A 56124-nucleotide genomic window follows, 5' to 3' on the forward strand; every position below is an offset into this window, starting at 1 on the left:
AGACGGCCCGGTCCACACATGTGGACCGGGCCGTCGCGCATCCGCCCCCACGCCCGACGCCGCATCCGCCCGCCTCGCCACCCGGCGCGGACGGCTGCCCCACCCGCAGCACCCCACGGACCGCGCGCCACGCGGCTGCGGGCAGCCTGCCGTCGGGGGCGCACGGATCGGCGTGCGGTGCCCCGCCTGCGCCGACGGCGGCCCCGTCGGCGCCCGGCCGCGGCGCAGGGCGCCCGTCCGCTGCCGGCACCGCCCCGGTAGCCTCTCCCCATGAGCAGGCCCGCCACCTTCCTCCCGCCGCCCGGTGCCCGTGCGTACGCGTTGCGGACCGCGCGCGGTGAGTTCGCCGTCGTCGACGCTCCCGTGGCCGACGGCGTCGAGCCCCGCGGGATCGCGCTGCTGCTGCCGGGGTTCACCGGGAGCAAGGAGGACTTCAATCCGCTGCACGTTCCGCTCGCGCGGCGCGGGTACCGGACGGTGGCCGTGGACGGGCGCGGGCAGTACGAGTCGGACGGGCCCGAGACCGACGAATCCGCGTACGCCCAGCGGGAGTTGGCGCTCGACGCGCTGGCGCAGGCCGAGGCGCTCGGACCGCCGGTGCATCTGCTGGGCCATTCCCTCGGCGGCCAGATCTCCCGTGCGGCCGTGCTCACCGACCACAGGCCCTTCCGGTCGCTCACCCTCATGGCCTCCGGCCCCGCGCAGATCTCGGAGTCCCAGCAGCAGCGCGTGAAGCTGCTGCGGGACGCCCTCGCGGTGATGGACATGGCGGAGGTCTGGGACGCGATCCAGGCGATGGAGACGCCGGAGGACACCGAGACGGCGGCGCTCGACGGCGGTCTCGACGAGCGGGACGACCTGCGGCGCCGCTGGCTGGGCACCCGGCCCGCCCAACTCCTCGCCACTGGGCGCCAGTTGTGCACGGAACCGGACCGCGTAGCGGAACTGGCCGCCGTACCGCTGCCGTTCCACGTCCTGTCCGGCTCGCGGGACGACACCTGGCCGCTGCCCCTGCTGGACGACATGGCGCTGCGGCTGAACGCACGGCGGACGGTGATCGAGGACGCCGAGCACTCCCCGAACACCGACCAGCCCCTCGCCACGGCGCACGCGCTCGCCGACTTCTGGGACGAGGCGGGGTCGCGCCAACGACCCTAGGACCCGTCGTCCGACTCCCGCCTGCCCCGCGCCGCACGCACTCTCGCCGCCCGGGCCTAGTACTGCGCCTGCAGGTGCCCCCAGAAGCCGTCCCGGAGGGCGCGGCGCAGGTCGGCCTGGCCGCGCAGGGAGTACTGGAGCAGACCCTCGGCCTCCACCAGCAGGTCCTGGTCGACGGAGCCGGGGAGGTAGGGGTGGCCCGGGAGGAGCTCGGCCAGCGCCTCGCGGCCCCGGGCGACCAGCCACATCGCCGCGATCTGGGCACCGACGAAACGGACGTCCTCGCGGGTGGGGCGGACGCCGCCGGTGGCCTCATAGGCGGCCGTGCGCCGGGAGACGTAGGGCTTGAAGAACTCGAGGTCGAGGGTGCGCTGGCTGTCGACCTCCCAGAGCAGGGGCTCGGCCTGGTTGCGGCCTTCGGGGGCCTCGATGCCCCACAGGTGGACGCGGGCGCCGTACCCCTGCGCCGCCTCGACCGCCGAGACCAGGTCCTCGTCGCCGCCGAGCAGGGCCGCGTCGCTGATGGCTCGGTGGCGGGCCAGTGACTCCAGATCCGTACGGATCAGGGAATCCACGCCCTTCTGCTGGTTGTTGGCGTTGAGGTTGCCCAGGCGGACCTTGACGTCGGGGAGTTCGGCGATGGACTGCTGTTCCGCGGTGTGGATACGGCGCCGGGCGCCGTCGTACCAGTAGACGCGCAGCAGCCGGCTGTCCGCGAAGATCGTGCGGGCCTTGTCGATCAGCGCGTCGATCAGGCCCTCGGCGTCGAGGTCGAAGGCCCGGCGGTCCTCCGTACCGGTGACCAGGCGGCCCGCGGCCGCGTAGAGGTAACCGGCGTCGACGAAGATCGCGTGGGTCGAGGGCGTCTTCGCCACCTCGGCGAGCATGCGCTGCAGCAGCTCGTTCGTGCGGTCGATGCGCCCGCCCAGGGCCGCGAGGTCGTCGTTCATCGCCTCCATTGTCCCGGTGGTCACGCTGCGAACACAACCGTACGCTTACCCGTCGGTAATTAGGCGTTCGAAAAATTTCTTTAGAGAAGGGAATGTTTGTAACGAGCAGCACGTTGACTATGAACGAGACCGGATACACATCCGGTGCTCCGAGTAGTTCTCCGCAGGAGGATGACCAGACGAAGGGAGAAGCCCATGCGCTTCGAGATCATGCGACTCGACGAGGTCGACGGCACCACCGTGGACAGCACCGTCGTGGACGCCGCCTCCGTCAACCGGATCGTTCAGCAGGCCGCCGCCATCGGGCAGCGACTGTGGATCCGCCCGGCCGAGACCCAGGCCTCGTAACGGGCAGCCCACTCAAGCTGTCCGGGGGAGCCGAGCCGACGAGGGCTCAGCTCCCCCGGATGACCTGAGTGATCCCGTTGATGATCTGCTGCACGGCGATCGCGGAGAGCATCATGCCCGCGAGCCGTGTCACCAGCACGACACCGCCGTCCTTGATGACCCGGATGATCAGCAGCGAGTAACGCATCACCAGCCACAGCACGACATGGATCGCGAGGATCGCGGACCACACCGAGATCTGCGAGGCCATGCTGCCGGCCTTCTGCACGGCCAGGATGACGGACACGATCGCAACGGGACCGGCCAGCAGCGGCATGCCCAGCGGTACGAGCGCCACGTTCACGTCCTTGGTCTGCTTCGGCTCGTCGGTCTTGCCGGTGAGCAGGTCGAGCGCGATCAGCAGGAGCAGCAGACCGCCCGAGATCATCAGCGCCGGGACGGAGACGTGCAGGTAGTTCAGGATCTGGTGGCCCAGGACGCCGAACGTGGCGATGACCCCACCGGCCACGCACACGGCCTGGAAGGCCATGCGCTTCTGCACCTTGGCCGGACGGCCGGCGGTCAGGGCGAGGAAGATCGGGGTGATCCCAGGGGGATCCATGATGACAAAAAGGGTCAGAAACAGTGAGCCGAAGACAGCGATGTCGAACATGGTGGGGCAGCAGGCCTTGCAGAAGAAGTGATACGGGCGTGAGTCGGTGAGGCGGTCCGGCCTCAGGCTCCGCCGGCCCCCGGGACCGGGAACGCCCCGGTGGCCCGTCGCGTGATCTCCCCGTACACCTCGGGGTCGGTCGTGTACGCGCCCAGCGTCACGGTCTTGCGGCTGCCGTGATAGTCCGAGGAGCCCGTGACCAGCAGGTCCAGGTCCTTCGCCAGGGCCCGCAGCCGGTCGCGGGCGTCGGCGTCGTGGTCCATGTGGTCGACCTCGACGCCGTCGAGCCCGGCCTCGGCCATCTCCGCGATCCGCGCCTCGGGGACCGTACGCCCACGCTTGGCGGCGGCCGGGTGCGCGAACACACAGACCCCGCCCGCGTTCTTGACCAGCCGGATCGCCTCGAAGGGGTCGGTCTCGTGCTTCTCCACGAAGGCCCGGCCGCCGTCGGCGAGCCACTCCTCGGTGAACGCGTCGCTCACCGTCGGTACGACGCCCAGCTCGACCAGCGCCGTCGCGACATGCGGGCGCCCCACGGAACCGCCGGCCGCGATCCGCTCGACCTGCTCCCAGGTGACCGGTACGCCCAGCGCGTTGAGCTTGGCGACCATGCCCTTGGCCCGCGGCACCCGGTCGTCCCGCACCAGCTCGCGCTCGGCGAGCAGCGCGGGCTCCTCGGGGTCGAACAGGTAGGCCAGCATGTGCATCGAGATGCCGTCGATGCGGCAGGACAGCTCGGCGCCGGTGACCAGGGTGAGCCCCTCGGGCAGCGCGGCGATCGCCCCGGCGTGCCCACGGGTGGTGTCGTGATCGGTCAGCGCGACGACGTCCAGCCCGGCAGCGGCGGCGCCCAGCACCAGCTCGGCCGGGGTGTCCGTACCGTCGGAAGCCGTGGAGTGACAGTGCAGATCGATGCGCACGGTGACTCCAGACGGGGACGGCTACGGAAGGGGACACCTAAGGATAGCGGGGTTTTGAAGTCCGGCTGTCACACCCGCAGCCGCTGAGCACCCCCTACTGGCCCCACCTCAAGGGACGCACGGAACCGCGCGAGCAACCACTACCGACCCGCACGCCGCCGACGCACGCCACCCCTGTGGGCGTCACGGCCGGAGCAAGCGCGGCGACAACGCGCCGCACGGCACCAGGTCCACCTCCGCGCCCACGTCCCGCAGATCGGTGAGCACCAACTCGTCGTACATGAGCAGGCCGGACTGCTCCGGCCACATCACCGCCCAGAGCCACATCCCGAGCGCCTCGCCGGCGAAGACCGCGCGGTCGTCGGGGGTGCGGTAGACGTGCCAGAGCGGGGTGGGGCGGCCGGCGGCCAGGACCTTGGTCTGCGGCGGCTTCTCGATGTTCATGTACGACCCCGGGTCCGGACCGTCGATGCCCGCATACCGCGCGCCGAGACCGACGCCCAGTTCCTCCGCGACCAGGATGAGTTCACCGGGGCCGCCGAGCGGGCCGGGTCCGGAACAGGCGACGGCGGTCGCGCGGCCGCCGCTGCGGTCGTCGCCGGCGTAGGCCACGCCCGTGAAGAGCCAGCCGACCGGGATCGGCCAGGGCATCCACAGCGGGACGTGCGTGCGGTGCACGACGGCACCGAGGGCTTCGACACTGGGCGGGATCACGGGCTGCAGCGGATACACCGTGCCGTGCACATCACACTGCCACGAATCGGCGAAGAGACCGGGCGCCCTGACCCGGCCACCACACCTCGGGCAACTGGGTTCGCCCCTCATAGGGCTCCACGGTCCTACCCCGGCCCGCCCACGTCAAGGACGATCACCCGTCCGGACCGAAGACCCCGACCGGGCGCCGCCGGCCAGGCAGAACTAGATGCATCTTGCATTAATTAGATGCACTAACTTACTATGTGTATAAACCAACCATCTCTGCGGGACGGGAGAAAGCGGATGGACTCCTTCGATGCCGGAGCCGGCGGCATCCTGCGACAGCCCAAGGCGGTCTGGGCCACGGCCGGCGCCTCCGTCGTGGCCTTCATGGGCATCGGCCTGGTCGACCCGATCCTGCCGTCCATCGCACGGGGCCTCGACGCCACCGCCGGCCAGGTCTCCCTGCTCTTCACCTCGTACTTCCTGATCACCGCTGTGGCGATGCTGCTGACCGGCTTCGTCTCCAGCCGCATCGGCGGCCGCAAGACCCTGCTGCTCGGCCTCGCCTTCGTGGTCGTCTTCGCGGGCCTGGCCGGCACCTCCGGCTCGGTCGCGCAGCTCGTCGGCTTCCGGGCGGGCTGGGGCCTCGGCAACGCGCTCTTCGTCTCGACCGCCCTCGCGGTCATCGTCGGCGCGGCGGCCGGCGGCAGCGCGGCGGCGATCCTGCTGTACGAGTCCGCGCTCGGCCTCGGCATGGCCTGCGGCCCGCTGCTCGGCGCCGTCCTCGGCGACGTCAGCTGGCGCTACCCGTTCTTCGGCACGGCCACGCTGATGGCGATCGGCTTCCTGTGCATCGCGGCGTTCCTGAAGGAGCAGCCGAAGCCGGCCCGCAAGACCTCGGTCCTGGACCCGATCAGGGCGCTCGGCCACGGCGGCCTCGCCTCGGCGGCGGTCTCCGCCTTCTTCTACAACTACACGTTCTTCACGGTGCTGGCCTTCACGCCGTTCGTGCTGAACATGTCCCCGTACCGGTCGGGCGCGGTGTTCTTCGCCTGGGGCGTGCTGCTGGCGGTCTTCTCCGTGGTCGTGGCGCCGCGCATGCAGGCGCGCCTCGGCTCGCCGAAGGTGCTCGGCGGCTCGCTGGTGCTGCTCGCCGCGGACGTCCTGGCGCTCGGCTACGGCAACCACACCGTCGCGATCGTCTGCACGATTCTGTCCGGCGCGTTCATCGGCGTGAACAACACCGTCTACACCGAGCTGGCCCTCGGCGTCTCGGACGCGCCGCGCCCGGTGGCGAGCGCGGGCTACAACTTCGTCCGCTGGTTCGCGGCCGCCGCCGCGCCCTACTTCGCGCCGAAGATCGAGGAGTGGACCGACATCCACATCCCGTTCGTGGTGGCGGCGGTCACCGCGGTGCTGGGCGCGGCCGTGGTCGCCGTGCGGCGCCGGGCGCTGACCCAGGAGGCGGAGGAGCTGGAGCCGCGGCACGCCGCCGAGGACGGTGTCACCGCCTTTGCCAACTGACCGATTCCGGGCTTGCGTTGGTGAGATCGGTCACTGCCGGTTCAGTCGAGCGTGACGGACCCGCGGGCCGGATCCCTCAGGTCCGTCCCGTTCGCGAGCCAGCGCTCCTGGAGGGCCTGGGCTCCGTGCACCCGCTTCCAGGCGGCCTCGTTCGGGGTCATCGGCAGCAGCGGCAGGAACCGTACGGGCTCCATCGGGTCGTCCAGCTCCAGGTCCTCCACCAGACCGCCGGGCTCGCCCACCAGGACCGAGGTGAAGGGGGCGGCCGGCCACAGCGGGTCACCGACGTCCAGCGAGGCACCGGGCGCCACGATCAGGCCCTCCACCTGTGGGGACGCGGCCAGTACGGCGAGCGGGCGCAACACCTTGTCGGTGTCGGCGAGGCCCGCGCGGACGGACAGGACCAGCTCGGCGCGGGGGCCCTCGACCGGGTCGGCGACCATCGCGTTGGGGTCGGTCATGGGGTGCGCGGACATGCCGAGGGTGGCGTACCGCACGACGTCCCCCTCCTGGAACCGGAGCACCTCGATGCGGTCCGTGCCGAGGAAGGTGACGGCCGCGCGCGCGTCCGGCTCGCCCAGGGCGGTGGTCAACCGTGCCTCGACCAGAGGAAGAACATCAGCCATGCGGCGAGCATAGAACTCGTCAGTGGCGGGCAAAGCGGCGCCTTGACAGTTCGGGCGGCTGCTACGCTGAGCCGGTGGTTCGGGACAGCACGTAGAAGCGTCGCCATCGAGTCCCGACGCCGAGGACACTCCCTTACGAGGGACCGGCCGGAGGAGGTGGGGCTGTCATGGATCGAAGTCGACCGTGCAGTACCACTCGCTCTTCCGCCCGCTGATGTAGTCACTGGCTGGTTTCCGGCTGTCTGCCGCCTTCCTGTGCGCGTTGCCCTTCGGAAGAGCACTTCGTTTCGCTTTGCCTGATCGTCTGATCACCCGATCTGTCTGATCGCATCAGTTCTGCATCAGTAGCGAAGTCGCCACCGCGACGGTGCGGTGCTCCCCGCTTTGTGGACGTGCCAAACATCCCACAGTCAGGACGTCCCCATTCCGGGTAGTTCCACCCGTCGCCGGCGGTCTTTCGTTGCCTGTCGCGAAGGAGCCTGCCCATGTCGATGATCCGCGACCTGCGCGCCGTGGTCCGTCCGTCCCGCGTCTCGCTGCGCAAGGACACGAGCACGTCGAACGCCTCGTACGACACCACGCGTGACCCCGCCACCCCGTCGGCCGTCGTCGACTGCGCCGTCTACCGCGACGGCGCCCGGGTCGCGAGCGCGGGGCCGCTCAGCCCGCACGAGGCGATGCGGCTGGTGCGGCGCGACGGCGGCTTCGTGTGGATCGGGCTGCACGAGCCGACCGAGGCCGAATTCGCCGGTATCGCGAGCGAGTTCGGGCTGCATCCGCTGGCCGTCGAGGACGCGGTGCAGGCCCACCAGCGGCCCAAGCTGGAGCGGTACGACGACTCGCTCTTCACCGTCTTCAAGACCATCCACTACGTCGAGCACGACCGGCTCACCGCCAACAGCGAGGTCGTCGAGACCGGCGAGGTCATGTGCTTCACCGGCCGGGACTTCTTCATCACGGTCCGGCACGGCGGCCAGGGCTCGCTGCGGGCGCTCAGGCACCGGCTGCAGGACGACCCGGAGCTGCTCGCCAAGGGCCCCTCGGCCGTGCTGCACGCCATCGCCGACCATGTCGTCGACGGCTACATCGCGGTCGCCGACGCGGTGCAGGACGACATCGACGACGTGGAGACCGAGGTCTTCTCGCCGGGCCGGGGCGGGGTGTCCCGCGGTGTGGACTCGGCGCGGATCTACCAACTCAAGCGCGAGGTGCTGGAGTTCAAGCGGGCGGTGGCACCTCTGCTGCGCCCGATGCAGCTGCTGAGCGAGCGGCCGATGCGGCTGGTCGACCCCGACATCCAGAAGTACTTCCGGGACGTCGCCGACCACCTCGCCCGGGTCCAGGAGCAGGTGCTGGGCTTCGACGAACTCCTCAACTCCATCCTCCAGGCCAACCTCGCGCAGGCGTCCGTCGCCCAGAACGAGGACATGCGCAAGATCACTGCCTGGGCCGCGATCATCGCCGTGCCGACGATGGTGTGCGGGGTGTACGGCATGAACTTCAAGTACATGCCGGAGCTGCACTGGAAGTACGGCTACCCGGTGATCATGGGCATCACGGTGGTCATCTGTGTCGGCATCCACCGCACGCTCAAGCGCAACGGCTGGCTCTGAGCGGACCTGGATAGGCTGAGCCCATGACAAGCGAGCTGCTCGACCGGGCCCTCATCGAGGAGGCCTCGAAGAAGTCCGGCCTCATCTGGGTCAGGGGCGCGGGCAGCCCCGCCGCCCGTGCGCTGTGGCACGTGTGGCACGAGGGCGCGGTGTGGCTGGTCGGCGGCGGGCCCGGCGAACAGCCGCTGGAGGGGCTGGTCGACGGGGGCACCGCCGAGGTGACCGCGCGCAGCAAGGACAAGGGTGGCCGGCTGGTGACGTTCCCGGTGACCGTGTCGGAGCCGGCCCCCGGCTCCGAGGAGTGGGAGGCGGCCGTCGCCGAGCTGAAGGGCAAGCGCCTGAACGCCCCCGACGGCGAGGAGATGCCGGCCCGCTGGGCGCGCGAGTGCCGGGTGCTGCGTCTGGCTCCGGCCGGGTCTGTCATGCCGTTGCCGTCCGGCAGCTTGGCGGAGGCGCCGGTGCCCACCGCGGCGACCACGCGGATGCCGATCCCGGCGGGGCTGCCGAGGCTGCTCTCGAAACGCCGGAGAAGGAAGTAGCGCCGAGGCCCGGGAAGGTCCGGTACCGCCCGGAGGCACAGCAGGGGCCGAGCGCCGTTGCGGCGGAGGAGAGTCGCCGGGGTTGCGTGGAGCCGGTGTCGGCGCCGCCTGGTCCCGTCGGCTCTCCTAGGACGCCGGCAGCTGCCGGCCGTAATCGACGGTCTCACCCTTTGCGGGCTCGGCCACGGCGAAGTCCTTACCCCAGTCGGCGAAGCTGAGGGTCCCGGCCCCGCCGGCGCGGACCAGGCGGAGGGGGTAGGGGGTGCCCTCCAGGGAGACGTCGAGGCTGCCTCCGGAGCCCTTGTCCGCGCTGATGCGGATGGTGCGGGTACCCGCCTCGTCATGATGGCCGTCCGTCGCCAGCGTCCCGTGCAGGGTCAGCAGTCCGTCGAGGAGGAGGTCCTTGTCCGTGAAGCCGCTGAACTTCTTGTACGCGGGGTCGCCCTGCGGGACCTTGACGTACTTGCCGTTCAGCTTGCCGGCCGCGCCGTCGCCCTTGCCGCCGGCCTGGTTCCAGAAGTCCGCGTCGGCCTTCAGGTACAGCTGCCTGCCGACCCGCAGCAGCTTGAAGGTCGCCCCCTTCGAGGTCACCGAGCCCGTCCCGCCGTCGTCCTTCAGCCGCATGTCCAGCTGGTACGTCCGGCCGCTGGTGACCACGGTCCCGGACAGCCGTACCGCCGACGCCCCCTGGGCGGCGGCCCGGGTCTTCGCCTGGATCCTGTCGGCGGGCAGCTTGCCTACACCGTTCGTCCCCGCGTCCGGATCGTCCGCGCCGCACCCGGTCAGCACCGCCGAACCCGTCACGGCGAGTGCGCAGAGCGCGGTCACCAGCGCGGCCCGGCGGGTACGGCCCTGGGGAATCGCAGTCACAGGTGGGGTCGCCTTTCTGACGGTTCCTGAGCGGCGTACCGCAGCGTACCGGTGCCTCGGCCGCCGGGCGGAGCGAGTCCGTCCGGACCCCCCACCGGGGCGTATCCGACCGGTACGGGCTAGCCTGAAGCGCACCCGAGCGGGCAAATCCGAGCAATTCACAAGCAAAGCGGAACACCCCAGTAAAGGGCGATTCCCAGGCCACATCAGCAGAGGAAGCAGAGCCATGGCAGCCGGCGCCCCCCGGATCTTCGTCTCGCACCTCGCCGGGGTCCCCGTCTTCGACCCGAACGGCGATCAGGTCGGCCGTGTGCGCGACCTGGTCGTCATGCTGCGCGTGGGCCGCAGGCCCCCGCGCGTCCTAGGACTCGTCGTCGAGCTGTCCACCCGGCGCCGTATCTTCCTGCCCATGACCCGGGTCACCGGTGTCGAGTCCGGGCAGGTCATCACCACCGGTGTGATGAACGTCCGGCGCTTCGAGCAGCGGCCCACCGAGCGGCTGGTCTTCGGCGAGCTGCTGGACCGGCGGGTGACGCTGGTGGAGACCGGCGAGGAGGTCACCGTCCTCGACGTCTCCGTGCAGCAGCTGCCGGCCCGCCGCGTGTGGGAGGTCGACCGCGTCTTCGTGCGCAAGGGGAAGAAGGCGAGCGCCTTCCGGCGGGCCAAGGGCGAGACGCTGACCGCCGAGTGGTCGGCCGTCACCGGCTTCTCCCTGGAGGAGCACGGCCAGGGCGCCGAGAGCCTGCTCGCCACCTTCGAGCAGCTGCGCCCCGCCGACCTCGCCAACGTCCTGCACCACCTCTCCGCCAAGCGGCGCGCCGAGGTCGCCGCCGCGCTGGACGACGACCGCCTCGCCGACGTCCTGGAGGAGCTGCCGGAGGACGACCAGATCGAGATCCTCGGCAAGTTGAAGGAGGAGCGCGCGGCGGACGTCCTGGAGGCCATGGACCCCGACGACGCGGCCGACCTGCTCTCCGAGCTGCCCGAGGACGACAAGGAGCGGCTGCTGAGCCTGATGCAGCCGGCCGACGCGGCCGACATGCGCCGCCTGATGTCGTACGAGGAGCACACGGCCGGCGGTCTGATGACCACCGAGCCGATCGTGCTGCGCCCGGACGCCACGGTCGCCGACGCGCTCGCCCGCGTCCGCAACCCCGACCTCTCCCCCGCGCTCGCCGCCCAGGTCTACGTCTGCCGCCCGCCCGACGAGACCCCGACCGGAAAGTACCTGGGCACGGTCCACTTCCAGCGGCTCCTGCGCGACCCCCCGTACACGCTGGTCAGCTCGCTCGTCGACGACGATCTGCAGGTCCTGTCCCCGGACGCCGCGCTGCCCGTCATCGCCGGGTTCTTCGCCACGTACGACATGGTGGCCGCGCCCGTGGTGGACGAGGCCGGGGCGCTGCTCGGCGCGGTGACCGTGGACGACGTACTGGACCACATGCTGCCCGAGGACTGGCGGGAGACGGAGTTCCATCTGGACGAGGGAGAGGAGGCGGCCACGCATGGCTCCTGAGCGCGAGAGCACCCGCGAGCGCACCCCGGCGGGCGCCACGGCCGCCACCCGGCCGCGTGCGCCCCGCCTGGACCAGCCGCGCCCGCCGCGCCACCGGTTCCTGCCCGAGTGGGACCCGGAGGCCTTCGGCCGGCTGTCGGAGAAGATCGCCCGGTTCCTGGGCACGGGACGCTTCATCGTCTGGATGACGGGCGTGATCATCGTGTGGGTGCTGTGGAACATCGCCGCACCCGTCGCCCTGCGCTTCGACCAGTACCCGTTCATCTTCCTGACCCTGGCGCTGTCCCTGCAGGCCTCCTACGCGGCCCCGCTGATCCTGCTCGCGCAGAACAGGCAGGACGACCGCGACCGGGTCAACCTGGAGCAGGACCGCAAGCAGAACGAGCGGTCCATCGCCGACACCGAGTACCTGACCCGGGAGATCGCCGCGCTGCGGATGGGCCTGGGCGAGGTCGCGACCCGCGACTGGATCCGCTCGGAGCTGCAGGACCTGGTCAAGGAGCTGGAGGGCAGACGGCGCCACGACGGGCATGTCGTATTCCCGGCGGAACGGGCAGAGCGGTCTCCGGGACGTGACACAGACGACCGCTGAGGGGCATCCCTCAGGCCCCTCGGCGCGCCGTACCATCGTCCTTATGGCTACGGAAGACGCGGTGCGCGAGGCACTGGCGACGGTGAACGACCCCGAGATCAACCGACCCATCACCGAACTGGGGATGGTCAAATCGGTGGAGATCGGCGCGGACGGAGCGGTCGCGGTCACCGTGTACCTGACGGTCTCCGGCTGCCCCATGCGCGAGACCATCACCCAGCGCGTCACCGAGGCGGTCTCCGGGGTCGAGGGCGTCACCCGGGTCGACGTCACGCTGGACGTCATGAGCGACGAGCAGCGCAAGGAGCTGGCCTCCGCCCTGCGCGGCGGTCAGGCCGAGCGCGAGGTCCCCTTCGCCAAGCCGGGCAACCTCACCCGCGTCTACGCTGTCGCCTCCGGCAAGGGCGGCGTCGGCAAGTCCTCGGTCACCGTGAACCTGGCCGCCGCCATGGCCGCCGACGGCCTCAAGGTGGGTGTGGTCGACGCCGACATCTACGGCCACAGCGTGCCGCGCATGCTGGGCGCCGACGGCCGTCCCACCCAGGTCGAGAACATGATCATGCCGCCGTCCGCGAACGGTGTGAAGGTCATCTCCATCGGCATGTTCACCCCGGGCAACGCCCCGGTCGTCTGGCGCGGCCCGATGCTGCACCGCGCGCTCCAGCAGTTCCTCGCGGACGTCTACTGGGGTGACCTGGACGTCCTGCTGCTCGACCTCCCGCCGGGCACCGGTGACATCGCGATCTCCATCGCCCAGCTGATCCCGAACGCCGAGATCCTGGTCGTGACGACGCCTCAGCAGGCGGCGGCCGAGGTGGCCGAGCGGGCCGGCTCCATCGCGGTCCAGACCCACCAGAAGATCGTCGGCGTGGTCGAGAACATGTCCGGCCTGCCCTGCCCGCACTGCGGCGAGATGGTCGACGTTTTCGGCACGGGCGGCGGCCAGACGGTCGCCGACGGCCTGACGCGTACGACCGGTACGACGGTGCCGGTGCTGGGGTCGATCCCGATCGACGTCCGCCTCCGCGAGGGCGGCGACGAGGGCAAGCCGGTCGTCCTGACCGACCCCGACTCCCCGGCGGGCAGCGCCCTGAAGGCCATCGCCGGCAAGCTGGGCGGCCGCCAGCGGGGCCTGTCGGGGCTGTCCCTGGGGATCACGCCGAAGAACAAGTTCTGAGGCACGCACCCGCACCCGCACACGTACCTGAGGCACTGCGGCGAAAGGGCGCCGAAAACGACCGGCGCCCTCTTGTCACGCGTAAGCGGAAACGTCCTTCACCACGGCGAATCCCAGCCCGTACGCGCTCATGCCCCGCCCGTACGCCCCCAAGTGGACCCCGGCCTCGGTCGTACCGGCCAGCACCCAGCCGAACTCGGACTCCCGGTAGTGGAAGGAGGCCGCGACCCCGTCCACCGGAAGAGAGAGCCTGGACCACTCCGGGCCCTCCAGATCGTCGGCCAGGGCCCACGCGGTCTCCGTCTGCTGGTCCAGCCAGTCGTCCCGCAGGCTGTGGTCCATCTGCCCGGGCCAGGTGAACGACAGCAGCCCCACCCCGGCCAGCCACGCCGCCGAGGACACCGACGTCGCCTCCAGCAGCCCCGTGCCGTCGGCGCTCCTGCGGGACGGCTGCGCGGCGACCGTGACGACCACCGCGAACTTCTCCCGCGGCTCACCGGCGGAACCGGCCTCGCCCCGCACGGACGGCTCGTCACCGTGCCCGATCGAACCGTGCTCGACGGCACCGTCGGCCGCCGTACCGACCTGCATCAGCCAGCGTGGCCCGGTGAACGCCTCGTCGAGGCCATACCACGGGAAGGGCGCCCGCAGGTAACCGTCGACCGTACGCCGGGCGGAGGGGAGCTGCTGAGCACCCTCCGCGGCCGGCGTCTGCGCGCCCACCCGACTCGTCGTCTCCATCTGCCCGGACGCCTCCTCGCTCTCGTCGGACCGGGGTGGCCCGCCCCCCATCGGGCGTACTCGCCGGTCCGCACAACAACTCGGCAGCATAGCCACACCGGTGAGAGCCGCAGGGCAGGCGCTGGATGCGTGGGTCGCACGAACGACCTGTTCAGGCCGTATGCGACGGGCGCGTGCTATGAAACGCGTCACGTGCGCGGGGTGCGCCCGCGTGCGCGTGTCGGCGTCGGGTGTGCGCCTAGGTGGCGTCCGCGTCGAACGGCGGCCGCTCGTCCTGCTCGGGGTCCTCGGGCTTCTTGATCATGTCCACGCGCCCCGAGGAGGCCGAGGACGAGGACGACGACGCGGAGGCCTCGGTGTCGTAGCTCTTGACCGCGTCCGTGACCTCGGCCATCTCCTTCTTCAGGTCGAAGCCGTTGCGGATCTCCTTCAGCCCCAGATCGTCGTTGTCCAGCTGCTTGCGGATGAACGTCTTGGGGTTGAGGTCCTCGAACTCGAAGTCCTTGAACTCCGGGCCCAGTTCGCTGCGGATGTCCTGCTTGGCACTCTCCGAGAACTCGCGGATCTTCCGGATCGTGCGCATGACGTCCTGGATGACCTTCGGGAGCTTGTCCGGACCGAAGACGAGCACGGCGAGCACGATGATCGTCACCAGCTCCAGTGGTCCTATGTCATTGAACACCTGACGCTCCTTGCGATGTCCTCGGTCGCTCAACGGTACCCGGCGTTGCTGTCCGACCGGTACCGTCCCGAGGTGAGACTTCTGTCAGTCCTGCTCCGCTGCGCCCAGCCGGAGCGGGACCTGGCGGTCGGTGCCGTCGCGTCGGACCGTCAGCCGCAGCCGGTCGCCGGGCCGGTGGGCGCGGATCTTGACGATCAGCTCCTCGGCCGAGTGCACGCGCTGTCCGTCGACCTCGGTGATGACGTCGCCGGCCTTGAGACCGGCCCGCTCACCCGGACCGCCGCGGGTCACGGCGGGGCCGCCGTCCGCGCTCTTGCCGTCGATACGGGCGCCGTCGCCGGTGTACGCCATGTCGAGGGTGACGCCCATCACCGGGTGGGTGGCACGGCCGTCGTTGATCAGTTCCTCGGCGACGCGCTTGGCCTGGTTCACCGGTATGGCGAAGCCGAGTCCGATGGATCCGGCCTGGCCGCTGTCCGAGTCGGAGCCGCCGTCGGCGGACCGGATGGCGGAGTTGATGCCGATCACCTGCGCGCGCGAGTCGAGGAGCGGGCCGCCGGAGTTGCCCGGATTGATGGGGGCGTCGGTCTGCAGCGCGTCGACGTACGAGACGTCACTCCCGTCGCCCTTCTCCCCGCCGGCCGTGATGGGCCGCTCCTTGGCGCTGATGATGCCGGAGGTGACGGTGTTGGCGAGGTCGAAGGGGGCACCGATGGCGACCACGGGATCTCCGACTCGCACATCGTCGGAGTTGCCGAGGGGCAGCGGGGTGAGCCCGTGCACGCCGTGGACCTGTACGACGGCGAGGTCGTAGCCGCTGTCGTGACCCACCACCGTGGCCTTGACGGTGTCACCACTGCTGAACGTCACGGATATCGAGCCGTCCGAGCCGGCGGGCGCGACGACGTGGTTGTTGGTGAGGATGTGGCCCTGGGTGTCGAGCACGAAGCCGGTGCCGGTGTCCGCCTGGTCGGTCCCGGTGACGTGCAGGGTGACGACACTGGGCAGGGCGCGTGCCGCTATTCCGGCCACGCTGTCCGGCGCGCGCCCGGCGGGCACGCGTCCGGCCTGCGGCAGCCGGACGCCACCGCCCAGGCCCTCCCGCTCGACCCAGGCGCCGGCGACCCCACCGATGCCGGCGGAGACGAAGGCGACCATGAGGCTCCACACCACGACGAGCCGCTTCGCCCGCCGACCGCGCTGCTCCTTCGACAGCACCCCGGCACCGGTCTGCTGCAACGCCCCCGGCCCGAACACCTGCTCCGCCGGAGACCCGACACCCCAGGGGTCATAACGCCCGGCAGCGCCCCCCACCGCGCCGGGGGCCGCCGAGGGGTCTGTGGGGGTGGGGGTGCCGGGGATGGCGCCGGGCGCGAGAGTGCCCACTGCGGGGGCGGGGGTGGAGATACCGGGGGCGGGGGCGCCAGGGGCTTCGCTCGCGGCCATGGGGATGTCCGCGCCGGGCGCGCCGGTGGAAGCGATACCGGGGGCAGGTGCGCCGGTGGGTGGGATACCAGGGGCTGGGGCTCCGGTGGGAGTGGGGATGCCGGGGGCGGGGGAGCCGGTGGAGGGGATATCGGCGGCCGTAACACCTGGGGCTGGAGGTCCCGCAGTGGGAGGGGCGGCTGCGGATGAGCCGGAGGGCGGGAGGGAGGTGCCGCTGGCGGGCGCTCCCGGGGCGGGTGTGCCGGGCGTGGGTGGGTGGATGACGGCGGGGGCTCCGGGGACGGGAGCGCCGGGCGTGGGGGTGCCTGGTGCGGGTGTGGACGGCCCCGGCTCAGGGGCTGCAGTCCCGGGTGCGGATGCCAGGGGTGCTACTGCCGGTGGTGGCGCCGGCGCGGAGGGGGCTGTCCGGGCCTGGGGGGCCGCCGGGTGCTGTACGGGCGGTGCGGGCGCCCAGGGGCCCGGCTCGCCGTACGGCGGGGTGCCGTAGGGGTCCGGGTCGTGCAAGGGCCTGGGCCGGTCGGTGGGAGCCGCCCAGGCGGTTTCCCCGGGCTCCGGTGAGACGACGGTCCCCGCGGTGCCGTCCGCCTCACCGCCACCCGTCGGTCCCACCGCCGGCGCCGGCTCGGCCAGCACGAAGTCGCCGCCGGCCTCGGCCGGTGCACCGGCCGGCTCCGCTTCGGGGGCCTGCGTCGGCGACGGCGTGCCGGCCGGGCGTGCCAACTCGAAGTCGGCCGAGGCGAATTCCGCCGATCCGACCCCAGTGCGCTCGCCGCCGGCCCGCTCGCCCGTGTCCTGCGCCTCGGTCCGCCCCGCGGGCTTCCGCGGCGCAGCGTCGGTCGGCGTCGCCCCCGCCGGTCCCTCCGGCCCTATCTCCGGCGGGACAGGGTTGCCCTCGTTCATGCTCTCCCCACGGCTGGCCGCGGCCGCGCGCTTCGGCGGCGGCAGCGGAACGTCGACTACGCCCCCGGGTCATCGCCGCGGGAACGGCCCTCACCGGATTCAACCAGGTTCACGGGCCGGGGCGTAGTGGCCGGTCAGGGGGTCGGGTGAGGTGTGGAGGGGGACGGTGTGGCGGCTGGGGTGGTGTCGGGGACGGTGGCGGTCAGCAGGCCGGAGCCGGTCACCCCGGGGACGGCGGACCAGGCGGTGAGGGGGTAGACCACGGTGTCGTCGAGCGGACGTATCAGCGGGGAGACGGCGGCCGCACCGGCCAGCACCGGCGCGGTCAGGCTGCGCAGGGCATCGCTCTGGACCTGGCCGGCGCTGGGCGCCGGCAGTCCGGGAACCAGCGGCGCGGACATCGAGGTCGGTGCCGCCGTGATCGCTCCGAGCTGGCTGCCGCCGCCCTGGGCGGGCAGCGGCCCCACCGCGCGACGACGCTGGCTGTCGGGCGTTGCGGCGCCCGCACCCGTGCCGGCCGAGCGTGCCGGAACCACGTTGTTACCGGTGCCGGAGCCGCCCCGGGCGTCCGCGGCGGTGTCGCCGGGGATACCGGGGGCCACGCCACCGAGGGCGACCGCGGCCAGCGACACCGCGCCGGCGGCGGCGACCGCGAACCGCAGACCGCGCCAGGCGGAACGGCCGTCGTCCGGGCGCCCGACGGGATGGATGCGGAAGCCGCGCTCCTCGGGTACCGGGACGGAGCCGTGCGGGCGGGCGGGGACGTACCCGAACGCGAAGCGCTCGCCGCGCCTCACTCCGAAGACACCGGAGGCCGCGGCGGTTCCGGCGGTGTCGTCGTCGATGCCCCGTCCGAAGAGGGCTCCCCCCGGCGGCGACATGCCGTCGCCGTCCGGGTCACCTCCTCCGGGCAGGCCCTGGAGGCGGGCCAGCAGGCTCGCCGAGGGCGGCGGGGGGGCCGCCTCCGCGAACACGTTCTTCAGCCGGCGCTGGGCGTCCGCCTCCGCCTTGCACCGGGCGCAGGTGGCCAGGTGCGCGAGGACCCGCTCACGCGACTCATGACCGAGCTCACCGTCCACCAGGGCGGAGAGCCGGTCTCCCAGGTGCTGCTCGGCGAGACGCGCCCCCACGGGGTTGGGTCGAGATCCACTCACGCCGTCGCGCCCCCTCCCCCCAGAGCGGGGACACGGGCCAGGAACGAGCGCCGCTCGGCCGCGCGGGCCTCGGGGGAGCGGTGCGCGAGGGCCTTGCGGAGCTGGGAGCGGCCACGGTGGATACGGGAGCGGACCGTGCCGAGCTTCACGCCGAGGGTCGCGGCGATCTCCTCGTAGGACAGTCCCTCGATGTCGCACAGGACGACGGCGGCGCGGAACTCGGGCGCGAGGGTGTCCAGGGCCTGCTGGACGTCGGCGTCGAAGTGCGCGTCGTTGAAGAGCTGCTGGGGGGTGGGCTCGCGGCTGGCCAGGCGCTCGGCCGCGTCCTCGCCGAGGGCGTCGAAGCGGATGCGCTGCTTGCGCCGCACCATGTCCAGGAACAGGTTGGTGGTGATGCGGTGCAGCCAGCCCTCGAAGGTGCCTGGCGAGTACGTCGACAGGGAGCGGAAGACACGGACGAAGACCTCCTGCGTGAGGTCCTCGGCGTCGTGCTGATTACCGGTCAGGCGGTAGGCGAGGCGGTAGACACGCGCGCTGTGGGTGCTGACGATCTCCTCCCATGTGGGCGGAGCCCACGCCTGCCCGTCCGCGTCGGTGGAGAAGGTCGCGGTCTGGGTCTCGCCTGCGGCGAATCCGGCGTGGTGGTCAGCAGCGGTGTCGGTCACGGATTTCGGCCTGCCCGCCGACCCGAGGAAGCGCCGCAGCACTCCGCCCCGGTCTCCGGGCGCAGCCGCACCTCCCCTGTCGGCTCTGGTGGTGTCCAGTGGAGCCCCTACCATAGCCACCTCGCCCGTTAGCTCCGGATAAGCGGTTTTACGAGAATTTGATACACGCTGATACGGCTCATGCGGCTGCGTCAGCAGTTGCTCGGCGTCCTGGTCCACCGCTTACCCCCCGTCGCGCATCCGGGCACCGTCTCAACCGTGTAAACGTCCAGTCCCATCTGCGGGTTCCCGACGCCAACGGATACAGTCACGCCCAGGAATTCACGGGGACGGGAGAGGGTCATTACCGGCAACCGGCAGACGAGCTGGGCGTTCGCCGACGCCTTTGTCGCCGAGGACGAAGCGCTGCGGTGGGCCCGCGACCGGGCCCGCGAGGCAGGGCTGCGCTCGGTGTCGCCCGGCACGGGCGCCGCGCTGCGACTGCTCGCCGCCTCCGTGGACGCGAAGGCGGTCGCGGAGATCGGCACGGGCTGCGGGGTGTCCGGAATTCATCTGCTGCACGGCATGCGCCCGGACGGGGTGCTCACGACCGTCGACCCGGAACCGGAGCACCAGCAGTTCGCCCGGCAGGCGTTCCGCGCCTGCGGTTTCGCCAGCAACAGGGCCCGCTTCATCCCCGGCCGCGCCCTGGAGGTACTGCCCCGGCTCGCGGACGCCGGCTACGACCTCGTCTTCTGCGACGGCGACCGGCTGGAGTACCTGGACTACCTCGCTGAATCGTTGCGTCTGCTGCGGCCGGGCGGCCTCGTCGTCTTCGAGGGCGTCTTCGCCAACGGCCGTACGGTCGACTCCGGACCGCAGCCGACGGAGGTGCTGCGGCTGCGCGAGCTGCTGCGTGCCGTGCGCGAGAGCCAGGAGCTGGTCCCGTCGCTGCTGCCGGTGGGCGACGGACTGCTGTGCGCCGTGAAGCGCTGACCGCCCCGCCGGGGGCGGGACACGCGGCTGCCCCGGCACCGCGTACGATGCCGGGGCAGCCGGAAGTGCTTCGATCGCCGGGACGTCAGCCGGCAACGTCCTGGAGGGCGTCGCCGAGCGCCTTGGCCTCGTCAGGGGTTAGCTCGACGACGAGTCGACCGCCGCCTTCGAGCGGAACGCGCATGACGATGCCCCGCCCCTCCTTGGTCACCTCGAGCGGGCCATCACCCGTCCGCGGCTTCATGGCCGCCATGCTCGTTCCCCTTCCTGAAACCAGCTCATCGTCTGCCGAGAGCCCTGGGAGGGCATCCGCGGTTCCGGAACGGACACGCGACACCGGCATCGAACACATTGCTTCTTGGCCATTATCCCGCATCGCAGGACCCGATGACCAACATCAGTCGGCATCGCTTGGGCAACGCGCGCGAGCAAAACCACCCAATTCGGGGATGTGGCTGCGATACTGCACCGCCGCACGGACATCCGTCGGCCGGCCCCCCTCCTGTTTTCTTTGATGCAGGTCACACGTCCGGTCCGGCTCTTGGACGGCGAGCTCCGCCATGCTGTCCTTCGTACAGGGACGTACTGAGCGGTACGTCATCCGCGAACCCGAGGGGATGCGCCATGGCCGACACCGTGCTCTACGAGGTGAGCGACGGACTCGCGACGATCACGCTGAACCGCCCCGAGGCGATGAACGCGCTGAACGTCGCGACCAAGGTCGCCCTCCGGGAGGCGGCGGAATCCGCGGCCGGGGACACGGCCGTACGGGCGATCCTGCTGACCGCCGCCGGGGACCGGGCGTTCTGTGTCGGCCAGGACCTCAAGGAGCACATCGGGCTGCTCGCGTCCGACCGGGAGACCGGCTCCGGACAGACGATGAGCACGGTCAGGGAGCACTACAACCCGATCGTGAAGGCCCTCGCCGGTGCGCCCAAGCCGGTCGTCGCCGGGGTGAACGGGGTCGCCGCCGGGGCCGGTTTCGGCTTCGCGCTCGCCGCGGACTACCGGGTGGTCGCCGACACGGCCGCCTTCAACACGTCGTTCGCGGGCGTGGCCCTGACCGCCGACTCCGGGGTCTCCTGGACCCTGCCCAGGGTGATCGGCCCGAGCCGCGCCACCGATCTGCTGCTCTTCCCGCGCAGCATCAGCGCCCAGGACGCGCTGGAGCTGGGCATCGCCAACCGGGTCGTACCCGCCGCCGAGCTGCGTGCCGAGGCCGAGAAGACGGCGCGGGCGCTGGCCGGGGGGCCGACGGTGGCGTACGCGGCGATCAAGGAGGCGGTGGCCCACGGCCTCACGCACTCCCTCGCCGACACCCTGGAGAAGGAGGACGAACTGCAGACCCGGGCCGGTCGGTCCGAGGACCACGCCATCGCCGTACAGGCCTTCGTGAACAAGGAGAAGCCGAAGTACCTCGGCCGGTAGGACCGGCGCGCGGCCCTATGGCCTGTCGTCGAACCGGGGCGCGGTGAACAGGGCCTCCGCGCCCACGGGCCGGTAGCCGGCCGCCTGGAAGGCGCGCACGCTGCGGGCGTTGCCGGGGGCCTGTTGCGACCAGACCCACCGGCCGGGCGGGACGAGGTGCCGGGCGGCCGTGGCCAGTGCCCGGCCCAGGCCCCGGTGGCGTACGTCCTCGTCCACCTCGATCGACGTCTCCCAGCGGCCCGCCACGCCCCGGCCCAGGACGAGCACCCCGCCGTCGGTCGCCCAGACCCGGACGTCGTCCCGGGCTCGCGGGCGGCGTGCACGCGCGGATGGTCCGGGTCGGCGAGTTCCCGCAGCATCAGCGGAGGCTCGCCGGGCAGCGAGCCGGCCACCGTGAGCAGGTCGACGGTGCCGGTCGACCGGCCCGTGCGGTCCAGGAACGCGGCCAGGAAGCGGGGGTGCAGCGTCGCCGCCAGTTCGTCGCAGTCGAGGGACGCGAGCGTGCCGCGCACCCACTGCGGGTCCTCGTCGGTGAAGACGACCGAGTGCGCGGTGAAGGCGATCACTCCGGCGTCGCGATGGCTGGGCTGCGGCACCACGGTCGTACCGCCGTCGGGTGCCGGGAAGCGGCCGCGGGCCGCCGCGTCCAGGAGGTCGGCCAGGGTCCGGGACGGCACGTCAGACCCCCGCCGTTCTCGCCACGCACGTCTCCAGGTGGTCGTTGACCAGGCCGCATGCCTGCATCAGCGCGTACGCGGTCGTGGGGCCGACGAATCTGAGGCCCCGTTTCTTCAGTGTCTTGGACAGCGCCGTGGACTCGGGGGTCACGGCCGGGACGTCGGTGAGGGTCCTCGGGGCCGGCCGGCCGGCCGGGTCGGGGGCGTGGGACCAGATCAGCTCGTCCAGCTCGCCCTCGGACCAGTCGGCGAGCACGCGCGCGTTGGCGAGCGTGGCGTCGATCTTGGCGCGGTTGCGGATGATGCCGGGATCCGCCAGCAGCCGTTCGCGGTCCTCCTCGCTGAAGGCGGCGACCTTCTCGATGCGGAAGCCGGCGAAGGCCGCGCGGAAACCCGGGCGGCGGCGCAGGATCGTGATCCAGGACAGGCCCGACTGGAAGGCCTCCAGGCTGATCCGCTCGAAGAGGGCGTCGTCGCCGTGGACCGGGCGGCCCCACTCCTCGTCGTGGTACGACACGTAGTCCTCGGTGGACAGCGCCCACGGGCAGCGCAGGGCGCCGTCGGGTCCGGCGAGGGCGGCTCCGTCGGTCATCGCTGGTCCCCCGGGTGATCGGGCTTGGCCATGCGGACGTGCGCCGCCGCGGCTCTGGCCCCGGCCAGCGCCGACTCCAGGTCGGCGATACGGGCGTCCCGCTCGGCGAGTTCGGCGGCGATACGGCCGAGGGCGTCGTCGACGTCCGCCATGCGGTAGCCGCGCGGGGCGACCGGGAAGCGCAGGCTGTCCACGTCCGCGCGGTCCACCGGACGGTCGGGGGGCAGCGGGTCCTGCAGCCGCTCCGGTGCCGCCTCGGGCAGCGGGCCGTTCCCGCCGCCACCCACCACGGCGAGTGTCACCGCGGCGACCACGACGGCCAGCGCGACGACCAGGAACAAGAACATCACCATCGCCTTAGGGTCCCCACGCTCCGTGCCGGACGTTGTGCCGGACGTTGAATCTGTCTGGGTCCGATCGTGCCATGCGAATCTGACAGTTAGGGTCACAGGCGGCCGTACTGCGGGACGTACTAGGAGAGGTCACAGCGGATGCTCAGGCTGGGCAGGCGGGAATTCGGGCCCCGGGAGCCGGTGATCATGGCGATCGTGAACCGGACTCCGGACTCCTTCTACGACCAGGGGGCGACGTTCCGCGACGAGCCCGCCCTCGCACGCGTGGAGCAGGCCGTGGCCGAAGGCGCCGAGATCATCGACATCGGCGGGGTGAAGGCCGGGCCGGGCGAGGAGGTCACGGCCGAGGAGGAGGTGCGGCGCACGGTCGGCTTCGTGGCGGAGGTACGGCGCCGCTTCCCGGACGTGATCATCAGCGTGGACACCTGGCGGGCCGAGGTCGGCGAGGCGGTGTGCGAGGCGGGGGCGGATCTGCTGAACGACGCGTGGGGCGGCGTCGATCCGGGGCTCGCGGAGGTCGCGGCGCGGTACGGGGCGGGGCTGGTGTGCACGCACGCGGGGGGCGTGCGGCCGCGGACCCGTCCGCACCGGGTGACGTACGACGACGTGGTGGCCGACATCCTGAAGGTGACGCTGGGGCTGGCCGAGCGTGCGGTGGCGCTCGGGGTGCCGCGGGAGTCGGTGCTGATCGATCCCGGGCACGACTTCGGGAAGAACACGCGGCACAGTCTGGAGGCGACGCGGCGGCTGGACGAGATGGTCGCCACGGGGTGGCCGGTGCTGGTGTCGCTGTCCAACAAGGACTTCGTCGGCGAGACGCTGGATCGGCCGGTGAAGGAGCGGCTGCTCGGCACGTTGGCGACGACCGCGGTGTCGGCGTGGCTCGGGGCGCAGGTCTACCGGGTGCACGAGGTGGCCGAGACCCGGCAGGTGCTGGACATGGTGGCGTCCATCGCCGGCCACCGGGTCCCCGCGGTGGCCCGCCGGGGCCTGGCCTAGGCACCGGGGCTCCTCCCCGGACCCCTCTCCTGCCCACCGGCCCAGCCGTCTCGGTCGGCCGCGGGGCCGACGCGAGGGGCTGGGGCGAGTGGGGCGGTGCGCAGGGGGGAACGCGGACCGGTCGAAGCCCCCGGACGGACGACGGGAGGTCGACGACAGGGCCTAGCGGCCCGCCTCCTTCGACACCAGGGCCACCGCTTCCGCCACGTCGTCCGTCACGTGGAACAGGAGAAGGTCCTTCTCGGTCGCCTTGCCCTGGGCCACCAGGGTGTTCTTCAGCCAGGAGACCAGGCCGCCCCAGTACTCGCTGCCGAAGAGGACGATCGGGAAGCGGGTGACCTTCTGGGTCTGGACCAGGGTCAGGGCCTCGAAGAGTTCGTCCAGGGTGCCCAGGCCGCCCGGCAGTACCACGAAGCCCTGGGCGTACTTCACGAACATCATCTTGCGGACGAAGAAGTAGCGGAAGTTCAGGCCGATGTCGACGTAGGGGTTCAGGCCCTGCTCGAAGGGCAGTTCGATGCCGAGGCCCACCGACACGCCGCCCGCCTCGCACGCACCCCTGTTGGCCGCCTCCATCGCCCCGGGGCCGCCCCCCGTGATCACCGCCCAGCCCGCCTCCACCAGGCCCCGGCCGAGCCGCACCCCGGCGTCGTACTCCGCCGAGTCCACCGCCGTACGTGCCGAGCCGAACACGCTGATGGCGGGCGGGAGTTCGGCGAGCGTGCCGAAGCCCTCGATGAACTCCGACTGGATGCGGAGCACGCGCCAGGGGTCGGTGTGGACCCAGTCCGAGGGGCCGCCGGCGTCCAGCAGCCGCTGGTCGGTCGTACTGGCCGTCACCTGCCCTCGCCGTCGGAGGACCGGTCCGAGCCGCTGCTCGTCCGGCGGGATCTTCTTCCCCTCGGGGTTGCCGGTAGGCATGTGCGCTCCCTCCGCGGTTGGGGTCTCCCCCGGATCGGGCGAAGCCGCTAGCCGGGGAAGGGTGGTTCCACCTCAGCGTAGATCCCTGCCGGTTACGGAGGGGGGACGCGAGCATGTCCGGCATGGAGCGCCGGACGGCACCCGGTCTACGCGGTGAGCCAGCTGCGCAGCCGCTCCTCGCCCGCGAGGATCCTGGCCGTCGCGACCCGCTCGTCCCGCTTGTGCGCCAAATGCGGGTTGCCCGGGCCGTAGTTGACGGCGGGGACGCCGAGCGCGGAGAAGCGTGAGACGTCCGTCCAGCCGTACTTGGGCTGCGGGGTGCCGCCCACCGCCTCGATGAAGGCGGCCGCGGCCGGGTGGGAGAGGCCGGGCAGCGCGCCGCCGCTGTGGTCGTCGACCACGAACTCCTCCACACCGCAGTCCGCGAACACCTCACGGACGTGCGCGATCGCCTCCTCCTCCGTGCGGTCGGGGGCGTAGCGGAAGTTGACCGTCACCACGCACTCGTCGGGGATGACGTTGCCGGCGACGCCGCCGCCGATGCCGACCGCGTTCAGGCCCTCGCGGTACTCCAGCCCGTCGATCAGCGGCCGGCGCGGTTCGTAGGACGCCAGGCGGGCCAGGATCGGGGCCGCCGCGTGGATGGCGTTGGAGCCCATCCAGCCGCGGGCCGAATGGGCCCGCTCGCCCTTCGTCCTCAGCAGCACCCGTAGGGTGCCCTGGCAGCCGCCCTCGACCTCGCCGTCGGAGGGCTCCAGCAGGACCGCGAAGTCGCCCTCCAGCCAGTCCGGGTGGGCCTCGGCGACCTGCTTGAGGCCGTTGAGCTCGGCGGCGACCTCCTCGTTGTCGTAGAAGACGAAGGTCAGGTCGCGGTTGGGGGCGGGGACCGTGGCCGCGATCCGCAGCTGCACCGCGACGCCCGACTTCATGTCGCAGGTGCCGCAGCCCCACAGCACACCGTCCTCGTCCAGACGCGAGGGCACGTTGTCCGCGATCGGCACCGTGTCGATGTGGCCGGCCAGGATCACGCGCTCGGCGCGGCCCAGGTGGGTGCGGGCGATCACGTTGTTGCCGTAGCGGTCGACCGTCAGGTGCGGCAGGGCGCGCAGGGCGGCCTCGATCGCGTCCGCCAGGGGCCTCTCGGTGCCGCTCTCGGAGGGGAAGTCCACGAGCTGCGCGGTGAGCGCGGCGGCGTCGAGCGTGAGGTCAAGCGAGGTGTCGGCCATGGCTCGACCCTAGCGCGCCGTCCGCGGAGGCCGGTGCAAGCGCTGTCAGCTGACCCCCCGTGAGGGCCGGCGGGCCCTCCAGTACCTTGTACGCGTGTCAGAGCCGTCCCCCACCCGTCCCAAGCGTCGCGGCCGCCGCTTCCGTTTCGCCGCGGCCCTGCTGGTCCTGTGCGGTGTCGCCGCGTATCTCGTGGTGCAGTACGTCACCGGAGGCGGCGGGGCGCGCGGCTGCAGAGTGGTCTCGGACGACGGTGACGCGACGTCGTACGAGTTCACGCCGGAGCAGGCGGTGAACGCGGCGACCATCGCGGCCGTGGGCACCGGGCGCGGGATGCCCGAGCGGGCCGTGGCGATCGCGCTGGCGACCGCCTTGCAGGAGTCGGGGCTGCGCAACATCGAGCACGGCGACCGGGACTCGCTGGGCCTGTTCCAGCAGCGGCCGTCGCAGGGCTGGGGCACCGAGCAGCAGATCATGGACCCCGCGTACGCCGCGGGCATCTTCTACGCGCACCTGGCCGAGGTGCCGGACTACACCGGTCTGCCGCTGACCAAGGCGGCCCAGGAGGTGCAGCGCAGCGGCTATCCGGAGGCCTACGCCAAGCACGAGCCGGACGCGACGCTGCTGGCGGCGGCGCTGACCGGACGCGCCGCGGCCACGCTGACCTGCGACGGCCGCCCTGACGCCACGGCCACGGCGACCGGCCCGGACGCCGTACGGGCCGCGCTGGTACGGGACTTCGGGCGGGACGCGCTGCAGGAGACCGGTGCGGAGGTGGGCGGCACGCCCGTGCCGTCGCCGTCCCCCTCGCCGAGCGTGACCGCGACCGCGCAGGGCCGGACCGTGACCGTGCCGGTGCCGCAGGGCACGAAGGTGGACGCGACCGGACGTGGCGAGCGGCAGCGGGGCTGGCAGCTGGCGCAGTGGGCCGTGGCCAACTCCTCCGCGCTGCACATCCAGCGGGTGTCGTACGCGGGGCGGGAGTGGACCGCCGGGAGCGACGACGGCCGGTGGAAGCCGGGCGCAACGGCCGGGACCGCCGGCGCGGAGAAGTCCGTGGACGCCGTCCGGATCGTGACCGGACAGTAGTACGAGTGATCACTCCGGCGGGTTGCGCGGCGCCGGTTCGGCCCCCCGTCCGGGCGCGCCGCGCACCAGCTTCGGAATCCCTTGGAACACAAGGGCCGTAAGGATTCTGCGGGATTTCCGGGAGACGTTCTTTGCCCGTTTTTATCCACACCTGATAATGCGATGCGTTATCCATTCTTTACCGGGGGCGTCCGCAACCTTCGCGGGCTTCGAGCGGTAGTCACGGCGTCCGAGCACGGACCCGAGCCCGGACACACACACCGTTCTCTCCCGTCGAATGGAGCATCATGTCCCTCCCTCTGACCCGCCGGATCGCCCGTGCCGCGCTGCTCGTCGCAGCGGGAGCGGCAGCCGGGGTCGGTGCGGCCGGCTCCGCCGGTGCGGCCACGAACCTTCCGGCGGCGACCCCGAACCTGGGCGGTCTGACCTCCCTGGACACGGCGAACGTCGCCAACACCGTCGACGGCGCCGCGACCAACGTCACCACTCTCGCGGGCCACACGGGCGGCAAGGCGATCGAGCAGACGGTGCCGGCCGCGGGCCAGGCCGGCGGCGGTGCCCTGAAGAAGACCGCGCCGGTGGCGCAGAAGGCCGCCGGTGACACCGCCGGGGCCGCGGGGAACGTCCTCGGGGGCGCCGCGTCCAGCGTCACGAAGGGCGGACTGCCGACGTCCGGCCTGCCGACGTCCAACCTTCCGGTCAAGGGGCTGCCGGTCGGTGGCTGACGGTTCGCCGCCGCTGAGCTGAGCCGCGACGGGGCCCGGGGAGTTCCCCGGGCCCCGTTCGCCTTTGTGCCGTGTGCCGCCGCCTCCAGGCGGGCAGGGCCGGGCGGCGCCCGTGCCTGGCGGCCGTCAGGCCGTCAGGCGGGACACCGCGGCCCGCACCCGCTCGTCCGTCGCCGTCAGGGCCACGCGTACGAACGTCTCGCCCGCCTCGCCGTAGAAGTCGCCCGGTGCGACCAGGATGCCGAGGCCGGCCAGGTGGGCGACGGTGGTCCAGCAGGACTCGTCGCGGGTGGCCCAGAGGTAGAGGCTCGCCTCGCTGTGCTCGATGCGGAAGCCGTGGCCCAGCAAGGCGGCGCGCAGGGCCTCGCGGCGGGCGGCGTAGCGCTCGCGCTGGACGCGGACGTGCTCGTCGTCGCCCAGGGCCGCCACCACGGCCGCCTGCGTGGGCGCCGAGGTCATCATGCCGCCGTGCTTGCGGATCTCCAGCAGCGGGCCGAGGACGGCCGGGTCGCCGGCGACGAAGGCCGCGCGGTAGCCCGCCAGGTTGGAGCGCTTGGAGAGGCTGTGGACGGCCACGATGCCGTCGTAGGAGCCGCCGTTGACGTCCGGGTGCAGGACCGAGACCGGGTCGGCCTCCCAGCCCAGCTCCAGGTAGCACTCGTCGGAGACCAGCAGGACGCCGTGGGCGCGGGCCCAGGCGACGATCTCGGTCAGCTCCTGCTTAGGGACGACCTTGCCGGTGGGGTTGGACGGGGAGTTCAGCCAGAGGAGCTTCAGGCCGGCGGGGTCCAGCTCGCGCGGGTCGTCGTAGGCCTCGTAGTCGGCGCGGGCGAGGCGGGCGCCGACCTCGTAGGTGGGGTAGGCGAGGCGCGGGTAGGCCACCCTGTCGCCGGGGCCGAGGCCCAGCTGGGTCGGCAGCCAGGCCACCAGTTCCTTGGAGCCGACGACCGGCAGGACATGGCGGTGCGTGACCCCGCGGGCGCCCAGTCGGCGCTCCAGCCAGCCGGTGATCGCGTCGCGCAGCGCGGGGGTGCCCCAGACGGTGGGGTAGCCCGGGGAGTCGGCCGCGTCGATCAGGGCCTTCTGGATCAGTTCGGGCACCGGGTCGACCGGGGTGCCCACGGACAGGTCGACGATCCCGTCGGGATGCGCGGCGGCCGTCTTCTTGTACGGCTCCAGCTTGTCCCAGGGGAAGGTGGGGAGCCGGTCGGAGACTGCGGACACGGGAATCAGGCTCACTTTCGTACGGTGCGGCAAACGCCTCGGTCCCGTACGGCGGTGATCGGGACGATCGGGCCGTACGGGACCGAGGCGGCCGGGCGTGGCGGCCGCTTGGCGCTAAACGGTCACTCGCCCTGCGGCGGCAGCGCGGCGACGAAGGGATGGTCGCGCTCGATCAGCCCCAGCTTGCTGGCGCCGCCGGGAGAGCCGAGCTCGTCGAAGAACTCGACGTTGGCCTTGTAGTAGTCCTTCCACTCCTCCGGAGTGTCGTCCTCGTAGAAGATCGCCTCGACCGGGCAGACCGGCTCACAGGCACCACAGTCGACGCATTCGTCCGGGTGGATGTACAAGGACCGCTGGCCCTCGTAGATGCAGTCGACCGGGCACTCCTCGATGCACGCCTTGTCCTTGACGTCGACACAAGGCTGCGCGATGACGTAGGTCACGCTGTCGTTCCTCCTCGATAGGGCGCTGGCGGGCCTCCTCAGGCTCCGCCGCCTGGCGCGCGGGAGCGCGGCGTCGTCGATGCCCGCCCCTAGTATCTCCGTTCCGGAGCATGATCCGAACAGGAGGGGTGAACTGACCAGTGGAAATCTCGGCGGCAGGACGTCTGGAAGTCCGCATCAACCCCTCTGACGTGGGAAAACGTGTCTCCGTACGGCGCTTGAGCGAACCTGGGGCAACGCGGGAGAAGTTCACCGACACGGTGGGTGTTCTCACATCATGGGATGATGGCGTGCTCATGATCACACAGCGGGACGGGCGAAGTGTCCGGATCGCCGAGTCCGCCCTGGTCGCGGGCAAGGTGGTGCCGGCCGCCCCGGCCCGCCGCCGTGGGCCCGCCGCCTCCTACGAGGAACTCGCGCGGGTCGCCTCCCGCGGCTGGCGGCCGCTCGTGACCGAGCGGCTCGGCGAGTGGGAGCTGCGGGCCGCGGAGGGGTTCACCCGGCGGGCCAACAGCGTCCTGCCACTCGGTGATCCCGGCCTTCCGCTCGACGCGGCCCTCGCTGCCGTACGACGCTGGTACGGAGAGCGTGGCCTTTCCGCCTACGTCCAGACGGCCACCGGGGCCGAGGGGACGCAGGAGCTGCTGTGCGCGGAGCTGGAGCGGCGCGGCTGGGTGCGGGAGGTGACCGCCGAGGTGTGGACCGGTGCGCTGGCGCCGGTCGCGGACCGGGCCGAGGGCACGGGTGTGGTTCTGTCCCGGCGGGCGGACGAGGCGTGGCTCGCCCGGTACCGGCGCAAGGGGGTGAGCGAGGTGGCCCTGCGGGTGCTCAGTGGCGGACCGTCGGTGTGGTTCGCGACCGTACCCGGCGCCGAGGGTGAGGCTCCGGCGGCGATCGGGCGGTGTGTCGTGGACGGGCGGTGGGCCGGTTTCGCGGCGGTCGAGGTGGATCCCGGGCGGCGCCGGCAGGGGCTCGCCACGGAGGTGATGGCCGCGCTGGCCCGCAGGGCGCTGGAGGAGGGCGCGTCGGCGGCCTGGCTGCAGGTCGAGACGGACAACGAGGGCGCCCGCGCGCTCTACGCCGCGCTGGGCTTCACTCCGCACCACGCGTACCACCATTACCGGGCCCCGGAGGAGGACCGGCCGCAACGCCCGACCGCGACGGCATCCGACGCCCGGAACCGGCGGACGAGCGGGACCCATGGCGGGTCCGACGCCGGGGAATCGGGTGAGGCCGGGCGCCGGGCAGGTGCAGCGGAATCGAGCCCGCCGGAGGGCCCGGGCCGGGAAGCGGAAGCGGGCGGCGCAGGGCCGGGGCGGGACCGGGCGTCAGGGTCGGCCGGCCTGGGTGCAGCCGTCCTCGGACCGTCCTGCACGCGGTCGGCCCACGTGGGACCGGCCGGCCTCGGATCAGCCGTCGTGAAGCCGGTCAGCCTGGGTCCGGCTGCCCTGACAGCGGTCGGCGTGCCGTCGGCCGGCGTGGGACCGGGCGGTCCGTCGTCGGTGGTAGAAGCGCTGTGAAAGGGCATGAGCCTGGCATGCGTCGTCCGTATCTGCCGCCGCCGTATCCGCCCCCGCCGGAGCGGTCGGCCGAGTTGCGCCGGAGGTTCGCCGAGGAGGCGCGGTCCGAGCGGCCGGATCTGTCGGCGCTGTGTCTGCTGATCGGCGCCGAGGCGGACGGCTCGCTGGACGAGGCCGGGATCGATGCCGCGCAGCTGGAGCTGGACCGGCTCGCCGGCGAGCTGCCGTACCGGCCGGGCGGGCCACAGGCGTGGGCGGACGCCGTGCGAGGGGTGCTCGGGGCCCGCTACGACTTCCACGGCACGCCCGGCGACTACGACCGCCTGGAGTCCTCGCTGCTGCACGAGGTGCTGCGCCGGCGGCGCGGGCTGCCGATCCTGCTGTCGGTCGTGTGGCTGGAGGTCGCGCGGCGGGCCGGGGCGCCGGTGTACGGCGTCGCGCTGCCGGGGCACTTCGTGGTGGGCTTCGGCCCCGCCGAGGAGCAGACGCTGGCCGATCCGTTCGACGGGGGCCGGGTGCTGACCGGGACCGACACGGAGATGCTCGTGGTGGGGGCCACGGGCGCGCCGCTGGATGCCTCGATGCTGGAGCCCGCGACACCGCTGGAGGTCGTCCAGCGGATCCTGAACAACATCCGCGCGTGGGCAGCAGCCCGTCCGGAGCAGTCGGACGTCGCCCTGCGCGCCGTGGAGTTGGCGCTGCTCGTGCCCTCGCATCCGGCGCGGCTGCGCTACGAGCGCGGGCAACTGCTGGTGCAGCGGGGGCAGTTCAGCCCGGGCGCCGAGGAGCTGGACGCCTACGCCGATCTGATCGAGGTCGTCGACGAACCGACCGCCGAGAAGGTACGGCAACAGGCGCACACGGCACGGTCGATGCTCAACTGACCCGTCAGAGCCACCCCTTCTCCCGTGCCGTCCGCACCGCCTCCGCCCGGTTGCGTACCGCCAGCTTCTGGATGGCCGTGGAGAGGTAGTTGCGGACCGTGCCCTGGGAGAGGTGCAGGGCCTTCGCCAGCTCGGCGTTGGTGGAGCCGTCGGCCGCGGCGCGCAGCACCTCGCGTTCGCGCTCGGTGAGCGGGTTGGCCCCGTCCGCGAGCGCGGCGGCGGCGAGCGTGGGGTCGATGACCCGCTCGCCGGAGAGCACCTTGCGGATCGCCTCCGCGAGCTGGGCGGCCGGGGCGTCCTTGACGAGGAAGGCGTCGGCGCCCGCCTCCATGGCGCTGCGCAGATAGCCGGGGCGGCCGAAGGTCGTGAGGACGATCAGTTTGACCCGCGGAAACTCCCGGCGCACCGCGGCGGCCGCCTCGATGCCGGTGCAGCCGGGCATCTCGATGTCGAGCAGCGCCACGTCCACGCCGTGGGCGCCGACGGCCGCCGGCACCTGGTCCCCGCGGGCGACCTGGGCCACGACCTCGATGTCGTCCTCCAGGCCGAGCAGTGCGGCCAGGGCCTCGCGAACCATCGACTGGTCCTCGGCGAGGAGGACCTTGATCGTGCTCGTCATGCCCCGGATCCTACGTCCCCCCGGGAAGTTGCGGGGACGCGGGCGACCAGCCGGAACCCGTGCTTGATCCGGCCCGCCTCCAGGCAGCCGCCGGCCTTCTCCAGCCGCTCCGTGAGACCGGTCAGACCGTTGCCGGGCCCGCTGCCGCTGCCGCCGGCGCCGTTGTCCTCGACGCGGAGTTCGAGCATCGGACCGTCCAGGGTCTGCCGGTGCGCGAGCTGGACGAGGCACTTCTCGGCGCCGCTGTGCCGGACCACGTTGGTGACGGCCTCGCGCAGGGCCCAGGCGAGCGCGGCCTCGGCCTCCTCCGGTACGCCGGTGAGGTCGGGCTCGGCGGACACCTCGGCGGTGACGCCGGCGGCGGTCAGCGCGACCTGGGCACCGGCGAGTTCGGCGGCGAGCCGGGGGCGCCGGTAGCCGGTGACGGCCTCCCGGACGTCGACCAGGGCCTGCCGGCTGACCTGTTCGATGTCGGCGACCTGCTGGGCCGCCCGGTCGGGCTGGTCGGGCAGCATCCGGCCGGCCAGCTCGCTCTTCAGCGTGATCAGGGAGAGCGAGTGGCCGAGCAGGTCGTGCAGGTCGCGGGCGAGGCGCAGGCGCTCCTCGTTGGCGGCGAGCTGGGCGACCGTGGCCCGGGCCCTGCGCAACTCGACGGTCGTACGGACGAGCTGGCCGACGCCGACCATGGCGAAGCCGATGAGGACGACGAGCAGGAGGGTGTCGTCCACCTTCTCGTGCCAGCGCAGCCCGACAAGGTACATCACCACGGCCGTCCCCGGGATCGCCCAGTACGCGCCCCGCAGCGGCAGCGTGGCCCCGCAGGCGACGGAGAGGTAGACGAACAGACCTTGCCAGGCTGGGCCGAGGGAGTAGTTCAGCAGAGGGGCGAAGACGGCGAGGACGCCGAGCATCGACACGACGATGCCCGGCGTGAAGGGCCGGCCCATGTTCCGGAAGACCAGCGACAGGTAGGTGACGACGAAGGCGATGAGGCCCAGCGCGCCGGCCACGACGGCGCCCGTGGTGTGCCGGCCGCTCGTCAGGTCGTGGATCGGGGAGCCGAGAAAGATCAGCCAGACACCGATCCACAGCAGCTTGGCCATCAGCTCGCGCCGGTTGCGGGGGACCTGGCCGATCCGCACCCGGGTCTCCGGCAGGCGCTCGCCGGCCCGAGGGTCTTCCGTCATGGTGCTCACGCCTTCAGCGTGTCCTTCCGGTACAGCCAGGCCGCGCCGCCCGCGAAGATGACGAAGTAGACGGCGAGGACGGCCACGTCCGTCGCGCTCGGGGCCTGGCTCTGCTCGATCGACCGTCCCAGAGCAGCGTACGCGTGTGTGGGCAGCCACTTCGCGATGTCCTGCAGGATCTTCGGGAAGCTGGTGGAGGGCATCCACAGGCCGCCGAGGATCGACAGGCCGAAGTAGATGATCATCGTGATCGGGCGGACCGCGTCACCGGAGGCGAGGTAGCCGAGGGCGACGCCCAGCGCGGCGAAGACGAGGCTGCCGGCCCAGATGACCCCGGTGAGGGCGAGCCACTGCCAGGCGTCGAGGTGGACGTGCTTGATCGCGGCGGCGGCGATGAACACCACCACGATCGACGGCAGGCTCACCACGGCGGCGCTGGCGGTCTTGGCGAGGACATAGCCGCGCCCGGGCAGCGGGGTCAGCCGCAGCTGCCGTACCCAGCCGTTCTCGCGCTCCTTGGCGATGCGCTCGCTGTTGCCCATCAGGACGGCCGTCAGGGCGCCGAAGGAGGCCATGGAGACCATCAGATAGGTGGCGACGGTCAGGCCGGTGCCGTCGACCTTGTCGGTGGAGCCGGAGCTGCTGGCGAAGATCAGGAAGAGGATCGCCGGGTAGAGCACCGAGAAGAACAGGAACCTCCTGTTGCGGAACGCGCGGGTCAGTTCCAGCTTGATCAGGGCGTTCACGACTGCTTGGCCTCCTCGGCCTCCGTGATGGCGACGAAGGCCTGCTCCAGACCGAGGCCGGCTACTTCGAGATTGCGGGGGTAGACACCGAGGCCGTACAGGGCGTGGACGGTGGCGTCGGCGTCGGACGACTGGATGCGGACGGTCTGGCCCGACACGTCGAGGGAGGTGAGGAAGGGCAGGGCGCCCAGGGCCGCCTCGTCGATGGTGCCCTCCAGGTCGAAGGAGACCCGCCGGGCGCCCGCCTTGGCCTTGATCTCGGCGGCGGTGCCGTCGGCGAGGAGGCGGCCGCGGTGCAGCACCAGGACCCGGTCGGCGATGGCGTCGGCCTCCTCGAGGTAGTGGGTGGCGAAGAGGACGGTACGGCCCTGGTCGGCCTGCTCGCGCATGGTGGCCCAGAAGGCCTGGCGGGCGGAGACGTCCATGCCGGTGGTCGGCTCGTCCAGGATGATCAGGTCGCTGTCGCCGGCGGTGGCCAGGGCGAAGCGGACGCGCTGGGCCTGGCCGCCGGAGAGCTTGTTGACCTTGCGGTCGGCGATCTGCGCGATGCCCGCGCGGGCCATGACGTCCGCGGCCTTGTACGGCTTGGGGTGGAGCGAGCAGCCCAGCTTCACCAGCTCGGCCACCGTGACCTCGTCCATCAGGCCGCCGCTCTGCAGCATGGCACCGACCCGGCCGGCGACGATCGCGTCGCGGGGGGCGCCGCCGAAGAGACTCACCGTGCCGCTGTCGGGGTGCTTCAGGCCGAGGAGCAGGTCGAGGGTGGTGGACTTGCCGGCCCCGTTCGGACCGAGGAGGGCGACGGTCTCGCCGGGGTACAGCCGGAGCGTCAGCCCGTCGACGGCCCGCACGCTCCCATACGTCTTGGTCACCTGGTCGAAGCCGACCACCGGGGTGGTGGTGGCCGGTGCCGCAGTTGTCGTCATGGCGTCCATGCTCGCGGCGAGGGCCTGGTGCCGGGCAGTGTCGGGGATCCTGACTGCCGGATGACAGATGTCATGCGGTTCGGGTGACGGGCATGGCGAAGGGGACGCCCCCGAACGGTGGGCGCCCCCCTTCGACCGTGTCCCGGCTAGCTCGGGTTGGTCTCGATGACCGCGACCCGGTTGGTCCTGCTCAGCAGCGCCTGGCGCAGGGCGACATAGACGTCCTGCGGGGTGACCGGCGTCTTCTTGTTGTCGGCGCGGGTGATGAGCACGCCGTCGAAGGTCTTGCCGTAGAGCTGCTTCAGGGCGTTCAGGTCGGGCTTGTCGACCAGCTTCCCGTCCGCCGTGGGCACCACCCTGAGGAACTTCCAGAGGGACTTGCCCGGGCTCATCAGCACCACGTGCCCCGCGCCCGCGCTCACCGTCACGTTGCCCGACATCGCCGGCTCCGCGAACGCCTTCATCTCCTGGTCGACCGCCGCGTTCGAGACCGTCGGCTGCTTGGTGGTCGTCGGGACGGTGACCGGGGCCGCCGCGCTCGTCTCCACCAGCGTGCGGTAGGCCTGTTCGACCGCCTGGGTCGACTGGCCGGCGTCGATGGCCTTGCCCGCCTTGCCGTAGACGGCGACCGCCTTGCCGGGCCGGAAGTCGATGCCGCCCTCGACGACCGAGCCGGAGCCGCCGCCGGCCTGCTGGAGTGCGGCCTGCAGCTTCTCCTCGTCGACCGGCATCTGGGGCTCGATCACGCGCTTCTGGCCGAAGAGCGAGCCGATGACGTGGACCGGGTTGTAGTCGCTGGTCGCGGCCTTGCTGACGGTGTCCTGGAAGTCGAACTGGAGGCCGGCGTTCTCCGGGGTGAGGGTGACCGTCTTCCCGCCGACGGACAACTTCAGCGGCTTGTTCACCCGGCTGCCGAAGGCGTCGTCGAGCTTCTTGACGGCGTCGTCGCGGGTGCCGCCGCCGATGTCCACGCCCAGCACCGTGGTGCCCTTGGGCACGTCGGTGTGGTTCATCAGCAGTCCGGCGCCGTAGGCACCGCCCGCGACGACGACCACGCCGACGCCGAGCAGCACCAGCTTGCTGCGGCCCTTCTTCTTCGGCTTGGCCTGCGCCTTGGGCGCGGCGGCCGGCTCCGGCTTCGACCGCGCCGGCGCGGCCGGGCCGTCGGCGGAGGCGCCGCCGAAGGGGGAGCCGCCGGCCCCGGGGACGACCGGGATACCGCTGGTGACGGTGTGTCCGGAGACGTTGTCGGGGCGGTAGCCGGGCGTGCCAGGTGCGGGGGCCGGCTTCTGGGGAGTGAGGATCGCGGTGTCGTCGCTGAGCCCGCCCCCCGGGCCGAGGCCGGTGGGGGCTCCGCCGGGGCCGGTGCCCGGGCCGCCGGGGGGACCTTCGAGGTCGGCGAAGTCGGAGAGGGCGCTGCGGGGCGCCTGGGTGCCGCGGCCGCCGGGAGCGCCGTAGCCGTCCATGCCGAGCGAACCGCCCGGGCCGGGCGGGGCGTCGAAGGGTTCGCCGGCCGACGGGACGAGGGGGCCGTCACCGGTGACCGGACCGCTGGTGGGGCCGGCCGGGCCCTGCGGACCGCCGGGACCGCCGTGGCCGTGCGGGCCGTTGAAGCCGCTGGGGCCACCGGGCCCGCCCAGACCGCCGGGTCCGTTCGCCGCGTTTCCGCCCGCCGTGCCGCCGAAGCCGTCGAGTCCGTTCGGGCCGGACGCGCCGGCTCCGGCGAAGCCGTTCTGGCCGTTCGCACCCGGGGTGCCGCCGCCGAGGCCGTCCTGCCCGCCGTTCTCCGAGAAGTACGGCAGGTCGTCGCGGCGGCGTTCGCCGCCGGACGCGCCGGGACGGGGGCCCAGCGGGCCCGCGGCCAGCGCCTCGGTCACGTCGAAGGAGCCGGTGCCGCCGCCGTGTCCGGGGGCGACCGGGCCGCCGGTGGCGCCGGGCAGTCCCTTGCCGTTGGTGGTGCCGGAGCGGGAGGCGCCCGGGACACTCATGGAGCCGACCACACCGCCGGGACGGCCGCCACCGGGGCGCGCGCCGGTGGTACCGGCCGCGCCGGATGCTCCCGGACCACCCGTCCGGGTGCCCGGTGCACCGGGGGCGGGGGCGGAACCCCCGGGGATACCGGCTCCGTTCGTCGCGCCGCCGCCCGGACCGCCCTTGCCGGGGGCGGACTTGCGGGGCGCGAACCAGTCGCTGGTCTTGTCCTCGGCCTGGGCCCCGGGCTCGACGGCGGGCTCGGCGGGGCCGGGAGGCGTCCGGTCGGCCGTGGGCCGCGGCTCGGCGGGCGTGTCGTCCACGGCGCTGTCGGCGTCCCCGACCGGCTTGCGCACGACGACCGGCGGAATGGGCCTGGACCCGGGAATGTTGATCCGGATCCGGGTCGTCAGCGTGGTCTCGGTCTTCTTCTCCTCCGGCCGCGCGGCCGAGCGGCCCGCGTCCGTGCCGTCGCCGGCAGCCATGGGGGTTCCGTACGGCGGCGTGCCGGAGGGGTATGCGGCTCCGCCGCGCCCGTTGGGCCCGGAGGACGGAGTGTCAGTTTCACGACTCAAGGCAGGTTCTCCCAGTTGGCTCCGCCGCCCGTTACGCACCTCGGGCGACTCGGCGGCGCGCACCACCATACTGGCCACCTCTGGCGCTTATCCCATGACCGCTGAGGAAACCCACACGGGACTCGCACGTGCGTCGCATGGCGAAGTGGTACGTCACTTGCCAAGTCGGGCGGGACCGCCGCGGGGTTGCCGCCCGGCACCAAGGGTGGCGCAGATCACAGCGAGAGCCATACCGCCGAGCAGGAAGAGGTAGGAACCGCCTCCCGCGCCGAACAGGAAGTCGCCTTCCGGACGTGACGTGGTGAGCAGGATGACGGTGACGATCCAGCCGACCACGGGCGCGACGGCCCCGCCCCGGCCGCCGGTGGCGTACGCCCCGCCGAGGAAGAGTCCGGCGGCGCCCGCGAGGGCGAGGAGCAGCCCGCCGGGGAACCAGGCGGCCTGCACGAGGGTCCCGGCGAGGGCGACGACGACGCCGAGCAGGAAGAGGCCGGCATAGGCGGCGATCCGGCCGACCGAGGGCCGTTGCAGTGGCTGGGCGAGCAGCGGGCCCTGTCCCGGGTTGCTCATGACGTCTCCCGAAGGTCCAGGCCGGCGAACAGGTCGGTCTCCCCAGGCCGCGCCGTGCCCCGCACCAACTCGTAGTACTCGGTGGTGAACAGCGGCTGGGCCAGTTCGTTGGAGAGCGCGAAGTACGGCTCGGCCACCTCGATCTGGGTGGCGTGGGCGCGCATAGCGGCGGCCTTGGCACGGGCGTGCGCGCCGCCGTCGACGGTGGTGGTGATCCGCTCGTCGTCCACCACGCCGGGTACGTCGTCCACGGACGCGCTCTTGCCGAACGGCAGTGCGGCCAGTTCGTCCTGGAGGCGGGCGAAGGCGGACTCGGCGACGGAGCGCGGGACGCGGTTCCAGTAGACCTTGGCGATCCGGTGGCCGCGTTCGGCCGCGAGGTCGACGGCGCGCATGGCGACGCGGTGGGCCTGGATGTGGTCCGGGTGGCCGTAGCCGCCGTGGTCGTCGTACGTCACGAGGACCTGGGGGCGGATCTGGAGGATCACCTCGACCAGGTGGCCGGCGGCCTCGTCCACGTCGGCCTGCCAGAAGCAGCCGGGGTCGTCGTTGTCCGGAATGCCCATCATCCCGGAGTCGCCGTACCGTCCCGCCCCGCCGAGCAGCCGGGCGTCGCTCACGCCCAGCGCGCGGACGGCCTCGGTCAGCTCGCCGCGCCGGTGCGCACCCAGGGCGGGCCCCGTCAGATGCCGCAGCCCGGGCGGGATGACCTCCCCCCGCTCCCCGAGGGTGCAGGTGACCAGGGTCACATGGGCACCCTCGGCCGCGTACCGGGCCATGGTCGCGCCGTTGTTGATCGACTCGTCGTCCGGGTGCGCGTGCACCAGCAGCAGACGCCGGGCTGGCAGTTCCGTCATGGGAACACCCTACGAGGCCTCTCCTCGCGTCCCAAGGCTGACATCGGCCCGGCGGGCAGGGCCGTGAGCAGGGAGGTGGCGGCCGCGCACCACGGGGAGCGGGGCCGGCCGGCAGCGCGCAGCAGCGCCGAGCCGATCGCCACGCCCAGGTGCCGGGTCGCGGCGAGGGCCGCCGACCTCCCGCCGGAGTGCTGCGGGGCGATGCCGCCGGTCGCGATGACGAAGACCGGCACGAAGGCGGTGCCGGGGCCGAGTCCGGTGGGGAGCAGGCCGGGAAGCGGGGAAGGGCGGCGGACAGGCACAGGCGCCGGGCGCGGGCGGGGCAGAAGTCCGGTGGGCGGCATCGCGAAGGCCACACCGCCGAAGCCGACCGCGACGCGGATCACGAGGGTCCGGGTCCGCCGGTGCCCTGCACGGTGCGCGAGCCGCCACCGGGGGTGACGGAGCCGGCGCCTGGGGCTGGAGCTGGAACCGAAGCTGCGGCGGGTGCGGGGGGCTGGTCTGCGTGAGCGTGATGCGTGGGGCGTGGGCTGGACCGCCGGGGGTGTCCACGGGGGCCGGACCGGCCGCGGCCGGGCGTGGGGGCGCGGCACGGCAACCGGGCGGCGTGGCCACCGAGTTGGGTCGGCACCGCACCCGGCAGCCCCTCCCTTGCCCGCTCCGGCGCGATGCGCTCGGCCACCCGCTGCGGGGTGGGACGAGGAGGCGCCGAGGGCGGCGTGGACGAGAACGGCGTCGAGGCAGAACACGTGGTCGGCGGAGGGGGGAGTTCGAGGCCGCAGGCCTGCTCCGGCGGCGGGAGACCCGGGGAGTCGATCGGCATGCCGGTGCGGGTGCGCAGGCTGTCCCCCGCAAAGGGCGCCCCTCGCCCGTGCGGTGCCGAGGTCGATGACGCGGGGGCCGTCCACGGCGACGAGCACCTCGGACGGCTCGAGGTCACGGTGGATCAGGTCCGCCCCGGCGACCGCGGAGCGCAGGCCGGGCCCGGGAAGGCGCCGGCCGCCACCCAGGCGACGGCGGCCTGCGGGGCGGCGTCGAGCACGTCCGCCGTCAGAACTTGATGCTGCCGATCATGCTCGCGACGTTGGTCGTCAGCTGACTGATGGTGGGAGCGATGGTCGAGGAGGCGAGATAGAAGCCGAGCAGGATGCAGACGACCGCGTGGCCGCCCTTCAGCCCTGACTTCCTGATCAACAGGAAGACGATGATCGCCAGCAGCACCACCGCCGAAATCGAGAGTGCCACGGCGGCTCACCTCCAAAGATCCCAAGGACGCGGGGGGTTCGGACTATGGGGGTTGTGACTCGGTCGTAGATCGGAAGAGCAAATCAATGCAGACGCCGGCAGGTTCATACCCACACAGCGGTAGTGATCATAACTATCCGTGCTCGCGCATCGCGCGGCGCACAGCCGCACAAGGGGGCGCATGGCCAATATGGTCGGGGTATGACGACCGAGTCTGACTCCTTCCCCCGTCGGCACGCCCGGACGCAGCGGTTCACGCTCGGCGCGCCGCGCGCGTTCACCGTGGCACCCGACGGCTCCCGTGTCGCGTTCCTGCGCTCCGGCTCCGGCAGCGACCGGGCCAACTCCCTGTGGGTCATGGATCTCCCAGGGGGCGAAGAGCGCCTGGCGGCCAGTCCGGACGCCCTCCTCGGCGGCGCCCGCGAAGAACTCTCGACCGAGGAGCGGGCGCGCCGCGAGCGCAGCCGGGAGGGAGGCGCCGGCATCGTCGGCTATGCCACCGACGCGGCCCTGGAGTTGGCGGCTTTCGCCTTGTCAGGGCGGCTTTTCACGGCCGAGTTGCGGGCCGGCACCACGCGTGAACTCCGCGTCCCGGGGCCGGTGATCGACCCGCGCCCCTCCCCCGACGGCCGGCACATCGCGTACGTCTCACGGGGCGCGCTGCGGGTCGCGGGCGCCGAGGGCGAGGACGACCGGGCGCTCGCGGAGCCGGAGCCCACGGCAGGACCGGGGCAGGTGACCTATGGCCTGGCCGAGTTCATCGCGGCCGAGGAGATGGCGCGTTCGCGGGGCTTCTGGTGGGCGCCGGACGGGAGCCGGCTGCTCGTGGCGCGCGTGGACGACACGCCGGTGCGGCGGTGGTGGATCGCGGACCCGGCCCGCCCGGAGCGTGAGCCACTCAACATCGCGTATCCGGCGGCGGGCACGCCGAACGCGGAGGTACGGCTGTTCCTGCTCGGCCTCGACGGGGCGCGCACGGAGGTGGCGTGGGACCGGGACCGCTATCCGTATCTGGCCCGTGTGCACTGGTCAGCGGCGGGTGCGCCGCTGTTGCTGGTGCAGGCGCGGGACCAGCGCAGCCAGCTGTTCCTGGCGGTGGACCCGGACACCGGGGCGACCCGCATGGTACACGCGGACGAAGATCCAAGTTGGCTTGAACTGTTCGCCGGAGTGCCCTGCTGGAGTCCCTCCGGGCAGCTTGTGCGCATCGCGGACGAGGGCGGCGCACGGGTCCTCACGGTCGGCGAACGGCCTTTGACCAGCGGTCAGTTGCACATCCGGGCGGTGCTGGACGTGGGCGCTGACGACGTGCTGGTTTCCGCCTCGGCAGGCACGGAGGCGCAGGATCCGGAGATCGGCGAGGTCCACGTGTACCGGGTGAACGAGCTGGGCGTGGAACGAGTGTCGCGGGAGCCCGGCGTGCACACGGCGGTGCGCGCGGGGAGCGTGACGGTGCTCGTGTCCGCGACGCCGGACAGCCCGGGCACCCGTGTCCAGGTGCTGCATGACGGAAAACAGGCGGCGACTGTCCGCTCGCACGCCGAAGATCCCGGTATGTCCCCTCGGGTGACCCTCACCCTGGGGGGCGCACGCCGAATTCCGTGCGCCGTGCTTATGCCGCGGGACTACCCCGGTGACACTCCCCTGCCCGTGCTCATGGACCCCTACGGCGGCCCGCACGGTCAGCGGGTGCTCGCCGCCCACAACGCCCACCTCACCTCCCAGTGGTTCGCCGACCAGGGGTTCGCGGTGATCGTGGCCGACGGCCGGGGCACCCCGGGGCACTCGCCGGCCTGGGAGAAGTCCGTTCGGGACGACCTGGCGGCCACCGTACTGGAGGACCAGGTGGACGCGCTGCACGCGCTCGCCGGGGAGCACCCGCTGGACCTGGACCGGGTGGCCATCCGCGGCTGGTCGTTCGGCGGTTATCTGGCGGCGCTCGCAGTGCTGCGCCGCCCTGACGTCTTCCACGCGGCGGTGGTCGGCGCCCCGGTGACCGACCTGCGGCTGTACGACACCCACTACCAGGAGCGCTACCTCGGTCATCCGGAGGAGCAGCCGGAGGTCTACCGCCGCAACTCGGTGATCGACGACGCGGGTCTGGTCGACCCTGCCGAGCCGCACCGCCCGATGATGATCATCCACGGGCTGGCGGACGACAACGTGGTCGTCGCCCACTCCCTGCGGCTGTCCTCCGCCCTGCTCGCCGCGGGCCGCCCGCACGAGGTCCTGCCGCTGTCCGGGGTGACGCACATGACCCCGCAGGAGACCGTCGCGGAGAACCTGCTGCGACTGCAGCTCGACTTCCTCCGGCGTGCACTGCCACACCGGCACAAATGACCGTCAACCGCGTTAACACGCAGGCAACTTCGTGGAAGCGGTACCGATATACGGACACGCGAGGCTGATCGGCGTACGGCCGTGCGGGTGCCGTGAACGGGCCGGGGTGCGCCATGTCATCCCGGCCCGTTGCCGTACTCCCCCTCCACCGGAACCACCCGCATCTCCTCAGCGAAGTGACAGGCCGAGGGGTGGGCCGCGGGCCCGGACGTGTCGCGGAAGACGGCCGGCACGGCGAGGGCCGGCACCTCGCGGGCGCAGCGCTCCTGCGCCTTCCAGCAGCGGGTGCGGAAGCGGCAGCCGGAGGGGATGTTCGTCGGCGACGGCACGTCTCCGCTGAGGATGATCCGCTCACGGTGTTCGCGGACCCGGGGGTCCGGAACCGGGACCGCCGAGAGGAGAGCCTGGGTGTAGGGGTGCGTGGGATGGTCGTAGATCTCGGCGTCCCGGCCCGTCTCCACGATCCGGCCGAGGTACATGACGCCGACCCGGTCGGAGATGTGCCGGACGATGGACAGGTCGTGCGCGATGAAGACGTAGGAGAGGTCGAACTCCGACTGGAGGCGGTCCAGCAGGTTGATCACCTGGGCCTGGACCGAGACGTCCAGCGCGGACACCGGTTCGTCGGCGACGATCACCTCCGGGCGCAGCGCCAACCCCCTGGCGATGCCGATGCGTTGGCGCTGGCCGCCGGAGAACTGGTGCGGATAGCGGTTGACGTACTCCGGGTTCAGGCCGACCACGTCGAGCAGCTCCTGGACCCTGCGGCGGCGGTCGCCCCGGGGCGCGGCCTCGGGGTGGATGTCGTACGGCTCCCCGACGATGTCGCCGACCGTCATCCGGGGGTTGAGGGAGGTGTACGGGTCCTGGAAGACCATCTGGATGTTGCGGCGCACCGCCTTCAGGGCCCTGCCGGACAGCTTGGTGATGTCCTCGCCCTTGAACCGGATGAACCCGGCCGTCGGCCGTTCCAGATTGCAGAGCATCTTGGCGACCGTCGACTTGCCGCAGCCCGACTCGCCGACGATGCCGAGGGTTTCGCCCCGGCCGAGGGTGAAGTCGACGCCGTCCACGGCCTTCACCGAGCCGATCTGCTTCTTGAAGAGGATGCCCCGGGTCAGCGGGTAGTGCTTGACGAGCCCGCCGACCTCAAGGATCGGCTCAGCGGTCGCGGTCATCAAGGCACTCCCTCCAGAAGTGGCAGGCGCTGCCGCGGGTGCCGGAGACCTCGTACAGCGGAGGTTCGTCGGTGCGGCAGACGGCCTTCGCCATCGGGCAGCGGGGGTGGAAGGAGCAGCCCGGCGGGATGTTCATCGGGTTCGGCGGCAGGCCCTGGATGGCGTAGAGCTCCTGTCCCTTCTGGTCCAGTCGCGGGATGGAGTCCAGCAGGCCGCGGGTGTAGGGGTGGGCGGGCGCCTTGTAGATGTCGTGCACCGGGGCCGACTCGACGATCTTCCCGGCGTACATCACGGCGATCCGGTCGGCGACATCGGCGACGACCCCGAGATCGTGGGTGATGAGGATGAGCCCCATGTGGTACTCGCGCTGCAACTCCGCGAGCAGGTCCATGACCTGGGCCTGCACGGTGACGTCGAGGGCGGTGGTGGGTTCGTCGGCGATGATCAGCGCCGGTTCCAGGGCCAGCGCCATGGCGATCATGATGCGCTGGCGCATGCCGCCGGAGAACTGGTGGGGATAGTCCCGCACCCGCTGGGCGGCGGCCGGGATGCGCACCCGCTCCATCAGCTCCACGGCCCTGCCCCGCGCGTCCTTCTTCGACATCCCGCGGTGCACGACGAACATCTCGCCCAGCTGGTCTCCCACGGAGAGGACGGGGTTGAGGGCCGACAGGGCGTCCTGGAAGATCATCGCCATCCCGGCGCCCCGGATCTTCCGCCGTTCCTCTTCCTTCAGCTTCAGCAGGTCCCGCCCTTGGAACAGGATCTGCCCGCCGGCGATCCGCCCGGGCGGCATGTCGAGGATCCCCATCACGGCCTGCGCGGTCACCGACTTGCCCGAGCCCGACTCCCCGAGCACGGCGAGCGTCTCCCCCGCGTCGACCTCGTAACTCACCCCGTTGACGGCATGCGCGAACCCGTCCCGGGTCCGGAACTCCACGTGCAGGTCCCGCACTTCGAGCAGCACGCCGCCCTCACCTCAACTTCGGGTCCAGGGCGTCGCGGACCGCGTCGCCGAGCATGATGAAGGCCAGCACCGTGACGGCCAGGGCGCCCGAGGGCCACAGCAGGGCGTGGGGGGCGTTGCGGATGTACGGGGAGGCGGCGGAGATGTCGATGCCCCAGGAGACGCTGGGCGGTTTCAGTCCCACGCCGAGGTACGACAGCGTCGCCTCCAGGGCGATGTAGGTGCCGAGGGCGATGGTCGCCACCACGATCACCGGTGCCACGGCGTTGGGCGCGATGTGGCGCAGCAGGATGCGGGAGTCCGAGGCGCCGAGGGCGCGGGCGGCCTGGACGTAGTCGTTCTGCTTGGCGGTGATGACCGAGCCGCGCGCGATGCGGGCGATCTGCGGCCAGCCGAGCAGCACCATGAAGCCGATGACCGGCCAGACGGTGTTGCTGGTCACCACGGAGAGCAGGACCAGACCGCCCAGGACGACCGGGATGGCGAAGAAGATGTCGGTGATCCGGGACAGGATCGAGTCCCAGACGCCGCCGAAGTAACCTGCCAGGGAGCCCAGCACCGACCCGAGCACGGCCACGCCGAGCGTCGCGAGCACACCCACCGTGACGGACGTACGGGCGCCGTACACCGTGCGGGTGTAGACGTTGCAGCCCTGGCCGTCGTAGCCGAACGGCGCTCCCGCCCCCGGACCGTCCTGGGCCCTGGCCAGGTCGCACTTCAGAGGGCTGCCGGAGGCGATCGCCGAGGGCCACAGGGAGATGAGGACCAGGAAGAGGATGACCACGGCGGAGATCAGGAAGACCGGGTTGCGGCGCAGGTCACGCCAGGCGTCGGACCAGAGGGAGCGCGGCCTGCCCACCGGTCCCGTGCCCCCGGGGCCGCCGGGCGTCCGGTCCAGCGTGGCGGCCTCGCTCGCTCCGAGGTCCATCGCGCCGCCCATGCCGGTCCCGGCGATCGCGCCCTGGTTCTTGTACGGCTGTTCAGGCATAGCGGATCCTCGGGTCGAGTACGGCGTACAGGAGGTCGACGAGGAGGTTGGCGACGAGGAAGACCAGGACGAGGACGGTCACGAAGCCGACGACCGTCTGGGTGTTCTGGCGCAGGATGCCCTGGTAGAGCTGGAAGCCGACGCCGTGGATGTTGAAGATCCGCTCGGTGGCGATCGCGCCGCCCATCAGCGCGCCGATGTCGGCGCCGATGAAGGTGACCACGGGGATGAGCGAGTTGCGCAGCAGGTGCCGGACGATCACCCGGCGCCGGGGCAGGCCCTTGGCGATCGCGGTGCGGACGTAGTCGGCCCGCCTGTTCTCCGCGATGGCGGTGCGGGTGAGCCGGGTGACGTAGGCGAGGGAGACGGAGGCGAGGACCAGGCCGGGCACGATCAGCTCGTCGTAGCTTCCGTAGCGCACGGACGGACTGATCCACTGCCACCTGATGCCGAGCAGCAGCTGGAGCAGCAGACCGGTGACGAAGGTGGGCACGGAGATCACCACCAGGGTGGCCAGCAGGACGCCGGTGTCGGCGGGCCGGCCGCGCCGCATGCCCGTCAGCACCCCCAGCGACACGCCGACGACGATCTCGAAGAGGATGGCGACGATCGTGAGCCGGATCGTGACGGGGAACGACGCTCCCATCAGCTCGGTGACCTTCTGGCCGTTGAAGGCGGTGCCGAAGTCGCCGGTGAACAGGTTGCCCATGTAGGTCGCGTACTGCTGCCAGAGCGGCTTGTCCAAGCCGAACTCCCGCTTCAGCTGGGCGGCCGTGGCGGGGTCGCAGGCCCGCTCGCCGCACAGGCCGGCGATGGGGTCGCCCATCACGTTCACCATCAGGAAGATCAGCAGCGTCGACCCGATGAACACCGGGATCATCTGGAGCAGCCGCCGCGCGACATAGCGCCCCATGGGGATCAGCCGACCTTGATCTCGTTGTAGACCGGCACGCTGAAGGGGTCGAGCGCCACATGGGAGAGCCGGGAGGCGTAGCCGGCGCTGCCGTTCTGGTACCAGAGCGGAATGGCCGCCATGTTGTCGCGGACGACACCCTCGGCCTGCTGGAAGAGGCGGATGGCCCTGGTCCGCTCGGTCTCGGCGTTGGCCCGGTCGACGAGCCGGTCGAACTGCCGGTTGGACCACTTGCCGTCGTTGGAGGAGGCGTCCGTGTAGTACAGCGGCTGCAGGAAGTTCTGGATCAACGGGTAGTCCATCTGCCAGCCGGCCCGGAAGGGACCGGTCATCTTGTGCTGCCCGATCTGGTTGCGGAAGTCGGCGAAGGTGCCGACCGGGTTGCCCACGCAGGCCTTGTCGTTGCCGAGCGCGTTGTTGATGGAGTTGCACACGGCGTCCACCCATTGCTTGTGCGAGCCGGTGTCCGCGTTGTAGGTGATCTTCAGCTGGCCGCCGGGGATCCCGCCGCCCTCCCCGATGAGCTTCTTGGCCTGGGCGGGGTCGTACGCGCAGACGTGGCCGCACAGCCCGGCCTGGTAGCCGCCGGCCACGCCGAGGACGGGGGAGGTCCAGTCGGTGGCGGGGGTGCGGGTGTTCCGGAAGATGGTCTCGGTGATCTGCTTGCGGTTGATCGCCATGGACAGGCCCGTGCGGACCTTCCGTGCCCCGCTGGTGTTCCACATCGGGTCGTAGTAGGGGAAGGCCAGGGTCTGCAGGATGCCGGCCGGGGTGTTGATGTAGCGGCCGTTCAGGTCGGTCTCGACGTTCTTGAGCTGGCTGGCCGGCACGTCGTCGACCAGGTCGAGGTTGCCGGCCAGCACGTCGGTGTACGCGGTGTTGTTGTCCGTGTACACCAGGAGGGTCACGCCGGCGTTCCGGGCCTTGTCCGGGCCGGGATAGGCGTCCCACTTCTTCAGGGCCATGGCGGAGCCCTTGGTGTACGAGTCGATGAGGTAGGGCCCGTTGCCGACCGGTTTCTTCAGCCAGGCGGCGTGGTCGGTGAAGAAGGCGCGGGGCAGCGGGGCGTAGGCCGCGTAGCCCAGGGTGTCGGGGAAGCTGGAGAACTTCTGGTTGAGGGTGACGGTGAACGTCCTGGGACCGGTCACCCGGAGCCCGGACAGGGTGTCGGCCGTCTGCTCGCCGCTGTCGGGGTGGACCTTGTCGTAGCCCTCGATGTAGCCGAAGAAGTACGCGTTCTTCTGGTTGTTCCGCAGGCTCGCCCCGTAGTTCCAGGCGTCCACGAACGACCGGGCGGTGACCGGTTCGCCGTTGCTGAACTTCCAGCCGTTTCTGACGGTGACGTCGAAGTGCCGGGAGTCCGAGGTGTGGATGCGCTCGGCGAGCCAGTTCTGGGCCTTGCCGGTCCTCGGGTCGTACTTCTTCAGCCCCCGGAAGATCATGTCGAGGACCTTGCCGCCCTGGACCTCGTTGGTGTTGGCGGGCTCCAGCGGGTTCTGCGGGTCGCCCCAGGAGGAGGTCAGCACCCCGGCACCGCCGAATCCCCCGCTGTCCCCGCAACCGCTCGCCAACAGGCCCGCGGCGATCGCGCAGGCGGCCCATCGGGCGTGCGTGACTCCCCGCATGGCCGCCTCCTCCGCGATCACTGATGCGATACCGGCAAATATCTGCTGATATGACGCATCCCGCACGCCCGCCATGAGATTGGGGCGCCTTTCGGGGGACGCGTCATCCGAATGCAGGCACCTGCCGCGGCAGGCTCCGACGATCTTGCACGGAGAGCGCAACAGATCTTCACGGAACGATGCCGAAACGTTGGATTGGGACGTTCCGATGTACGCATTTCGGCACCTCGGCGTCCGCATAACGAACCCTCTGACCGATTAATCCGATTAGTCCGACATAAAGCACGGATTGATTACAGCACGCTACCCGCGTAGCTACAGAAGTATCAAGACGAGGTAAAGAACGTAAAGACGCAGCCAAGGCGGACCAGAATTTATTGACCCTGCATGAATTGCGTTGAAAAAGTCCGGCGTAGCCCGTAGGGGAGCGCCCTGCGGAGCCTTGACCCACAAGGCACGGAGCATCATGACCCCCCCAACCCCTTCCTCAGCCGCCCCACTCGAGGTGACCAAAGAGGACAGCGCCGCATCGGCGAAGCCCGTCAACCCGAAGGGCGCCGAGAGCCGCTCTCCGGGACGGCTGGCCTGGACCCGCTTCAAGCGTGACCGGACGGGCGTCATATCCGCCTTTGTGGTGATCTTCTTCTTCGTCGTGGGCATCGGCGCACCGCTGATCGCCAAGCTGTACGGGAAGGACCCGTACACCACGTACGGCATGAACATCCCGGGCCTGTTCAACGAGTTCAACTACCCGGTCAAGCCCAACGGTGGCATCAGCTCCGACTTCTGGTTCGGCATCGAGCCGCAGCTGGGGCGGGACGTCTTCACCTTCCTGCTCTACGGCATCCGCAACTCACTGCTGATCGCCACCGCTGCCGCCCTGCTGACGACCCTCCTCGGCGTCGTCATCGGCATCACCGCCGGCTACCTGGGCGGCAAGACGGACTACCTCGTCGGCCGGGTCATCGACATCCTGCTGGCGTTCCCGCAGACGCTGTTCTTCATCGCCTTCTGGCCCGTGGTCATGCTGATCTTCGTCAAGCCCACGGACAACACTCCGGTGTGGCTGACCGTCGCCAGCCTGATCATCGTGATGACGGTCTTCGGCTGGGCCTCCATCGCCCGTCTGCTGCGCGGCGAGGTGCTCGCCCTGCGTGAGCGGGAGTTCGTGGAAGCGGCCAAGGTCACCGGGGCCTCGCCGGCCCGGATCATCTTCAAGGAACTGCTGCCCAACCTGTGGACGCCGATCCTCATCCAGGCAACGCTCCTCCTCCCGACCTATGTCACCGCGGAAGCGGGTCTGGCCTTCCTCGGCGTCGGTCTGCAGAACCCCACCCCCGACTGGGGCGTGATGATCCAGAACGGCGCCAACGTCTACCAGAACGACATCACCTTCATGCTCTTCCCGGGCCTGTCCATGGTGATCTTCGTCGTCGCCTTCAACCTGCTCGGCGACTCGGTCCGCGACGCCCTGGACCCGAAGACCAAGCGCTGAGTTCCGCCCCGGCCCGGCGACGGGGCCCGGCCGGGGTCAAGCACCTCCTGTCATTTACTACGAACGGGTCAGCCATGTCTCTCTCCCGCAGAAACTTCGTCATCGCCACCACTGTCGCGGCCGCGGGCTCGACGCTCCTGTCCGCGTGCAGCAGCGGCGGCGGGGGCGGCAACGGCACCCCGAGCGCCGGCGCCACCAGCTACACGGGGGCCAAGGTCACCGTCGGCACGAAGGCCGACTCCACCGGCCCCGCTCCCGAGATCCCTGGTGCGAAGAAGGGCGGCACGATCTACGGCCTGGCGCCGGACGACTTCTCGCACCTGGACCCGCAGCGCATCTACTACGCGTACAACTCCACGGTCGCGCTGCTCCTGCACCGCTGCCTGACCGGTTACAAGATCGACTCTTCCGGTCACCAGAAGCTCGTCGGCGACCTGGCCACCGACACCGGCACCGCCTCCAAGGACAACAAGACCTGGACCTTCACGCTGAAGGAGGGTCTGAAGTGGGAGGACGGCAGCGAGCTGACCGTCGACGACGTCCGCCACGGCATCGAGCGCCTGTGGGCTCCGTTCATCACCGAGTCCGGCACCTACGTCCAGATGGCGCTGACCGGCAAGGGCGCCAAGTGGCGTGACGCCTATGAGGGTCCGTACAAGGGTAAGCACCTGGACTCGATCGTCACCGACAAGGCCAAGCGGACCATCACCTTCCACCTGGCCGAGCCGAAGCCGGACTTCAACTTCACCCTGGCGATGCACTCGTACGCCGCCACGTCCCCGAAGCTGGACACCAAGGAGAAGTACGACAAGCAGCCGGCCGCCTGTGGTCCGTACAAGATCAAGGCACACACCACAGACAAGTCGATGGTGCTCACCCGCAACAAGTACTGGGACCCGGCCACCGACTCGATCCGCAACGCCTACCCGGACGGATTCGAGTTCGACTTCGGTATCCAGATCCTCGACAGCACCGACCGCCTGATCGCCGACCAGGGCAACGACCAGTACGCGGTGTCGATCTACAAGGGTGTCCCGGCCGAGCGCATCCAGAAGGTGCTCACCGACCCGGAGCTGAAGAAGCGCACCTTCAACGGCCTGCTCACCGGCACCTATTACTACCCGATCAACACCAAGCGCGTCACTGACCTGAAGGTCCGTCAGGCCCTCATCCACGCCTGGCCGCTGCAGCAGATCCGGCAGATCTACGGCGGCCCGTCCGCCGGTGACATCGCGACCTCGATCCTCAGCCCGGACATCATCGGCTACGAGAAGTACGACCTCTACGGCAAGCTGACCAAGCCGCAGGGCGACCCGGCCAAGGCCAAGGCGCTGCTGAAGGAGGCCGGCAAGCTGGGTATGAAGATCGTCTACGCCTTCCCGCAGGACCCGACCTACCTCAAGACCAAGGTCGTCATCGAGAACGCGCTGAAGGCGGCGGGCTTCACCCCGGTCATGAAGCCGGTCGACTCCACGTCGTACTACGACCAGATCCAGCAGATCAACAACCAGTACGACGTGATGTGGTTCGGCTGGTCCCCGGACTGGCCCACCGCCTACACGATGATCGAGCCGCTGTTCGACGGCGCCGCCATCGGCAACGGCCAGAACAACGTCTCCCAGACGAACATCGGCTGGATCAACGACGCGATCAAGAAGAACGCGGTGATCGCGGACCAGACCGAGGCCGGCAAGGCCTGGGCCGCCCTGGACAAGAAGATCATGCAGGAGGTGGCGCCGATCATCCCCGAGACGTTCACCCGCCGCTTCTACGTGTACGGCTCGAAGGTGGGCGGTGCCCAGTTCGACCCGAACTTCTCCGCCACCCTGCTGTACAAGACCTTCGTGAAGGCCTGACGTACGGCCCCCTGGCGGGGCGGCCTAGGTGCCGCCCCGCCGTCTCACCCCCTACGGCATCCGTCAGGAAAACCCAACTGCCATGCTCCGCTTCCTCATCCGCCGGACCCTCGGCGCCGCTGTGATCCTGCTGATCATCAGCGCCCTGGTGTTCGTCCTGTTCTACGCCGCTCCGCGCGACCCCGCCCGCATCGCGTGCGGCAAGGTCTGCACCCCCGAGACCCTGGCCCTGGTGAAGAAGAACCTGGGGATCGACCACTCGCTCCCCGTGCAGTACTGGGACTGGCTCAAGGGCCTGTTCGTGGGGCGTGACTACACCTCCTTCGGGCACTGCGACGCGCCGTGCCTCGGCTACTCCTTCCAGAGCCGCGAGCCGGTCCTCTCCACCATCGAGGACCGCTTCCCGACCACGATCTCCCTGGCCCTCGGCAGCGCCGCGGTCTTCCTCCTCTTCGGTGTCGGCACCGGCATGCTGGCCGCAGTCAAGCAGGGCAAGCCCCTCGACAAGATCGCCAGCTCTGCCTCGCTGATCGCGTCCTCGATGCAGATCTACGTCGTCGGCGTCTTCGCCACGTACCTCCTCGTGGACCAGTGGCACCTGCTCGACCGTGCCAACTACACGCCGATCACCGACGACCCGGGCAAGTGGTTCATGGGTCTGCTGGTGCCCTGGCTGGTGCTGTCCCTGATCTTCACCGCCAACTACACCCGTATGACGCGCTCCCAGATGGTCGAGGCGCTCAGCGAGGACTACGTCCGCACGGCCCGCGCCAAGGGCCTCTCGCGGCGGACGGTGTTCTTCCGTTTCGCCTGGCGCGGCGCGATGGGCCCGATCATCACCATCTTCGGCCTCGACCTCGGCACGCTGCTCGGCGGCGCGATCATCACGGAGTCGACCTTCAGCCTGCAGGGCATCGGCATGCTCTCGGTGAAGGCGGTCAGCACCAACGACCTGCCGATGCTGCTCGGTGTCATCCTGGTCGCCGCGGCCGCGATCGTCATCTTCAACATCATCGTCGACGCCGTGTACGCCCTCATCGACCCGCGCGTGCGCCTCGCGTAAGGAGAGCGAACCATGAGCACCCCCTTCCTCTCCCTGCGCGACCTGAAGGTCCACTTCTCCACCGAGGACGGCATCGTCAAGGCCGTCGACGGGCTGTCGTTCGACCTGGAGAAGGGCAAGACCCTCGGCATCGTCGGCGAGTCCGGCTCCGGCAAGTCCGTCACCAACATGGCAATCCTGGGCCTGCACGACCCGCGCAACACCACGATGGACGGCGAGATCCTGCTCGACGGCAAGGAGCTGATCAGCGCCACCGAGTCCGAGCTGGAAAAGCTGCGCGGCAACAAGATGTCCATGATCTTCCAGGACGCGCTGGCCTCGCTCTCGCCGTACCACACCATCGGCGCGCAGATCGCCGAGACGTACCGCAAGCACACCGGCGTCTCCAAGAAGGAAGCCCGGGCCCGTGCGATCGAGATGCTCCGCCGTGTCGGCATCCCCCAGCCCGACACCCGCGTGGACGACTACCCGCACCAGTTCTCCGGCGGTATGCGCCAGCGCGCGATGATCGCCATGGCGCTGGTCTGCGACCCCGAGCTCCTGATCGCCGACGAGCCGACGACGGCCCTCGACGTGACGGTGCAGGCCCAGATCATGGACCTGCTGAAGGACCTCCAGCAGGAGTTCGGCACCGCGATCATCTTCATCACGCACGACCTCGGTGTCATCGCCGACATCGCGGACGACGTGCTCGTGATGTACGGCGGCCGGTGCGTGGAGCGGGGCACCAAGAGCGAGGTGCTGAGCAACCCGCAGCACCCCTACACGCTGGGTCTGCTCGGTTCCATGCCGAGCCTGGACGGTCCGGTCGACGTGCCGCTCTCGCCCATCCCCGGCTCCCCGCCCTCGCTGCTCAACCCGCCCTCCGGCTGCCGCTTCCACCCGCGCTGCGCGTTCGCCGAGAAGGTCGCGGGCGGCCTGTGCTCGACCGAGCGGCCGCAGCTCGACGTGGTCGACGGCCGTGGCTCCGCCTGCCACCTGACCTCGGAGCAGAAGCGGGAACTCTTCTCCGACTTCGCCGCGACCCGGCACCACTGACGGACACCAGACGGGACTTCACGACCATGAGCAACACGAACCCCCTCCTGGACGTCTCCGGGCTCACGAAGCACTTCCCGATCAAGGGCGGCTTCCCGATCCGGCGGACCGTCGGCGCGGTGCAGGCCGTGGACGGGCTGGACTTCCAGGTGGCCGAGGGCGAGAGCCTGGGCCTCGTCGGTGAGTCGGGCTGCGGCAAGTCGACCACGGGCCGGCTGATCACCCGCCTGCTGGAGCCGACCGGCGGAAAGATCACCTACCGCGGGCAGGACATCACGCACGCGGGCCGCAGGGACCTGGCGCCGATCCGCTCCGAGATCCAGATGATCTTCCAGGACCCCTACGCCTCGCTGAACCCGCGGCAGACGGTCGGCAAGATCATCTCGGGCCCGATGGAGATCAACGACATCAACCCGGCCGGCGGCCGCGAGAAGCGGGTCCGTGAACTGCTGGAGATCGTCGGTCTCAACCCGGAGCACTTCAACCGCTTCCCGCACGAGTTCTCCGGCGGCCAGCGCCAGCGCATCGGCGTGGCCCGCGCGCTGGCCCTGGAGCCGAAGCTGATCGTCGCCGACGAGCCGGTCTCGGCCCTGGACGTCTCCATCCAGGCCCAGGTCGTCAACCTGCTGCAGAAGGTGCAGAAGGAACTGGGCATCGCGTTCGTCTTCATCGCCCACGACCTCGCGATCGTCCGGCACTTCTCGCAGCGCGTCGCGGTCATGTACCTCGGCAAGATCGTCGAGATCGCCGACCGCGACGACCTGTACGGCAACCCGCGCCACCCGTACACGCGGGCCCTGCTCTCCGCCGTGCCCGAGGCCACGGTGGACGCGGAGCCGCGCGAGCGCATCCGCCTGGTCGGCGACGTGCCCTCCCCCATCAACCCGCCCTCCGGCTGCCGCTTCCGCACCCGCTGCTGGAAGGCGACGGAGAAGTGCGCGTCGGAAGCTCCGCCGCTGGTGCAGGTGGAGGGCAACAAGCCGGGCCACCTCACGGCGTGCCACTATCCTGAGACGGCGGACGCGATTCCCGCCCCGCGCCTCGCCAAGGACCCCGAGGCGGCGGCCTGACACACCCCTTTTCGTCAGCCGTCTCCTTGCGGAACGGACTTCACCGGCCCATTGACCCGAGCCCATGAACGTCCGCTCCAGGGAAAAAGGCCCGCGCCGCTCCAGGCGCGGGCCTTCTTCCTCGTCTGCCGGAAACCTGCCACACTTTGATCGCATGTCTCAGTTCTTGCTCAACTTTCTTGACTGTACGCCTACATGACAGGAATGATCAAACTGACAGTGAGTGACCAGTCACTGAAAGTTGGAGACATATCTGTGAAGTACATCAAGAAATCGGGGCTCGTTGTAGCCATCCTGGCGCTTGCCTTCTCGTTCCTGGGCCCGGCCTCGGCGGCCCAGGCCGCCCCAGGCCACACCTTCTACATCGTCAACAAGGACACGGGCAAGTGCCTGGAATGGAACGGCTACAACAAGAAGATCACCCAGGAGAAGTGCAAGAACACCCAGTGGCAGTGGTGGAACTACAAGTCCGCGAAGTTGTGCAATTACGTCTCCCCCGGTGGTGATTACTGCCTGGGTGACGCCGGTCGCGAGAAGCCCGTATACGGCCGGCAGTACTCCGACGCACCTCAGCTCTTCTACTCCAGCCTGAACCCGAACGCGCAGACCACCATCGGCGCTCTGCAGTGCGGCTACTTCAAGGTCGTCAACGGCAATGTCATGTGTGGCGCACGCATCTTGATCAACCACGGCCACAGCTATTCTCCGAAGATGATGTGGATCATCAAGTACTGACTCCGGCAGTCGGCGGACGGGACGGCATTGAGCCGCCAGATACCAGGGTTGAAGGCCCGCGTCTCCCGGCGATTTCTAGAGGTCGTCGCAATACGTGGTCGTGTTGATCAGGCCGCGAGCAGCTTATGCAGGCGCTCGGCCGGGGTTTCCCAGCCGAGCGTTTTGCGTGGTCGGCCGTTCAGCTCGGCAGCGACGGCGTCCGGGTGCTCGCGGGTGTGGACCGCGAGGTCGGTGCCCTTGGGTGCCTCTGTGTTTGTCAAGGTGTCTGGTGCGGTGGCGTAGGCTCGGTTTCGGCGGGTCCGGGAAGTGACTTGTCCGAAGAGTCGGCCGTCGG

At 71.1% G+C, this 56124-nt stretch carries 53 protein-coding genes and 3 pseudogenes; 22 read left to right on the forward strand and 34 right to left on the reverse strand.

Features of this window, described 5'->3' with window-relative positions; translation table 11 throughout:
• The first annotated feature begins 270 nt into the window (after positions 1-270).
• Positions 271-1158, forward strand: coding sequence for an alpha/beta hydrolase (locus tag AB0L59_RS36725; protein ID WP_365591132.1), 888 nt, complete (start codon positions 271-273; stop codon positions 1156-1158).
• A 56-nt stretch (positions 1159-1214) separates the two neighbouring features.
• Here the strand turns inward: AB0L59_RS36725 and AB0L59_RS36730 are convergent, their stop codons facing one another.
• On the reverse strand, positions 1215-2117 hold the full coding sequence (locus AB0L59_RS36730; RefSeq protein ID WP_365591202.1) for an NYN domain-containing protein: 903 nt from the start codon (positions 2115-2117) through the stop codon (positions 1215-1217).
• Between the two features lie 186 nt (positions 2118-2303).
• On the opposite strand from AB0L59_RS36730, the gene AB0L59_RS36735 reads away from it, so the two are divergent.
• Positions 2304-2456, forward strand: coding sequence for a hypothetical protein (locus tag AB0L59_RS36735; RefSeq protein WP_099054875.1), 153 nt, complete (start codon positions 2304-2306; stop codon positions 2454-2456).
• 46 nt (positions 2457-2502) lie between these two features.
• Here the strand turns inward: AB0L59_RS36735 and AB0L59_RS36740 are convergent, their stop codons facing one another.
• The 3 genes from AB0L59_RS36740 to AB0L59_RS36750 all read right to left on the reverse strand — a co-directional run bounded on the left by AB0L59_RS36740 (position 2503) and on the right by AB0L59_RS36750 (position 4853).
• On the reverse strand, positions 2503-3108 hold the full coding sequence (locus AB0L59_RS36740) for a MarC family protein (RefSeq protein ID WP_365591134.1): 606 nt from the start codon (positions 3106-3108) through the stop codon (positions 2503-2505).
• A gap of 62 nt (positions 3109-3170) precedes the next feature.
• The gene (locus tag AB0L59_RS36745; protein WP_365591135.1) at positions 3171-4028 is read right to left on the reverse strand and encodes a PHP domain-containing protein; all 858 of its coding nucleotides are present in this window, start codon (positions 4026-4028) and stop codon (positions 3171-3173) included.
• A gap of 183 nt (positions 4029-4211) precedes the next feature.
• Positions 4212-4853 carry a DUF6758 family protein gene (locus AB0L59_RS36750; RefSeq protein ID WP_365591136.1) on the reverse strand — a complete coding sequence of 214 codons (642 nt, stop codon included), beginning with the start codon at positions 4851-4853 and terminating at the stop codon, positions 4212-4214.
• Positions 4854-5027: 174 nt separating this feature from the next.
• Between AB0L59_RS36750 and AB0L59_RS36755 the strand changes: the two genes are divergently transcribed.
• On the forward strand, positions 5028-6251 hold the full coding sequence (locus AB0L59_RS36755) for an MFS transporter (protein WP_365591137.1): 1224 nt from the start codon (positions 5028-5030) through the stop codon (positions 6249-6251).
• Positions 6252-6292: 41 nt separating this feature from the next.
• Here AB0L59_RS36755 and AB0L59_RS36760 read toward each other — a convergent pair whose 3' ends face one another.
• The gene (locus AB0L59_RS36760; protein WP_365591139.1) at positions 6293-6877 is read right to left on the reverse strand and encodes a suppressor of fused domain protein; all 585 of its coding nucleotides are present in this window, start codon (positions 6875-6877) and stop codon (positions 6293-6295) included.
• A 485-nt stretch (positions 6878-7362) separates the two neighbouring features.
• Here AB0L59_RS36760 and AB0L59_RS36765 point away from each other — a divergent pair, with 485 nt between their 5' ends.
• On the forward strand, positions 7363-8490 hold the full coding sequence (locus AB0L59_RS36765; RefSeq protein WP_365591140.1) for a magnesium and cobalt transport protein CorA: 1128 nt from the start codon (positions 7363-7365) through the stop codon (positions 8488-8490).
• 23 nt (positions 8491-8513) lie between these two features.
• Positions 8514-9029, forward strand: a complete 516-nt coding sequence (locus tag AB0L59_RS36770) for a hypothetical protein (protein WP_365591142.1) — start codon at positions 8514-8516, stop codon at positions 9027-9029.
• A gap of 126 nt (positions 9030-9155) precedes the next feature.
• On the opposite strand, the gene AB0L59_RS36775 is transcribed toward AB0L59_RS36770, so the two are convergent.
• Entirely contained in the window at positions 9156-9899 is a 744-nt protein-coding gene (locus AB0L59_RS36775; RefSeq protein WP_365591143.1) for a hypothetical protein, read from the reverse strand.
• Between the two features lie 226 nt (positions 9900-10125).
• Here AB0L59_RS36775 and AB0L59_RS36780 point away from each other — a divergent pair, with 226 nt between their 5' ends.
• From AB0L59_RS36780 to AB0L59_RS36790, 3 genes are read left to right on the forward strand one after another with little or no spacing between them, the layout of a single operon-like run.
• On the forward strand, positions 10126-11415 hold the full coding sequence (locus AB0L59_RS36780) for a CBS domain-containing protein (protein ID WP_365591145.1): 1290 nt from the start codon (positions 10126-10128) through the stop codon (positions 11413-11415).
• Positions 11405-12007, forward strand: a complete 603-nt coding sequence (locus tag AB0L59_RS36785; RefSeq protein ID WP_365591147.1) for a DUF1003 domain-containing protein — start codon at positions 11405-11407, stop codon at positions 12005-12007. The genes AB0L59_RS36780 and AB0L59_RS36785 overlap by 11 nt, the downstream gene beginning before the upstream one ends.
• Before the next feature lie 43 nt (positions 12008-12050).
• The gene (locus AB0L59_RS36790) at positions 12051-13184 is read left to right on the forward strand and encodes an Mrp/NBP35 family ATP-binding protein (protein ID WP_365591148.1); all 1134 of its coding nucleotides are present in this window, start codon (positions 12051-12053) and stop codon (positions 13182-13184) included.
• 75 nt (positions 13185-13259) lie between these two features.
• Here AB0L59_RS36790 and AB0L59_RS36795 read toward each other — a convergent pair whose 3' ends face one another.
• The 5 genes from AB0L59_RS36795 to sigE form a co-directional block, all read right to left on the reverse strand.
• Positions 13260-13925 (reverse strand): hypothetical protein, encoded by a 666-nt coding sequence (locus AB0L59_RS36795; protein ID WP_365591150.1) that lies wholly within the window; start codon positions 13923-13925, stop codon positions 13260-13262.
• 238 nt (positions 13926-14163) lie between these two features.
• The gene (locus tag AB0L59_RS36800; protein ID WP_365591152.1) at positions 14164-14607 is read right to left on the reverse strand and encodes a sec-independent translocase; all 444 of its coding nucleotides are present in this window, start codon (positions 14605-14607) and stop codon (positions 14164-14166) included.
• Between the two features lie 84 nt (positions 14608-14691).
• The gene (locus AB0L59_RS36805) at positions 14692-16557 is read right to left on the reverse strand and encodes a trypsin-like peptidase domain-containing protein (protein ID WP_365591203.1); all 1866 of its coding nucleotides are present in this window, start codon (positions 16555-16557) and stop codon (positions 14692-14694) included.
• A gap of 530 nt (positions 16558-17087) precedes the next feature.
• Complete coding sequence (locus AB0L59_RS36810) at positions 17088-18107, reverse strand: zf-HC2 domain-containing protein (RefSeq protein ID WP_365591153.1); 1020 nt, start codon at positions 18105-18107, stop codon at positions 17088-17090.
• Positions 18104-18814: an RNA polymerase sigma factor SigE gene (gene sigE / locus AB0L59_RS36815; protein WP_365591204.1), complete on the reverse strand. Its 711-nt coding sequence runs from the start codon at positions 18812-18814 to the stop codon at positions 18104-18106. The genes AB0L59_RS36810 and sigE overlap by 4 nt, the downstream gene beginning before the upstream one ends.
• A 234-nt stretch (positions 18815-19048) precedes the next feature.
• Here sigE and AB0L59_RS36820 point away from each other — a divergent pair, with 234 nt between their 5' ends.
• Positions 19049-19747, forward strand: coding sequence for an O-methyltransferase (locus tag AB0L59_RS36820; protein WP_365591205.1), 699 nt, complete (start codon positions 19049-19051; stop codon positions 19745-19747).
• Positions 19748-19832: 85 nt separating this feature from the next.
• Here the strand turns inward: AB0L59_RS36820 and AB0L59_RS36825 are convergent, their stop codons facing one another.
• Positions 19833-20000 (reverse strand): DUF3117 domain-containing protein, encoded by a 168-nt coding sequence (locus tag AB0L59_RS36825; protein WP_069778857.1) that lies wholly within the window; start codon positions 19998-20000, stop codon positions 19833-19835.
• A 371-nt stretch (positions 20001-20371) separates the two neighbouring features.
• Here AB0L59_RS36825 and AB0L59_RS36830 point away from each other — a divergent pair, with 371 nt between their 5' ends.
• Positions 20372-21175: an enoyl-CoA hydratase-related protein gene (locus tag AB0L59_RS36830; RefSeq protein ID WP_365591155.1), complete on the forward strand. Its 804-nt coding sequence runs from the start codon at positions 20372-20374 to the stop codon at positions 21173-21175.
• A 15-nt stretch (positions 21176-21190) separates the two neighbouring features.
• Here the strand turns inward: AB0L59_RS36830 and AB0L59_RS36835 are convergent.
• The 3 genes and pseudogenes from AB0L59_RS36835 to AB0L59_RS36845 all read right to left on the reverse strand — a co-directional run bounded on the left by AB0L59_RS36835 (position 21191) and on the right by AB0L59_RS36845 (position 22797).
• Positions 21191-21852: pseudogene (locus AB0L59_RS36835) on the reverse strand (GNAT family N-acetyltransferase).
• Between the two features lies 1 nt (position 21853).
• Complete coding sequence (locus tag AB0L59_RS36840) at positions 21854-22444, reverse strand: DNA-3-methyladenine glycosylase I (RefSeq protein ID WP_365591156.1); 591 nt, start codon at positions 22442-22444, stop codon at positions 21854-21856.
• Complete coding sequence (locus AB0L59_RS36845) at positions 22441-22797, reverse strand: DivIVA domain-containing protein (protein WP_365591157.1); 357 nt, start codon at positions 22795-22797, stop codon at positions 22441-22443. Before AB0L59_RS36845 ends, AB0L59_RS36840 begins: the two co-directional genes overlap by 4 nt.
• 138 nt (positions 22798-22935) lie before the next feature.
• Here AB0L59_RS36845 and folP point away from each other — a divergent pair, with 138 nt between their 5' ends.
• Positions 22936-23796, forward strand: a complete 861-nt coding sequence (gene folP / locus AB0L59_RS36850; protein WP_365591159.1) for a dihydropteroate synthase — start codon at positions 22936-22938, stop codon at positions 23794-23796.
• Between the two features lie 162 nt (positions 23797-23958).
• On the opposite strand, the gene AB0L59_RS36855 is transcribed toward folP, so the two are convergent.
• On the reverse strand, positions 23959-24717 hold the full coding sequence (locus AB0L59_RS36855) for a TIGR00730 family Rossman fold protein (RefSeq protein WP_365591161.1): 759 nt from the start codon (positions 24715-24717) through the stop codon (positions 23959-23961).
• A 146-nt stretch (positions 24718-24863) separates the two neighbouring features.
• On the reverse strand, positions 24864-25943 hold the full coding sequence (gene dapE / locus AB0L59_RS36860) for a succinyl-diaminopimelate desuccinylase (RefSeq protein WP_365591162.1): 1080 nt from the start codon (positions 25941-25943) through the stop codon (positions 24864-24866).
• A gap of 94 nt (positions 25944-26037) precedes the next feature.
• Here dapE and AB0L59_RS36865 point away from each other — a divergent pair, with 94 nt between their 5' ends.
• Positions 26038-27030 (forward strand): heavy metal transporter, encoded by a 993-nt coding sequence (locus AB0L59_RS36865; protein WP_365591163.1) that lies wholly within the window; start codon positions 26038-26040, stop codon positions 27028-27030.
• A gap of 287 nt (positions 27031-27317) precedes the next feature.
• On the forward strand, positions 27318-27755 hold the full coding sequence (locus tag AB0L59_RS36870; RefSeq protein ID WP_365591165.1) for an ATP-binding protein: 438 nt from the start codon (positions 27318-27320) through the stop codon (positions 27753-27755).
• A gap of 126 nt (positions 27756-27881) precedes the next feature.
• On the opposite strand, the gene AB0L59_RS36875 is transcribed toward AB0L59_RS36870, so the two are convergent.
• Positions 27882-28979 (reverse strand): bifunctional succinyldiaminopimelate transaminase/glutamate-prephenate aminotransferase, encoded by a 1098-nt coding sequence (locus tag AB0L59_RS36875; RefSeq protein ID WP_365591166.1) that lies wholly within the window; start codon positions 28977-28979, stop codon positions 27882-27884.
• Between the two features lie 122 nt (positions 28980-29101).
• A complete protein-coding gene (gene fdxA / locus AB0L59_RS36880; RefSeq protein WP_030746389.1) occupies positions 29102-29422 on the reverse strand; it encodes a ferredoxin in 321 nt (106 codons plus the stop codon).
• 140 nt (positions 29423-29562) lie between these two features.
• Here fdxA and AB0L59_RS36885 point away from each other — a divergent pair.
• Positions 29563-30555: pseudogene (locus AB0L59_RS36885) on the forward strand (GNAT family N-acetyltransferase); the annotation flags it as partial.
• A gap of 404 nt (positions 30556-30959) precedes the next feature.
• A complete protein-coding gene (locus tag AB0L59_RS36890; protein ID WP_365591167.1) occupies positions 30960-31826 on the forward strand; it encodes a transglutaminase-like domain-containing protein in 867 nt (288 codons plus the stop codon).
• A gap of 4 nt (positions 31827-31830) precedes the next feature.
• Here the strand turns inward: AB0L59_RS36890 and AB0L59_RS36895 are convergent, their stop codons facing one another.
• From AB0L59_RS36895 to AB0L59_RS36935, 9 genes are all read right to left on the reverse strand, one after another.
• Positions 31831-32445 carry a response regulator transcription factor gene (locus AB0L59_RS36895; RefSeq protein WP_365591169.1) on the reverse strand — a complete coding sequence of 205 codons (615 nt, stop codon included), beginning with the start codon at positions 32443-32445 and terminating at the stop codon, positions 31831-31833.
• The gene (locus AB0L59_RS36900) at positions 32442-33632 is read right to left on the reverse strand and encodes a histidine kinase (RefSeq protein ID WP_365591171.1); all 1191 of its coding nucleotides are present in this window, start codon (positions 33630-33632) and stop codon (positions 32442-32444) included. Before AB0L59_RS36900 ends, AB0L59_RS36895 begins: the two co-directional genes overlap by 4 nt.
• Before the next feature lie 5 nt (positions 33633-33637).
• Positions 33638-34378, reverse strand: coding sequence for an ABC transporter permease (locus AB0L59_RS36905; RefSeq protein WP_365591172.1), 741 nt, complete (start codon positions 34376-34378; stop codon positions 33638-33640).
• Complete coding sequence (locus tag AB0L59_RS36910) at positions 34375-35304, reverse strand: ABC transporter ATP-binding protein (RefSeq protein ID WP_365591174.1); 930 nt, start codon at positions 35302-35304, stop codon at positions 34375-34377. The genes AB0L59_RS36905 and AB0L59_RS36910 overlap by 4 nt, the downstream gene beginning before the upstream one ends.
• 146 nt (positions 35305-35450) lie before the next feature.
• Positions 35451-37850, reverse strand: a complete 2400-nt coding sequence (locus tag AB0L59_RS36915; RefSeq protein WP_365591176.1) for a hypothetical protein — start codon at positions 37848-37850, stop codon at positions 35451-35453.
• Between the two features lie 153 nt (positions 37851-38003).
• Entirely contained in the window at positions 38004-38420 is a 417-nt protein-coding gene (locus tag AB0L59_RS36920) for a DUF6113 family protein (RefSeq protein ID WP_365591177.1), read from the reverse strand.
• On the reverse strand, positions 38417-39277 hold the full coding sequence (mshB, locus tag AB0L59_RS36925; RefSeq protein WP_365591178.1) for an N-acetyl-1-D-myo-inositol-2-amino-2-deoxy-alpha-D-glucopyranoside deacetylase: 861 nt from the start codon (positions 39275-39277) through the stop codon (positions 38417-38419). Before mshB ends, AB0L59_RS36920 begins: the two co-directional genes overlap by 4 nt.
• Positions 39274-39663, reverse strand: coding sequence for a hypothetical protein (locus AB0L59_RS36930; protein WP_365591180.1), 390 nt, complete (start codon positions 39661-39663; stop codon positions 39274-39276). Before AB0L59_RS36930 ends, mshB begins: the two co-directional genes overlap by 4 nt.
• Positions 39664-40327: 664 nt before the next feature.
• Positions 40328-40522, reverse strand: a complete 195-nt coding sequence (locus tag AB0L59_RS36935) for a hypothetical protein (RefSeq protein ID WP_053665123.1) — start codon at positions 40520-40522, stop codon at positions 40328-40330.
• A 201-nt stretch (positions 40523-40723) separates the two neighbouring features.
• Here AB0L59_RS36935 and AB0L59_RS36940 point away from each other — a divergent pair, with 201 nt between their 5' ends.
• Positions 40724-42862, forward strand: a complete 2139-nt coding sequence (locus AB0L59_RS36940; protein WP_365591182.1) for a prolyl oligopeptidase family serine peptidase — start codon at positions 40724-40726, stop codon at positions 42860-42862.
• Between the two features lie 116 nt (positions 42863-42978).
• Here AB0L59_RS36940 and AB0L59_RS36945 read toward each other — a convergent pair whose 3' ends face one another.
• The 5 genes from AB0L59_RS36945 to AB0L59_RS36965 are packed head-to-tail and all read right to left on the reverse strand — an operon-like array spanning position 42979 to position 48533.
• Positions 42979-44040 carry a dipeptide ABC transporter ATP-binding protein gene (locus AB0L59_RS36945; protein ID WP_365591183.1) on the reverse strand — a complete coding sequence of 354 codons (1062 nt, stop codon included), beginning with the start codon at positions 44038-44040 and terminating at the stop codon, positions 42979-42981.
• Positions 44024-45007, reverse strand: coding sequence for an ABC transporter ATP-binding protein (locus AB0L59_RS36950; RefSeq protein ID WP_365591185.1), 984 nt, complete (start codon positions 45005-45007; stop codon positions 44024-44026). Before AB0L59_RS36950 ends, AB0L59_RS36945 begins: the two co-directional genes overlap by 17 nt.
• Before the next feature lie 7 nt (positions 45008-45014).
• Entirely contained in the window at positions 45015-45995 is a 981-nt protein-coding gene (locus tag AB0L59_RS36955) for an ABC transporter permease (RefSeq protein WP_365591187.1), read from the reverse strand.
• Positions 45988-46908 (reverse strand): ABC transporter permease, encoded by a 921-nt coding sequence (locus AB0L59_RS36960; protein WP_365591188.1) that lies wholly within the window; start codon positions 46906-46908, stop codon positions 45988-45990. Before AB0L59_RS36960 ends, AB0L59_RS36955 begins: the two co-directional genes overlap by 8 nt.
• 5 nt (positions 46909-46913) lie before the next feature.
• Positions 46914-48533 (reverse strand): ABC transporter substrate-binding protein, encoded by a 1620-nt coding sequence (locus tag AB0L59_RS36965; RefSeq protein WP_365591189.1) that lies wholly within the window; start codon positions 48531-48533, stop codon positions 46914-46916.
• Positions 48534-48999: 466 nt separating this feature from the next.
• Between AB0L59_RS36965 and AB0L59_RS36970 the strand changes: the two genes are divergently transcribed.
• From AB0L59_RS36970 to AB0L59_RS36995, 6 genes are all read left to right on the forward strand, one after another.
• Positions 49000-50028 carry an ABC transporter permease gene (locus AB0L59_RS36970; protein ID WP_365591191.1) on the forward strand — a complete coding sequence of 343 codons (1029 nt, stop codon included), beginning with the start codon at positions 49000-49002 and terminating at the stop codon, positions 50026-50028.
• A gap of 74 nt (positions 50029-50102) precedes the next feature.
• Positions 50103-51884 (forward strand): ABC transporter substrate-binding protein, encoded by a 1782-nt coding sequence (locus AB0L59_RS36975; protein WP_365591193.1) that lies wholly within the window; start codon positions 50103-50105, stop codon positions 51882-51884.
• 82 nt (positions 51885-51966) lie between these two features.
• A complete protein-coding gene (locus AB0L59_RS36980; RefSeq protein WP_365591194.1) occupies positions 51967-52947 on the forward strand; it encodes an ABC transporter permease in 981 nt (326 codons plus the stop codon).
• A 12-nt stretch (positions 52948-52959) separates the two neighbouring features.
• Positions 52960-53985, forward strand: a complete 1026-nt coding sequence (locus AB0L59_RS36985; RefSeq protein WP_365591196.1) for an ABC transporter ATP-binding protein — start codon at positions 52960-52962, stop codon at positions 53983-53985.
• A gap of 26 nt (positions 53986-54011) precedes the next feature.
• The gene (locus tag AB0L59_RS36990) at positions 54012-55055 is read left to right on the forward strand and encodes a dipeptide ABC transporter ATP-binding protein (RefSeq protein WP_365591197.1); all 1044 of its coding nucleotides are present in this window, start codon (positions 54012-54014) and stop codon (positions 55053-55055) included.
• Positions 55056-55310: 255 nt separating this feature from the next.
• Positions 55311-55790, forward strand: coding sequence for a ricin-type beta-trefoil lectin domain protein (locus tag AB0L59_RS36995; RefSeq protein ID WP_365591199.1), 480 nt, complete (start codon positions 55311-55313; stop codon positions 55788-55790).
• 107 nt (positions 55791-55897) lie between these two features.
• Here the strand turns inward: AB0L59_RS36995 and AB0L59_RS37000 are convergent.
• A pseudogene (locus AB0L59_RS37000) lies at positions 55898-56124 on the reverse strand (hypothetical protein); the annotation flags it as partial.

This window comes from Streptomyces sp. NPDC052109, from assembly GCF_040680195.1.
Taxonomy (GTDB): domain Bacteria; phylum Actinomycetota; class Actinomycetes; order Streptomycetales; family Streptomycetaceae; genus Streptomyces.

Coding starts and splice junctions, on each gene's coding strand:
- dapE (WP_365591162.1), bottom strand. CDS start 25,943: ATGGCCGACACCTCGCTTGACCTCACGCTCGACGCCGCCGCGCTCACC.
- AB0L59_RS36840 (WP_365591156.1), bottom strand. CDS start 22,444: ATGACCGACGGAGCCGCCCTCGCCGGACCCGACGGCGCCCTGCGCTGC.
- AB0L59_RS36975 (WP_365591193.1), top strand. CDS start 50,103: ATGTCTCTCTCCCGCAGAAACTTCGTCATCGCCACCACTGTCGCGGCC.
- AB0L59_RS36845 (WP_365591157.1), bottom strand. CDS start 22,797: ATGGTGATGTTCTTGTTCCTGGTCGTCGCGCTGGCCGTCGTGGTCGCC.
- AB0L59_RS36895 (WP_365591169.1), bottom strand. CDS start 32,445: ATGACGAGCACGATCAAGGTCCTCCTCGCCGAGGACCAGTCGATGGTT.
- AB0L59_RS36960 (WP_365591188.1), bottom strand. CDS start 46,908: ATGGGGCGCTATGTCGCGCGGCGGCTGCTCCAGATGATCCCGGTGTTC.
- AB0L59_RS36730 (WP_365591202.1), bottom strand. CDS start 2,117: ATGGAGGCGATGAACGACGACCTCGCGGCCCTGGGCGGGCGCATCGAC.
- AB0L59_RS36825 (WP_069778857.1), bottom strand. CDS start 20,000: ATGGCGGCCATGAAGCCGCGGACGGGTGATGGCCCGCTCGAGGTGACC.
- AB0L59_RS36990 (WP_365591197.1), top strand. CDS start 54,012: ATGAGCAACACGAACCCCCTCCTGGACGTCTCCGGGCTCACGAAGCAC.
- AB0L59_RS36750 (WP_365591136.1), bottom strand. CDS start 4,853: ATGAGGGGCGAACCCAGTTGCCCGAGGTGTGGTGGCCGGGTCAGGGCG.
- mshB (WP_365591178.1), bottom strand. CDS start 39,277: ATGACGGAACTGCCAGCCCGGCGTCTGCTGCTGGTGCACGCGCACCCG.
- AB0L59_RS36780 (WP_365591145.1), top strand. CDS start 10,126: ATGGCAGCCGGCGCCCCCCGGATCTTCGTCTCGCACCTCGCCGGGGTC.
- AB0L59_RS36910 (WP_365591174.1), bottom strand. CDS start 35,304: ATGACGACAACTGCGGCACCGGCCACCACCACCCCGGTGGTCGGCTTC.
- AB0L59_RS36740 (WP_365591134.1), bottom strand. CDS start 3,108: ATGTTCGACATCGCTGTCTTCGGCTCACTGTTTCTGACCCTTTTTGTC.
- AB0L59_RS36760 (WP_365591139.1), bottom strand. CDS start 6,877: ATGGCTGATGTTCTTCCTCTGGTCGAGGCACGGTTGACCACCGCCCTG.
- AB0L59_RS36870 (WP_365591165.1), top strand. CDS start 27,318: ATGTCCCTCCCTCTGACCCGCCGGATCGCCCGTGCCGCGCTGCTCGTC.
- AB0L59_RS36920 (WP_365591177.1), bottom strand. CDS start 38,420: ATGAGCAACCCGGGACAGGGCCCGCTGCTCGCCCAGCCACTGCAACGG.
- AB0L59_RS36945 (WP_365591183.1), bottom strand. CDS start 44,040: ATGACCGCGACCGCTGAGCCGATCCTTGAGGTCGGCGGGCTCGTCAAG.
- AB0L59_RS36970 (WP_365591191.1), top strand. CDS start 49,000: ATGACCCCCCCAACCCCTTCCTCAGCCGCCCCACTCGAGGTGACCAAA.
- folP (WP_365591159.1), top strand. CDS start 22,936: ATGCTCAGGCTGGGCAGGCGGGAATTCGGGCCCCGGGAGCCGGTGATC.
- AB0L59_RS36900 (WP_365591171.1), bottom strand. CDS start 33,632: ATGACGGAAGACCCTCGGGCCGGCGAGCGCCTGCCGGAGACCCGGGTG.
- AB0L59_RS36980 (WP_365591194.1), top strand. CDS start 51,967: ATGCTCCGCTTCCTCATCCGCCGGACCCTCGGCGCCGCTGTGATCCTG.
- AB0L59_RS36940 (WP_365591182.1), top strand. CDS start 40,724: ATGACGACCGAGTCTGACTCCTTCCCCCGTCGGCACGCCCGGACGCAG.
- AB0L59_RS36725 (WP_365591132.1), top strand. CDS start 271: ATGAGCAGGCCCGCCACCTTCCTCCCGCCGCCCGGTGCCCGTGCGTAC.
- AB0L59_RS36785 (WP_365591147.1), top strand. CDS start 11,405: ATGGCTCCTGAGCGCGAGAGCACCCGCGAGCGCACCCCGGCGGGCGCC.
- AB0L59_RS36755 (WP_365591137.1), top strand. CDS start 5,028: ATGGACTCCTTCGATGCCGGAGCCGGCGGCATCCTGCGACAGCCCAAG.
- AB0L59_RS36830 (WP_365591155.1), top strand. CDS start 20,372: ATGGCCGACACCGTGCTCTACGAGGTGAGCGACGGACTCGCGACGATC.
- AB0L59_RS36790 (WP_365591148.1), top strand. CDS start 12,051: ATGGCTACGGAAGACGCGGTGCGCGAGGCACTGGCGACGGTGAACGAC.
- AB0L59_RS36890 (WP_365591167.1), top strand. CDS start 30,960: ATGCGTCGTCCGTATCTGCCGCCGCCGTATCCGCCCCCGCCGGAGCGG.
- AB0L59_RS36985 (WP_365591196.1), top strand. CDS start 52,960: ATGAGCACCCCCTTCCTCTCCCTGCGCGACCTGAAGGTCCACTTCTCC.
- AB0L59_RS36795 (WP_365591150.1), bottom strand. CDS start 13,925: ATGGAGACGACGAGTCGGGTGGGCGCGCAGACGCCGGCCGCGGAGGGT.
- AB0L59_RS36765 (WP_365591140.1), top strand. CDS start 7,363: ATGTCGATGATCCGCGACCTGCGCGCCGTGGTCCGTCCGTCCCGCGTC.
- AB0L59_RS36965 (WP_365591189.1), bottom strand. CDS start 48,533: ATGCGGGGAGTCACGCACGCCCGATGGGCCGCCTGCGCGATCGCCGCG.
- AB0L59_RS36855 (WP_365591161.1), bottom strand. CDS start 24,717: ATGCCTACCGGCAACCCCGAGGGGAAGAAGATCCCGCCGGACGAGCAG.
- AB0L59_RS36735 (WP_099054875.1), top strand. CDS start 2,304: ATGCGCTTCGAGATCATGCGACTCGACGAGGTCGACGGCACCACCGTG.
- AB0L59_RS36770 (WP_365591142.1), top strand. CDS start 8,514: ATGACAAGCGAGCTGCTCGACCGGGCCCTCATCGAGGAGGCCTCGAAG.
- AB0L59_RS36955 (WP_365591187.1), bottom strand. CDS start 45,995: ATGCCTGAACAGCCGTACAAGAACCAGGGCGCGATCGCCGGGACCGGC.